Annotated in this window: 44 protein-coding genes and 4 pseudogenes (2 of these 48 running past the window's edge); 15 read left to right on the plus strand and 33 right to left on the minus strand. The window is 64.7% G+C overall.

What is annotated here, in order from left to right; translation table 11 throughout:
* On the plus strand, window positions 1-1,420 hold the 3' portion of the coding sequence (locus tag CA833_RS24120; RefSeq protein ID WP_207080484.1) for a pitrilysin family protein. The gene continues 1,412 nt to the left of window position 1, outside the view; 1,420 of the gene's 2,832 nt are visible here — the last part of the coding sequence; its start codon lies beyond the left edge, outside the window; it ends in the stop codon at window positions 1,418-1,420.
* Entirely contained in the window at window positions 1,417-2,310 is an 894-nt protein-coding gene (locus CA833_RS24125; RefSeq protein ID WP_207080485.1) for an aspartyl protease family protein, read from the plus strand. Before CA833_RS24120 ends, CA833_RS24125 begins: the two co-directional genes overlap by 4 nt.
* A gap of 1 nt (window position 2,311) precedes the next feature.
* On the opposite strand, the gene CA833_RS24130 is transcribed toward CA833_RS24125, so the two are convergent.
* Both CA833_RS24130 and CA833_RS24135 read right to left on the minus strand, forming a co-directional pair.
* Entirely contained in the window at window positions 2,312-3,820 is a 1,509-nt protein-coding gene (locus CA833_RS24130) for a HAMP domain-containing sensor histidine kinase (protein WP_207080486.1), read from the minus strand.
* Window positions 3,783-5,720, minus strand: a complete 1,938-nt coding sequence (locus CA833_RS24135) for a hypothetical protein (RefSeq protein WP_207080487.1) — start codon at window positions 5,718-5,720, stop codon at window positions 3,783-3,785. The genes CA833_RS24130 and CA833_RS24135 overlap by 38 nt, the downstream gene beginning before the upstream one ends.
* Window positions 5,721-5,798: 78 nt before the next feature.
* Between CA833_RS24135 and CA833_RS24140 the strand changes: the two are divergent.
* A pseudogene (locus CA833_RS24140) lies at window positions 5,799-6,628 on the plus strand (IS3 family transposase); the annotation flags it as partial.
* A 214-nt stretch (window positions 6,629-6,842) separates the two neighbouring features.
* On the opposite strand, the pseudogene CA833_RS24145 reads toward CA833_RS24140, so the two are convergent.
* Window positions 6,843-8,136 (minus strand): annotated as a pseudogene (locus tag CA833_RS24145) (IS110 family transposase).
* Between the two features lie 153 nt (window positions 8,137-8,289).
* On the opposite strand from CA833_RS24145, the pseudogene CA833_RS24150 reads away from it, so the two are divergent.
* Window positions 8,290-8,628 (plus strand): annotated as a pseudogene (locus tag CA833_RS24150) (integrase core domain-containing protein); the annotation flags it as partial.
* Window positions 8,629-8,892: 264 nt separating this feature from the next.
* Here CA833_RS24150 and CA833_RS24155 read toward each other — a convergent pair.
* Window positions 8,893-9,840: an IS481 family transposase gene (locus CA833_RS24155; RefSeq protein ID WP_207080488.1), complete on the minus strand. Its 948-nt coding sequence runs from the start codon at window positions 9,838-9,840 to the stop codon at window positions 8,893-8,895.
* 57 nt (window positions 9,841-9,897) lie between these two features.
* On the minus strand, window positions 9,898-10,698 hold the full coding sequence (locus tag CA833_RS24160) for a sugar phosphate isomerase/epimerase (protein ID WP_207080489.1): 801 nt from the start codon (window positions 10,696-10,698) through the stop codon (window positions 9,898-9,900).
* A 153-nt stretch (window positions 10,699-10,851) separates the two neighbouring features.
* Here CA833_RS24160 and CA833_RS24165 point away from each other — a divergent pair, with 153 nt between their 5' ends.
* A complete protein-coding gene (locus CA833_RS24165) occupies window positions 10,852-11,895 on the plus strand; it encodes a Gfo/Idh/MocA family protein (protein WP_207080490.1) in 1,044 nt (347 codons plus the stop codon).
* A 6-nt stretch (window positions 11,896-11,901) separates the two neighbouring features.
* On the opposite strand, the gene CA833_RS24170 is transcribed toward CA833_RS24165, so the two are convergent.
* From CA833_RS24170 to CA833_RS24185, 4 genes are read right to left on the minus strand one after another with little or no spacing between them, the layout of a single operon-like run.
* Complete coding sequence (locus CA833_RS24170; protein WP_207080491.1) at window positions 11,902-12,783, minus strand: SDR family NAD(P)-dependent oxidoreductase; 882 nt, start codon at window positions 12,781-12,783, stop codon at window positions 11,902-11,904.
* A gap of 5 nt (window positions 12,784-12,788) precedes the next feature.
* The gene (locus tag CA833_RS24175) at window positions 12,789-13,343 is read right to left on the minus strand and encodes a nuclear transport factor 2 family protein (protein ID WP_142638939.1); all 555 of its coding nucleotides are present in this window, start codon (window positions 13,341-13,343) and stop codon (window positions 12,789-12,791) included.
* Window positions 13,340-14,230, minus strand: coding sequence for an SDR family NAD(P)-dependent oxidoreductase (locus tag CA833_RS24180; RefSeq protein WP_207080492.1), 891 nt, complete (start codon window positions 14,228-14,230; stop codon window positions 13,340-13,342). The genes CA833_RS24175 and CA833_RS24180 overlap by 4 nt, the downstream gene beginning before the upstream one ends.
* On the minus strand, window positions 14,227-14,757 hold the full coding sequence (locus tag CA833_RS24185; protein WP_207080493.1) for a nuclear transport factor 2 family protein: 531 nt from the start codon (window positions 14,755-14,757) through the stop codon (window positions 14,227-14,229). The genes CA833_RS24180 and CA833_RS24185 overlap by 4 nt, the downstream gene beginning before the upstream one ends.
* A 298-nt stretch (window positions 14,758-15,055) precedes the next feature.
* On the opposite strand from CA833_RS24185, the gene CA833_RS24190 reads away from it, so the two are divergent.
* The gene (locus CA833_RS24190) at window positions 15,056-16,198 is read left to right on the plus strand and encodes an AraC family transcriptional regulator (RefSeq protein WP_207080494.1); all 1,143 of its coding nucleotides are present in this window, start codon (window positions 15,056-15,058) and stop codon (window positions 16,196-16,198) included.
* A 215-nt stretch (window positions 16,199-16,413) separates the two neighbouring features.
* On the opposite strand, the gene CA833_RS24195 is transcribed toward CA833_RS24190, so the two are convergent.
* Entirely contained in the window at window positions 16,414-17,535 is a 1,122-nt protein-coding gene (locus CA833_RS24195; RefSeq protein ID WP_242526476.1) for a PLP-dependent aminotransferase family protein, read from the minus strand.
* A 110-nt stretch (window positions 17,536-17,645) separates the two neighbouring features.
* Here CA833_RS24195 and CA833_RS24200 point away from each other — a divergent pair, with 110 nt between their 5' ends.
* Both CA833_RS24200 and CA833_RS24205 read left to right on the plus strand, forming a co-directional pair.
* Window positions 17,646-18,509, plus strand: coding sequence for a DMT family transporter (locus CA833_RS24200; RefSeq protein ID WP_207080495.1), 864 nt, complete (start codon window positions 17,646-17,648; stop codon window positions 18,507-18,509).
* Between the two features lie 502 nt (window positions 18,510-19,011).
* Window positions 19,012-21,474 carry a TonB-dependent receptor gene (locus CA833_RS24205; protein WP_207080496.1) on the plus strand — a complete coding sequence of 821 codons (2,463 nt, stop codon included), beginning with the start codon at window positions 19,012-19,014 and terminating at the stop codon, window positions 21,472-21,474.
* 62 nt (window positions 21,475-21,536) lie between these two features.
* On the opposite strand, the gene CA833_RS24210 is transcribed toward CA833_RS24205, so the two are convergent.
* Genes CA833_RS24210 through CA833_RS24220 form a run of 3 tightly spaced genes read right to left on the minus strand, consistent with a single transcriptional unit; the run spans window position 21,537 to window position 25,278 of the window.
* Complete coding sequence (locus CA833_RS24210) at window positions 21,537-22,952, minus strand: MFS transporter (RefSeq protein ID WP_242526478.1); 1,416 nt, start codon at window positions 22,950-22,952, stop codon at window positions 21,537-21,539.
* Window positions 22,949-24,643 (minus strand): FAD-dependent oxidoreductase, encoded by a 1,695-nt coding sequence (locus tag CA833_RS24215; protein WP_142638955.1) that lies wholly within the window; start codon window positions 24,641-24,643, stop codon window positions 22,949-22,951. Before CA833_RS24215 ends, CA833_RS24210 begins: the two co-directional genes overlap by 4 nt.
* A 2-nt stretch (window positions 24,644-24,645) precedes the next feature.
* Window positions 24,646-25,278, minus strand: coding sequence for a gluconate 2-dehydrogenase subunit 3 family protein (locus tag CA833_RS24220; protein WP_142638957.1), 633 nt, complete (start codon window positions 25,276-25,278; stop codon window positions 24,646-24,648).
* A gap of 365 nt (window positions 25,279-25,643) precedes the next feature.
* Between CA833_RS24220 and CA833_RS24225 the strand changes: the two genes are divergently transcribed.
* A complete protein-coding gene (locus CA833_RS24225; protein WP_242526479.1) occupies window positions 25,644-26,867 on the plus strand; it encodes an MFS transporter in 1,224 nt (407 codons plus the stop codon).
* A gap of 9 nt (window positions 26,868-26,876) precedes the next feature.
* Here the strand turns inward: CA833_RS24225 and CA833_RS24230 are convergent, their stop codons facing one another.
* Window positions 26,877-27,062 carry a YbdD/YjiX family protein gene (locus CA833_RS24230; RefSeq protein ID WP_142638961.1) on the minus strand — a complete coding sequence of 62 codons (186 nt, stop codon included), beginning with the start codon at window positions 27,060-27,062 and terminating at the stop codon, window positions 26,877-26,879.
* Window positions 27,059-29,110, minus strand: coding sequence for a carbon starvation CstA family protein (locus CA833_RS24235; protein WP_142638963.1), 2,052 nt, complete (start codon window positions 29,108-29,110; stop codon window positions 27,059-27,061). Before CA833_RS24235 ends, CA833_RS24230 begins: the two co-directional genes overlap by 4 nt.
* A 109-nt stretch (window positions 29,111-29,219) precedes the next feature.
* Here CA833_RS24235 and CA833_RS24240 point away from each other — a divergent pair, with 109 nt between their 5' ends.
* A complete protein-coding gene (locus CA833_RS24240; protein WP_242526480.1) occupies window positions 29,220-30,386 on the plus strand; it encodes a winged helix-turn-helix domain-containing protein in 1,167 nt (388 codons plus the stop codon).
* Between the two features lie 76 nt (window positions 30,387-30,462).
* On the opposite strand, the gene CA833_RS24245 is transcribed toward CA833_RS24240, so the two are convergent.
* Complete coding sequence (locus CA833_RS24245; protein WP_142638967.1) at window positions 30,463-31,431, minus strand: LysR family transcriptional regulator; 969 nt, start codon at window positions 31,429-31,431, stop codon at window positions 30,463-30,465.
* Window positions 31,432-31,751: 320 nt separating this feature from the next.
* Between CA833_RS24245 and CA833_RS24250 the strand changes: the two genes are divergently transcribed.
* Window positions 31,752-33,914: an FUSC family protein gene (locus CA833_RS24250; RefSeq protein ID WP_242526481.1), complete on the plus strand. Its 2,163-nt coding sequence runs from the start codon at window positions 31,752-31,754 to the stop codon at window positions 33,912-33,914.
* Here the strand turns inward: CA833_RS24250 and CA833_RS24255 are convergent.
* Genes CA833_RS24255 through CA833_RS24265 form a run of 3 tightly spaced genes read right to left on the minus strand, consistent with a single transcriptional unit; the run spans window position 33,894 to window position 38,039 of the window.
* Window positions 33,894-36,287: a glycoside hydrolase family 3 protein gene (locus CA833_RS24255; RefSeq protein ID WP_207080498.1), complete on the minus strand. Its 2,394-nt coding sequence runs from the start codon at window positions 36,285-36,287 to the stop codon at window positions 33,894-33,896. The two genes, CA833_RS24250 and CA833_RS24255, sit on opposite strands and share 21 nt — an antisense overlap.
* Window positions 36,284-36,871 (minus strand): NADPH-dependent FMN reductase, encoded by a 588-nt coding sequence (locus CA833_RS24260; RefSeq protein ID WP_142638971.1) that lies wholly within the window; start codon window positions 36,869-36,871, stop codon window positions 36,284-36,286. The genes CA833_RS24255 and CA833_RS24260 overlap by 4 nt, the downstream gene beginning before the upstream one ends.
* Window positions 36,872-36,926: 55 nt before the next feature.
* Window positions 36,927-38,039, minus strand: a complete 1,113-nt coding sequence (locus tag CA833_RS24265) for an LLM class flavin-dependent oxidoreductase (RefSeq protein ID WP_142638973.1) — start codon at window positions 38,037-38,039, stop codon at window positions 36,927-36,929.
* Between the two features lie 111 nt (window positions 38,040-38,150).
* On the opposite strand from CA833_RS24265, the gene CA833_RS24270 reads away from it, so the two are divergent.
* Complete coding sequence (locus tag CA833_RS24270) at window positions 38,151-38,828, plus strand: TetR/AcrR family transcriptional regulator (RefSeq protein WP_142638975.1); 678 nt, start codon at window positions 38,151-38,153, stop codon at window positions 38,826-38,828.
* Window positions 38,829-39,261: 433 nt separating this feature from the next.
* On the opposite strand, the gene CA833_RS24275 is transcribed toward CA833_RS24270, so the two are convergent.
* From CA833_RS24275 to CA833_RS24325, 11 genes are all read right to left on the minus strand, one after another.
* Window positions 39,262-40,992 carry a hypothetical protein gene (locus tag CA833_RS24275; protein ID WP_242526482.1) on the minus strand — a complete coding sequence of 577 codons (1,731 nt, stop codon included), beginning with the start codon at window positions 40,990-40,992 and terminating at the stop codon, window positions 39,262-39,264.
* Window positions 40,993-41,091: 99 nt separating this feature from the next.
* A complete protein-coding gene (locus tag CA833_RS24280; protein ID WP_207080499.1) occupies window positions 41,092-42,192 on the minus strand; it encodes a chemotaxis response regulator protein-glutamate methylesterase in 1,101 nt (366 codons plus the stop codon).
* Window positions 42,193-42,196: 4 nt separating this feature from the next.
* Window positions 42,197-43,009 (minus strand): protein-glutamate O-methyltransferase CheR, encoded by an 813-nt coding sequence (locus CA833_RS24285; RefSeq protein WP_142639496.1) that lies wholly within the window; start codon window positions 43,007-43,009, stop codon window positions 42,197-42,199.
* 84 nt (window positions 43,010-43,093) lie between these two features.
* Window positions 43,094-43,579 carry a chemotaxis protein CheW gene (locus CA833_RS24290; RefSeq protein ID WP_207080500.1) on the minus strand — a complete coding sequence of 162 codons (486 nt, stop codon included), beginning with the start codon at window positions 43,577-43,579 and terminating at the stop codon, window positions 43,094-43,096.
* Window positions 43,576-45,384: a methyl-accepting chemotaxis protein gene (locus tag CA833_RS24295; protein WP_242526483.1), complete on the minus strand. Its 1,809-nt coding sequence runs from the start codon at window positions 45,382-45,384 to the stop codon at window positions 43,576-43,578. Before CA833_RS24295 ends, CA833_RS24290 begins: the two co-directional genes overlap by 4 nt.
* A gap of 76 nt (window positions 45,385-45,460) precedes the next feature.
* A complete protein-coding gene (locus tag CA833_RS24300; protein WP_142638983.1) occupies window positions 45,461-47,167 on the minus strand; it encodes a methyl-accepting chemotaxis protein in 1,707 nt (568 codons plus the stop codon).
* Window positions 47,168-47,180: 13 nt separating this feature from the next.
* Window positions 47,181-47,708, minus strand: a complete 528-nt coding sequence (locus tag CA833_RS24305) for a chemotaxis protein CheW (protein ID WP_207080501.1) — start codon at window positions 47,706-47,708, stop codon at window positions 47,181-47,183.
* Window positions 47,709-47,710: 2 nt separating this feature from the next.
* Complete coding sequence (locus tag CA833_RS24310; protein WP_207080502.1) at window positions 47,711-49,765, minus strand: chemotaxis protein CheA; 2,055 nt, start codon at window positions 49,763-49,765, stop codon at window positions 47,711-47,713.
* Window positions 49,762-50,130 (minus strand): response regulator, encoded by a 369-nt coding sequence (locus CA833_RS24315; protein WP_207080503.1) that lies wholly within the window; start codon window positions 50,128-50,130, stop codon window positions 49,762-49,764. Before CA833_RS24315 ends, CA833_RS24310 begins: the two co-directional genes overlap by 4 nt.
* Window positions 50,127-50,438 carry an STAS domain-containing protein gene (locus CA833_RS24320; protein WP_142638992.1) on the minus strand — a complete coding sequence of 104 codons (312 nt, stop codon included), beginning with the start codon at window positions 50,436-50,438 and terminating at the stop codon, window positions 50,127-50,129. The genes CA833_RS24315 and CA833_RS24320 overlap by 4 nt, the downstream gene beginning before the upstream one ends.
* A gap of 253 nt (window positions 50,439-50,691) precedes the next feature.
* Window positions 50,692-51,585 (minus strand): LysR family transcriptional regulator, encoded by an 894-nt coding sequence (locus tag CA833_RS24325; RefSeq protein ID WP_142638994.1) that lies wholly within the window; start codon window positions 51,583-51,585, stop codon window positions 50,692-50,694.
* A 145-nt stretch (window positions 51,586-51,730) separates the two neighbouring features.
* On the opposite strand from CA833_RS24325, the pseudogene CA833_RS24330 reads away from it, so the two are divergent.
* Window positions 51,731-52,713: pseudogene (locus tag CA833_RS24330) on the plus strand (aldo/keto reductase).
* 26 nt (window positions 52,714-52,739) lie between these two features.
* Entirely contained in the window at window positions 52,740-53,150 is a 411-nt protein-coding gene (locus CA833_RS24335) for a cupin domain-containing protein (RefSeq protein WP_142638998.1), read from the plus strand.
* A 42-nt stretch (window positions 53,151-53,192) separates the two neighbouring features.
* On the opposite strand, the gene CA833_RS24340 is transcribed toward CA833_RS24335, so the two are convergent.
* Window positions 53,193-53,648, minus strand: coding sequence for an Lrp/AsnC family transcriptional regulator (locus CA833_RS24340; RefSeq protein ID WP_207080504.1), 456 nt, complete (start codon window positions 53,646-53,648; stop codon window positions 53,193-53,195).
* A 168-nt stretch (window positions 53,649-53,816) separates the two neighbouring features.
* Between CA833_RS24340 and CA833_RS24345 the strand changes: the two genes are divergently transcribed.
* A complete protein-coding gene (locus tag CA833_RS24345) occupies window positions 53,817-54,935 on the plus strand; it encodes a PLP-dependent cysteine synthase family protein (RefSeq protein ID WP_207080505.1) in 1,119 nt (372 codons plus the stop codon).
* Window positions 54,936-54,997: 62 nt separating this feature from the next.
* Here CA833_RS24345 and CA833_RS24350 read toward each other — a convergent pair whose 3' ends face one another.
* Together CA833_RS24350 and CA833_RS24355 are read right to left on the minus strand one after the other, a co-directional pair.
* The gene (locus CA833_RS24350) at window positions 54,998-56,323 is read right to left on the minus strand and encodes a cytochrome c (RefSeq protein WP_242526484.1); all 1,326 of its coding nucleotides are present in this window, start codon (window positions 56,321-56,323) and stop codon (window positions 54,998-55,000) included.
* Between the two features lie 12 nt (window positions 56,324-56,335).
* Window positions 56,336-57,671, minus strand: partial view of a molybdopterin cofactor-binding domain-containing protein gene (locus CA833_RS24355; RefSeq protein WP_142639005.1) — the 3' portion only. It continues 932 nt past the right edge of the window; only the last 1,336 of its 2,268 coding nucleotides appear in the window; the start codon falls outside the window, past its right edge; its stop codon occupies window positions 56,336-56,338.

Raw genomic sequence — 57,671 nt, forward strand, 5'->3', positions numbered from 1 at the left:
CGAGACCGCCACCGAAACCGCGCCCGTAAAGGGCACACGCGGCCCCTTGCCCGCGCTGGGCGAGCCCGGCGCGCCCAAGGTTCCGGCCATCTCCCGCGCCCGCCTCTCGAACGGGATCGAGGTGGTCTATGCCAACCAGCCCGCGACGCCGTTCACCCGCGTCGTCCTGAGCCTCGATGCCGGGGCTTCCGCCGATCCGGCGAGCGCCATCGGCACCCAGCAGCTCATGCTGGCGATGCTGACGCAGGGCACCATCCACCGCAGCGCCAGCGCAATTGCCGAGCAGCAGGAAAACCTCGGCGCCTCGATCCAGACCGGCGCCTCGCTCGATCGCACCACGCTGGTGCTTTCGGCCCCCAGCGCCAACGCCGCCGCCGCGCTCGACCTGCTGGCCGATGTGGCGCTGGCCCCGGCCTTCCCCGCCGCCGATCTGGCCCGCACGCGCGGCGAACAGCTTGCCCGCATCGCACAGGAACAGGCCGCCCCCGCCGCCGTCGCCGCGCGCACCATCACGCCGCTGCTCTACGGCGCCGACAGCCCTTATGCCCGCGCCCAGGGGTCGGGCGATGCCGCCACGGTCGCCAAGCTGACCGCAGCCGATCTCACCGCATTCCACAAGGCATGGTTCCGCCCCGAAAAGGCGCAGATCTTCGTCGCCAGCGAACGCCCGCTGTCCGAAGTCCGCGCCCTGCTGGAGCGTAGCTTCGGCGGGTGGAAAGCCGTCGGCCCGGCCGGAACCAAGGCCTTCCCGGCCGCACGCACTGCGCCTTTCAAGCCCGAAGTGGTGCTGATCGACCGCCCGGATTCCCCCCAGTCCTACATCATGGCGGGCTTCCCCACCCCGCTCGATCCCAAGGGCGAGACGATCGCGGCGGAAATGGCCAATGACGCGCTCGGCGGCGATTTCCTCTCGCGCATCAACATGGACCTGCGCGAAGACAAGCACTGGACTTACGGCGTGCGCGGCACCTTCCGCGTTTCGCAGCAGGCCATGCCCTATATCGTCACCGCGCCGGTACAGGCCGACCGCACCGGCGATTCCATCGTCCAGATCCGCCACGACATGGAGGAATTCCTCACCTCCAAGCCGCTGACAGCGGACGAACTGGAACGCTCCGCCGCCGACCAGATCCGCTCGCTCCCCGGCGCCTTCGCCAGTTCCGGCACGGTGCTGGGCACCATGCAGCGCAATGCCCTGCTGGCCCGCCCCGACGATTACGAAGTCCTGATGGCCCAGCGCGTCCGCGCGCTGACGCCGGACCGCGCCAATGCCGCGATCCGCGCCGCTCTCGATCCAAGCAAGGGTGTGTGGGTCGTCGTCGGCGATGCGGCCAAGGTCGGCCCGCAGCTGAAAAGCCTCGGCCTCACCTATCGGCTTGAAGCCACTCCTGCCCCCGCCGCCAAGGATACCGCAGAATGATCGCCCTGCTCGCCGCCCTGCTGGCCGGAACCGCTACCGTTGCGGTCCCCGCCCATGCCCCCGACACCGCAATCACACCGACCATACCTTCGGTCAGCCAGCCGCTCGGCCATGACGACCGTGGCCGTCCGCAGATCGACGTATCCGTCAACGAGCAGGGGCCGTTCCCGATGGTGGTGGATACCGCCGCGCAGTCCAGCCTGATGTCGCCAGATCTCGCCGCCGCGCTCAAGCTGCAGCCCATGGACAGCGACCTGTCGATCAACGGCGCCACCGGCAGCACCAAGGCGCAGATCTACCCGGTCGATCACTTCGCCAGTTCGCTGTTCGACGAAAAGATGGTCGGCGTGCTGATGTTCCCCAACCCCGGCACGACATCGGCGCGCGGGATCGTCGGCATGGAGCATTTCGGCGAAGGCAAGCTGACGTTCGACCGCACCAACGCCCGCCTCTCCTTCGGCCCCTCTGCCCCGGCGGGGACGGGCTTTGCCACGCACAAGGGCGAACTGCACGGCGGCCTGCTGGTGGTGCCGCTCATGCTGGACGGCGTGGCGATGAAGGCCACGGTCGATACCGGCGCGGGCGTCACCATTGCCAATGCCGCCGCGCTCAAGGCGCTGGGCTGGAGCGTGGACGACAGCCGCCTTGTCGCTGCCGGCACCATTCGCGGCGCGACCAATGCACAAAGCGCGATCCGCATGGGCCGCATCGGCAAGATGCAGCTGGGCCCGGTCGGCCTCTCGAACGTACCGGTCTACTTCAATTTCGGTGACACCTCGGCAAGCGAACCGATAGTCATTCTCGGCTCGGACATCCTTGGCCTGCTCGATGCCTATGCGGTCGACTTCCCCCGCGCCGAACTGCAGATCCGCATTCCAGGGCGCTCGTAAGTCAAGCGATCTCCCCGCCGCGCGGGGGGATCAGCATGGTGAAGATCGCCCCCGCACCGTCGTCGGCATTACGCGCCGCGACGGTGCCGCCGTGAAGCGTCGCCACCGCCTTGACGATGGCCAGCCCCAGGCTATAACCCTTGCGATTGGAGCGATAGCGCACGAAGGGCTCGAACAGCGTCGTCGCATTCGCGGGATCGATGCCCGAGCCGAAATCGCGCACCGCAAGCACGCCTTCCACGCTCAGCCCCACAAAGATCCGCCCGCGATCGGGCGTGAACGACAGGGCGTTTTCGACGAGGTTGGTAATCGCGGTTTCCAGCAACTGCGCCTCGCCGGTGCAGACGAAACGCGCGACCTGCGGTTCGAAATAGACGTCGATATCGCGCGAACTGGCCAGCGTCGCCGTATCGGCCAGCACCTTGCGGACCACCGCGACCAGATCGACCACCCCGTTCACGTCATGGATGCCGCCGATCTTCATCAGCGTCAGCAACTGGTTCACCAGCCCGACCATGCGGCGCACATCGCCCACCAGCTTGTCCTTGAGCGGGCTCTCGTCCATCTGCTCCAGCCGCATGCGCAGCACCGTGAGCGGCGTGCGAAGTTCATGGGCGGCAGCGGAGAGGAAGAACTTCTGCCGGCGCTGCATGTCGGCGGAACGGTCGATCAGGTGATTGGTCGCCCGCACCAGCGGCAGGACTTCACGGGGCAGGCCCTTCTCCGGCAGCTGATGATCGAGCGCTTCGGGATCGAACGAATAGGCGACCCGCGCAACGCGGCGGATCAGGATCATGTTGCCGATCACGACCGCCGCCGTCAGCAAGAACGTCGCCAGCACGGCCAGCGTGAAGTTGCTGCCGAACGTCCAGAACATCTTGCCGAAAGCCTGCTCGCGGCGATCGATGTCGGTCGGGAAAGCGCGCGAGAGCCCATCGAACTCGTAATAGCGTGGGCGGCCGCAATCGATGAATTCCAGCGAACCCTTGGTCTTCCGGGTGGAAAGGTCACGAAACAGCTGCGAGCATAGCCCCGGCGTCACATTGCTGGCCTGAAGCGCGACCACCCGGTCCAGCCCCAGTTCCTCGAAATGGCGGGGACGGCGATCGCCATTGCCGATCACGCGGTCGCCCACCCGGATGTAATAACGGAACGCCGGATTGCGCCGCGCCGCATCGTCCATCACTTTGCCGAACGCGGGCGGAACCGGGGCCTGCGGATCGCGGTCAAGCTCCAGCATATAGGCGTTGACCACCTCGCGCACTTTCTGGGCGCTGATGTCCAGCGGATCGAAAGCCGCCGGCGGCAGCACGTCCATCATCGGGCGGATGGCCAGCACATAGACCCCCGCGCCGAACAGCACGAGCATCGCGATCGCCATCTGCCCGATCATCGAGCGAAACAGCCAGGACCACGGCGAGGTCCGCCGGTCCGCCTGTCCGCCAGCCTGCCCTGCCGGGGGCGGTGTCAATTCAGCGGCCAGCCTTGCCGGTTTCGCCTGCTCTGTCACGTCCTGCCTCCGCTTCGGCCTCGAACTGCGGCCAGCTGTCGAACGGCGGCGTCTTCGCAGCCGTTCCCAGCTCCGATCCGATCCGCGCGGTCAGACGATCATAGACGCGCCGCGCGGCCGTTGTATCGGTCCAAGTGCGAAGATTTGCCACCATCGCGGTGAGCAAGGCGGATTGCTCCTCGCCATAGAGGCCATCGTTGCCGCCGGCATAGACGATCTGGAGCAAGGCCGCCTCCATCAGCGCGCCGGAAGGCGCATAGTCCCCGCCCCGCCCGAACAGGCGCGCGAACCGAATGCGTTCGAAGGCCGTAAGCATGTCCTGACGGCCCAGTCGCGAGGACAAAGCCTGCAATTGCGCCGCCGTCGGCGCGGCCTTCGCACGGTCCAGCAGTACGGCCAGCAATTGCAGTTCGTGCGGCGAGATCGCTCCCGCCTGAAGGGCAGACAGCCCCGCCTCGATCCGCGCCGGGGCCTTGCCCTGTCGTTCGAGACCGGCGGCTGTCAGCGTGTAAAGCCGCTCCTGACGGCGACGGTCGGCTGGATCGAGGGCTACCAGCCAGCGCTCCATTTCCTGCGTGATCGCAGGGCTTTCCAGCGCGCCGAGCAATGCGGCCTGCTGTCCGTCCTGACCATCCGGATCGGGAAGCGCCTGAACGAATGCAGCCCGCTCCATGCCGGGCGAGCCTTCGCCATCGCCGTGCGGTGCCGCGGCCCGCCAGCTTCCGCGCAAGGCTGCACGCACGGCCGATGGGCCTGCCTGAAGCGCCTTGTCGATACCCGAAGTCGGGGAATCGTCCGCTGGAGAGACTTGCTGCTGCTGGCTGACCGCCCGCCGCCGCTCCGCCTCGATCACGGCCGGATCGCTGGCGAACTGCGTGCGATAGCCGTCGTAGAGCATGGCGAAGAGGCGCCGGAAATCGATGCCGCCTTGTGCCGCATCGGCGCGATTGCCCATTTCCACCAGCCAGTCGGCATTGGCGATATCCGCCCCGCTCGACCGGCCAAGCGCCCGCGCCTTGTCTACTTGGCCGGTCAGGGCCTGCGCCAGTTGCAGCACGCTGGCCGCTTCCTTGTCGTCGCCGTGCCGGCCGACATAACCGCTCAGCAGGTCGACGAAGCGGGCCTGCCCGTTCTGGTTCCAGAGCGAATTCAGCAGCCCCGCCAGCCAGAGCGCATTATCGGGCTCCAGCGACACGAGTTTTTCGTAATAGCCCGGGATCCGGGCGCGTTGTTCTTTCGTCCCGCCCATGTCCAGACCAACGATCTGCTTTCGGTAGAATGCCGCAATGGCATCCGCCGAGGGGTGGGGATCGGCCATGAAGGCATCGATCGCCTGCTGCTCCTGCGCCGCGAAATATTGCCGCACGAGCGGGGCTGCATAGTCGCGCCCCTGATAATGACGCATGGTATCGGCCTGAAGCGCCAGCAGCAGCGGATAGGCTTCGTCCTTTCGCCCCGCCAGAAACGCATCGAGGAAGCCCGGCAGATTGCGCCCATCATCATAACGATCCACCACCGTCCGCGCGGCGCGCAGAAGAAGGTCGCGATTGCCGGGGGCCACATCGGGGATCAGCACCTTCTCGATCATGAAGGCCGCCGACTTGGTCGGCAGCCCGCGGTCGTAGGCGATATCGCGCGAAAGGACGGCAAAGAAGCGCTGCTGCTGCGAGGCCGAAAGGCTGGCTTCGAACAGGGCCTTCACCAGCGCGGCCTGGAATGCCGTTTCGGAGCCGGACTGCTCCATCCGCGCCACCAGGCTTTCGTAGAGCGTCAGTTTGTCGGCAACGGAGAACGGCGCGATCATGCCCTCGGGACGGGCAGAAGGGTCGCTCTTGATGTCATAAAGCGCGCGGCTGGCGGGCGGCGGCAGGCTGCCACGCGTCACCATCAGATCCAGCAAGCGGGCATTGTCCAGTGATCTGCCCCCTTCTGAGTGGCCCATCGACTATCGTAGTCTTGACCACGAAGGAGGAATGGAATGGCTCGGAAGCACAAGCCGGAGGAGGTCATCGGCAAGCTGCGTGAGGCGGAGATCGTGTTGGCGCAGGGCGGGACGGTGGCCGACGCCTGCCGGCGGATCGGCGTCACCGAACAGAGCTATTACCGCTGGCGCAAGGAGTACGGCGGGCTGAAGATGGATCAGGCACGGCGGATGAAGGATCTCGAGCGAGAGAACGCCCGGCTGCGGCAGGCGGTGTCGGATCTGACGCTCGATAAAATGATCCTGCAGGAGGCGGCGCGGGGAAACTATTGAGCCCCGCCAGACGCCGCCGCTGTGTCGATCACATCCGAGGGATCATGGCTGTCTCCGAGCGGCGGGTGTGCCGTGTACTCGGGCAGCATCGATCGACGCAGCGCAAGGCGCCACGCGGGGCGGACGACGAAGCCGCACTGACGGAGGACATCATCGCTCTCGCCCGGCAATATGGCCGTTACGGCTATCGCCGGGTGACCGCCCTGCTGCGCGATGCGGGGTGGCATGTGAACCGTAAGCGGGTCGAGCGCATCTGGCGCCGCGAGGGGCTCAAGGTGCCGCAAAAGCAGCCGAAGCGCGGAAGGCTCTGGCTCCATGACGGATCGTGCATCCGGCTGCGGCCCGAGTATCCGGGGCACGTGTGGTCCTACGACTTCGTCGAGGGCCGCACGCATGATGGTCGCAAGTTCCGCATCTTGTCGATCATCGACGAGGCCAGTCGGGAGTGCCTGGCCTTGCCGGTCGCGCGACGGCTCAGGAGCGAGGATGTGCTGGCGGCGCTGGCCGATCTGTTCGTCACGCGTGGGCCGCCTGCGCATATACGGTCGGACAACGTCCTGGGTCGCGAAGCAATGGCGCGATTTGGCCAGCAGGTCTCTTCGCGTCGACAACGATCGGCGCGGCCTGCATTCTGAGCCAGATGGCTTCCACCGTCAACGGGATCGCTCCCTGCCATAGCAAACACAGGATCCAGCGGCGCCGAGGCGGCCGTGGTCCTCACCGTCCTTAGAACGAGATACGCACCCAGGTGGAAGGCCCGAACATTATCTACAGGGTCGCTTTCGCGCCCTCATGGCCCTTACAGAGAGGGGTCCTTCCACCTGGCATCCGACCGTTCAATGAACGGCCGGTACTCTGTCCCCGTCTTGACGACCGCGTGAGCCACGCGCGCCATCTTGGCGGTGAGCGCCGTCATCGCCTTGCGGCGGCGATCGGCATCGTCCGCGTGCCCGGCGGTATATCGTCCGAGCTTGTCGCGGAAGCTGTTGTCGCGCTGCCGCGCGGCAATTTGGGCAGCCATCCAGAAGGTCCGGCGCAATCGTGCGTTGCCGTACTTGGATAGCTTGGTGCGGCCGCGGAAAGTGCCTGATTGGCAGGTCGCGAGATCCAGACCACAGAATTTCAGGAATTGGCGGTGATGGCTGAAGCGACGTAGATCGCCTGCCTCTGCCAGGATCGTCAGTGCATTGATCGGACCGATGCCGGGAATTTTGCGCAGCAACTGGTAGTCAACGTGATCGGCGAGCTTGAGATGGGCAAGCCGCTCAATCTCGTCGCGCTGCTGGATGAGACTTCGTCCCTGCGCAATGACCATACGGAACATGGTGATCGCCGCGGAGTCCTCTGGCACCGGCAACGCTGCCGAAGCGCGCGCAGTCTCATAAATATCGTTGATCAGCCTCGCTTTGGAGACCTTGCGCCCGATCAGTGGCCATACCTCGGTAGAGAAGGCTTCACGATCAAGCGAGGTTATAATGGCTGGGGTCGGAAATCGCTCGAGGAGCGCCAAGAACCAATCTGACCTGCTATTGCCCGCAAAGTGGGCGATCTCGGGAAAATAGAGCGGGAGGTAGTGGGTCAATATGCGATGCCAGGTTTGCGTCTTCATCTTGGAGACGACCTCGTGCGTCTTGGATAACTCCTGCAGATCGTTGATTCCGACAGCGAGCGGGTCGACATAGCGCTGGGTGGCGCCGATCTGCAGCATGTGCAGGATGACCTGCGCGTCCTTAGGGTCGTTCTTGTCCCAGCTATTATGCAACGCCTCCCGCGTCCGCGCCAAAGCCACCGACGAGATGAGCCGTAGCTCGAACCCTGCAGTGAGCAGCCGATGCGCAAGGGTCCGATGGTAGTTGCCTGTCGCTTCGAAGCCGACCACGATGGGCCTTCCGATGGCGGCGAGTTGGTCTGCCAGAGCATCATAGTCCGTCTTGGTCGCGAGCACCGTCATGCGCCTGCGTCGTCCGCCCTCGGGGCGCTCGATGAGCACCTCTTGCCGATTCTTGGCCATATCGATTGCTACCAGTACGGCGCCGGCGGGTGTAGAAGAGAGTTTGGTCATGATCGGTCAGCCTCCAAAGTGTCGTCTCGACAACCTCACTTTAGAGCCCTGCTGGGCGTTCATGACCGCCTTGATGAAGCCTGCGGGCGCTACGCGCCCTTGTCATCATCAAGGCAATCCGGCCATTCCAGAGCTTGCTTCCCAATGTGCTATGGCCCCGAATTTATCGCCAATGCCGTGCAAGAATGGCTGGGCAGGATCGGTGTGAAGACGCTCTACATCACCCCCGGCAGCCCGTGGGAAAATGGCTACTGCGAGTCCTTCAACGGCTCGATGCGTGACGAGCTACTCAACGGTGAGATCTTCTACACCCTGGCCGAGGCTAAGATCCTGATCGAGGCTTGGCGGCGGCACTACAACACTGTCAGGCCGCACAGCTCGCTGGGCTACCGGCCGCCGGCCCCGGAAGCAGCGACGCCGCCATGGCCGCCCTCCGGTTCCGCTTCGCTCCACCTGCGGCCGGCCATGGCGCCGGAGGCAATCTTACACTAACAAATAACCCGGACCACTCGGTGGGGGCCGATCACCCATTTGCCCCCCCCCGGCGAGGCGCCGCGGACGCGGGAAGAGTGGTTCTCTTTCAAGGCCGTGCAACGCTGCCGGGGGGCAAATGGGGGCTACCCCGAAGGGGCTGGACCAAAACCCGCCACTTCAGCGTCGGTTCGGCTTGAACTATCGACATAGTCCTGCGCCTCGCCTCCTTGAATCGACAGGCTTTGCCTCCCGTCGTGACCTCGAGGAATTTGTCTACGCCGCCTAGGTGTTTAGTCCCAACATGTGATGGTTAGGTTTGACGATAAAGATGTGAGGCTTTGATTTCCAGAGTTCCTCAACAGCTTCGTAAGGCGTTCGGAACTTGAGCGCCTTGAGCTGCTTGGCGAAGTTGTAGGCGGTCAGCCAGTCACGGACGTGCCGTCGCAGTTCGTTGATCGAGGCGTAATGGAAGGTTTTGACGGTCGCCTCCTTGATGGTTCGCACCATGCGTTCGGCCTGCCCGTTGGTCCAGGGATGATAGGGCTTGGTTAGCCGGTGCTCGATACCGTTTTCCTGACAGACGCGGCCGAAGATGTGCGGGAAGGACAGGCCGGTGCCACGCTCGAACTGGGCGAACTGCACGCCGTTGTCGGTGAGGATGGTGTGAATCTTGTAGGGCACCGTCCTGATCAATGCTTTCAGGAAGCCGGCTGCGACCAGCTTCGTCGCTCTGCGATAGATGCGTGCGAAGACCAGCTTGGATGTGCGGTCCACGGCGACATAGAGGTAGGCCTTGCCATCCTCATAACGCAGTTCGGCGATATCGATGTGGAAGTAGCCGATCTCGTAGTTCTTGAACTTCTGCGGCTTCTCGCGATCGGCTTTGGGCAACTGGCTGATCCCATGCCGTTGCAGGCAGCGATGCAACGACGAGCGGCTCAGATGCGGGATCACGTCCTTGAGCGCGATGTAAACATCGTCGAGTGGCAGCCGGGCCTGCACCCGCAGCGCCACGATCGCGGCTTCCTCCATTGGGGAGAGCACAGTGCTGCGCCGCTCCCTCGGTCCCATCGGCAAGTCTTCCACCGATTGCCGCTTGCGCCACTTCAGGACCGTTTTCTCGTTGATCCCGTACTTCTTGGCGAGGTGCGCGACCGAAGCTTGCGATCGCTGTAGCTCTGCTCGAATGGCGTGCGTGGTCTTGGCGCTGCCATGGAGAACCTGGCCCATAAATCCCTCCGCTGTGATGGGGATAGTTTTACACCATCACATGTTGGGACTAAACACCTAGGCGGCGTGGACAAAGTTCCGCGCTGCCGCGAGGCAATGCGCAAGTCGTTCCTCCAATGGAACTCCGGCCAATTCCTGCGAGCGCTGCGGCACTTCCAGGCCGACGATCCGGTCTTGCGGCAGCAAGGCAAGCAATTCGACCAATGGCACGTCTCCCTCGCCGCACGCCAGGCGTTCGCAGATGGCCTCCTCCATGTAGTCGGCCAGAACCCGCTGGGCAGGAACGTCGCAAAGCTGGATATAGCCGATCACATCGGGATCAAGGGCTGCGAGATCCGCAGGACGCCCGCCCGTCCGGCAGAAATGCATTGTGTCAAATATCACCCGGCAATCCTGGCGGCCCACATGGGCGATCGCGCGTTGTGCCGTTTCCAGATTGCAGATCGGAAAGATCGGCACGAATTCGATCAGCGTCTCGATGCCAAAACCGCTCGCCAGTTCGCACAGCGTCGCCAGTTGATCGAAGCTACGGAGCAAATCGGGATCAAGGCTGACAACATTGATGCGGGGAATGCCGAGCCCCTCCATGATCGCCAGATCGCCCGCATAGAGATCGCGCACATCGTGTTCCGGCACAATCGCAACCCCTTCGCCGGACGCAATCGTTACGCCCGTTTCCGCCATCGCCGCACGCAGATCCCGGCGTAGCACGATGTCATCGCGCAGCGAGAAACGCTGATAACCCGCAAGGCTGGCACGCGCAGGCTGAAGTGGCGTACTGATGTGCCGGAAGCCCAGCCGAGAGGCCAGCCGCACGGCCTCGACCGGCGGCAAACCGAAGGTGCTCGCGAATTCCAAGCTGATCGGCCTCATTCTCACTCTCGCGGTCGGCAAAAGAACGGGCATGCTATCCTGTTTCGTCGTGAGCTACTCCGGCATCACCGAAAATCGCTTGGGCGGATAATACCCAGCCAGCTCGACAGTCCGCATAGGTTCAAGGAAGACACTGGCATGGGCAAGATCGCAGCGATTGTCGTGGGAACCGGTTTCGGCGTCCGTGTTCACATACCCGCGCTGCGTGCCGCCGGCTTCAATGTCTTGGCGCTTGTGGGCCGCGATACGGAGCGCCTACAACGCAAGGCTTCGGAAAATGCGGTTCCGGCCTGCTTCACCGACCTCGACGAAGCAATCTCCGCCACGGGAGCCCGGCTCGTCACCATCGCGACGACGCCCGATACCCATGCCACGCTCGCGCACCGCGCCATCGCGCGGGGATGCCATGTGCTGTGCGAAAAGCCCTTTGCTTTCGATGCCGTGGAAGGCGCCGCGCTGCTCAAGGCCGCCGAGGATGCGCGGATCGTACACATGGTCTCGCATGAGTTTCGCTGGCTTCCGGAACGCGCCCTGTTCGGGCAGGCTATCCGTGAGGGCCTGATCGGCGAGCCGCGTTTCCTCGCGATGGATCAGTTCAGCCCCTTCTGCGCCGACCCGGCCGCCCGCTTGCCGCGTTGGTGGTTCGACAGGCAGGCAGGCGGCGGCTGGCTCGGCGCAAGCGGCTCGCACCTGATCGACCAGATCCGCGCCTGGCTGGGCGATTTCGAGTCGCTGAGCGCCAATCTGCTCACCATATCGGACCGGACCGATGTGGCCGAAGACACCTATTCCATGCGCTTCCTCACCAAAGGCGGGGTCGAAGGCACGATGCAGCAGAGCGCCGGGGCATGGGGGCAAGGCGCTGGTCTGTGCCGATGCGCGGGATCGAAAGGGACCGTCTGGATCGAGGCGGGCAAGGTTTTCGTGGCGAACCGTTCGGGAACCCGGCAACTGGACGTACCGCCAGAGCTTGCCCTGCCCTTGGCGGCAGACGCCCGGACGCCCTTCGAACTGGAGCCTTTCACCCGGCTCGCCAAGGCGTTGAAAGCGGCGATAGATGCCAAAGCGCGGCCCGGCGCGATCACGCCGCCCACGTTCCATGACGGCCTCGCCTGCATGATAGTGATGGATGCCATGCGCGCCTCCGCCGCCGAACGCGGGGCGCTTCAAATACTGGCGTAACGCCGATCAGGCCCGCGTCGTTTCGCCCGGCGCCCAGAGCGGAGCGCCGCGCGTGTTACGCAGGGATGCGACGACCTTTCCGTCCCGATCGGTCACGCCATATTCCGCCGCGAGTTCGGCATTGATGAAAGTTCCGCCAGAGCGCGCAGCGACCGCCGGATCCATCGCCAGCGCCGCGATCACCCGCCCCGGAAACTCCGGCGAGGACCCTGCGGTGCTGCCAAGTTGCGCTGCCATACCCGGCACGGACTTGAGGTTCTCGGTCGCCCGCTCGGTGAACGTGAAACCCTGCCACAACGACAGCGCCGTCACGCCGGTTCCGCGCAGGTCGTGGCCCATGTCGCGCATCATCCGGTCGGTCGCCGCCTTGGTGGTGCCGAACACGACATCATAGGTATAAGTCACGCCAACATGACCCGACAGGGCCGCGATCAGACCCGATCCTTGTGGCACCATGATCCTTGCGGCATGCCAGGCCGCGACATAGGCCGCGCGCATACCGGTATCCCATATCTGCCATTCGTCCAGCGGCTTTTCCCAGAACCCCTCACGCCCGGTCATCGTCTCGGGAATGGCCATCGCGTTGTTGACGAGGATGTCGAGCCGCCCCTCGTCCCGGCGCACCTGCTGGAACAGCGCGTCTATCCGCGCATCGTCCATCAGGTCGAGCGGCACCGCAACGCCCTTGCCGCCACGCGCTTCGACTTCCTCGACGGTCTGTGCCAGGGTCCCCGGCAAGACGCTCTGCCCCTCGGCAACCGTGCGGCCGGTGATATAGACCGTCGCCCCATGGTCCGCGAGCGCACAGGCGATGCCCTTGCCGATCCCGCGACTGGCTCCGGTAACGACCGCGACCCGGCCCGCCAATCCATCCGAAATGCGCGCCATGCCGCTCACCCCTTCGCCGGATTGGCAGGGGCACGCCGATTTGTAAGTGGCCGCTGATACGAGGGGTCATCCTTGCTCCGGCACGACACGCCGTTGAGCGCAAGATCGGGCACATCGGCAAAAGGTACCGGCATTGGCGGCGGCAGGCAGCCCCATTCGATCACATTGGTGCGCAGCGCGATCTTCCATTCGCCGCCGCGCCGTTCGAACCGGTCGACATACCGCCCGCCGGCGATCCACAGGCTCTCGTCGCGGTTGCGGCCGACAAACTGGTAGTACGTCTCGCTATGGGCAGTGTCACCATCCAGATCGATGCTGCTCTGGAGCAAGGCGTGGTGGGTGAGGAGCTGTCCCGCTTCGTGCATCGGCGCAGCCCAGTCCCAACAGTCGGCGGCACTGCCCACAAAAGGCCCCGCCGCCATTTCCGCATCGCCCCAGAAGGCAGAAAGGTAGATGGCCCGGTCGAACCGATCCATCCCGCGCGAAAAGCGGGCGAGGCATTCTAGGATATCCTGCTTGTCGAGCAAGGCATCGATCCGAGCGTCACGATCCGCCGTCATGCCTCCACTCCTTGCGCGATCGGCTGCCAGAGCGGCGATCCGCGCAAGGCCCGCGCGGAGGCTATCACTTGTCCGTCAATATCGGTCAGCCCATAATCCTGCGCCAGTTCCGCCGTGATGAACTCCCCGCCGGAACGCTTCATTACCTCGGGATCGGCGGCCAACGCAGCCACCACACGGCCGGGATGCTCGACGCTGCTTCCCTGCATCTGGGTGATCGACGTCGTCATCCGCTCACCCATCCTTGCCAGATTGTCCCTGGCTTTCTCGGTCAGCGTAAGTCCTTGCCAGAGCGTGAGCGAGGCGACGCCATGCGGCTCGAGCTCCACCGCCATGTCCCGCGCCATCCGGCCTACCGCCGTCTTCGACGTCCCGAAAATTACCCCATACGTGTACGTGACGGCGGCAAAGCCCGAGATCGCCACGATCAACCCGGATTTTTGCGGCACCATCAGCCGCGCCGCATGCCAGGCGGCAACATAGTTGGACCTGACGCCGACATCCCACATTTCCAGATTGGCCAGCGGCTTTTCCCAGAAACCCTTAGGTTCGAGCAGGTCGTCGGACAGCGAGAAGGCGTTGTTGACAAGAATGTCGAGTTGCCCTGCCTCGGCAGCGATCCGCTCGAACAGAGCCGCGACAGCTAGGTCATCGCCATGATCGCAGGCGACCGCAATACCGCGTCCACCGCTCGCCGCCCCGCGCACGTCGCATTCGGCAGCGGTCCCACCAACGGTGCCGGGAAGATAATAATCCCCCTCGTTGACCGTGCGCCCGGTGACGTAGACCCTCGCCCCCTGCTCGGCCAGCACCAGTGCGATCCCCTTGCCGATGCCCCGGCTCGCGCCGGTGACCAGCGCAACCTTGCCTGCCAGCGGCGCGCTCATCCGACGTCTCCCGCGAACCAGCGCTCGCTGTAATCGCCATTGGCCCGGCCGGTGAAATGCCCTGCACCGAAGGGATAACCCATAACTCCCTGCGACCAGTCCGCCGCTGCGCCCCAATCCTGCTCCCAATCGTAGAGCATCACCCGATCGGCAATGCGCCATTCCCCGCTGCGCTTTTCGAAGCGATCGAGATAGCGTCCGCCGATGCAGGTATCGCGGTCTCCCTTTCCCATATCGATGCGGTGATAAGAGAATACGTGGGTCTCGGCCTGCGCCACCTCGCCGGCGAGTTCGATGACCGACTGCCCGATCAGATGCTGGGTATCCTTGATCGCATCGGCGCCCGGCACCACCCAGGCCAGATAAGCCTCGAAATTGCCGCTGTGCACGCCGTAGTCGAAACGCGCTTCCGGCCACCAGCAGGTCCGGATAAGGTCGGCACTGCGCCGATCCTCTCCGCGGGCGAGACGGGCGATGCAATCGCGGATCATCTCGCGGTCAATCATCCGTTGGACCAAGGCTTCCATCTGTCCTCTCCCGAAGCCCTCCTTGCCGGAGTGGCCAGAACGTCGTCGAGCGCAGATCCATGGAGGCCGCCCGATTCCCGCCCATTCATGGAGCATGTGGTCATGGCCCCGCTTGTTGAATCCGGACAATCCGCCCTGCCCGCCAGCCACGACCCGCACCCTGGCCGGAAAACGCACAGGCGACGCGCTCCGTGCAGACATAACGACAAGAAGGGGGCAAGCTCCCGGTTCGTCGTCTCGGTCGGCTCCATGATGAGAGCAAGAAGCAGACCGGATCGGCGGGCCGCGCGAGGTGGAGATGCAAGACTATCGCAACACGCACAGGGGCGCCAATCACCGCAGTGCATGCCTGCAAGGCGACGACTTCATACGGGCCCGGCTCCTGCGCCATTTCCCCGAATTGGTCGCCAGCCTTGGCGGCAAGTCCGCCGAAATCCTTGAAACGGCCGGGATCGAACCATTTGGCTGCGAGGAGGAAAACGCAGTCACCTGTGCCCAGTGGATCCTCGCCATGGAAACCGCTGCCGCGCGCCTCGGCCTCCCCGATTTTGGCATGCGTCTTGCGCGGCGGCAGGGCGGACAGGGTGCCCACGCCGTCGTTGGCAGGGCGATGCGCCATTCGCCAACTTTTGGTGCAGCAATCGATCAGGCCGTTCGCCATAGCGGCGCGCATTCGCGCGCCAGCCGGATCTGGCGCGGGCAAAGCGCCTCGCGAGACCATGTCTTTGTCGGCCATGACCTCCTGATTTCCGGCCATTCCCGACGCAGCCAGAGCATCGAGCAACTTCTCCTGTTGGGTCATCTGGGCGCCCAGGCGCTGACCTCCGGACGCGTTCGGGCGCGCGCGATTCACCTGCGTCACAACGCGATTGCTTCCCCCGGAACCTACCGGCGCAACTTCGGATGCGATGTGCGCTTTGTCCGGAACGAGGACGGCATCGTCTTTCGTGCCGACGACATGGCCTGCCCGGTGCACGAAGCCGATCGGCACGAACTGACACGGGCCGTGGCACACCTACACAAAAACCACGGCGGATCGCCTCACCCAGCCAGCATGCAAGTCCGCGCGATCATCATGCCACGGCTTTGGATGAACGGCTGCAATACCGAACTTGTGGCAAGTCTCCTCGGCATGCACCCGCGCACGCTGAACCGCCGCCTTCGCGAGGAAGGTCTGACATTCCAGCGGATCAAGGATGAGGTCAGGGCCGACCGCCTGCTCTTCTATCTGGAGCAGACAGATCTCCCGATCTGCGAGATCTCCCAAAAGCTGGGTTTCGCCGAGCAATCTGCGCTGAGTCACTTTTCCAGACAGGTCTTTGCCATGAGCCCCACCGATCTACGAACCGCAGCTTCAGGCAGGCCGTCGAACCATGGGAACGTCGCAACAGGTCAAGGGGTTTCGCCCCGCATCGACAGTGCCAACTGCAAGAGCGCATGATCGCTCGTCTGCGCTACGTTGATCCTCAGAAACGAGGTCGCGCTCTGGCTCGGGCTGAAGACATTGCCGGGCGCCAGAACGACGTCTCGGGCCAGACAGCGCCTGGCAAGCACGGCACTGTCCACCCCATCGGGCAAGCGGCACCACAAAGTGAAGCCCCCCACTGGCTCTCCCTGCGGCACGATCCCCATCGCCGTGAGGCGAGGCGCCATGGCCTACCGCGCCCTGGCAAGACGGCGGCGAAGTTCTTCCATGTGGCGTCGAAACCCCCCGCCGGCGAGAACCCTGCTAATCGCGCTCGTGGCGATCGGCGGCGGGCCGCCGAAACCTGTCGCCAGTTGCAGGTCGGTCAAGGCATCGATCCACTCCGGCCGCGCCGCGATGTAGCCGCAGCGCAAGGCGGCCGACAGCGTCTTCGAAAAGCTGCCGATGCGGATCACACCCGAAAGACCATCAAGCGCCGCCATGGTAGGCACGCCCGGCGCAAAATCCGCAAAGATATCGTCCTCGACGATCACCATGCCATGCGCCGCCGCGATGCCCGGAAGCCGGTGGGCGGTCGTCAGGCTGAGGCTGCCTCCCGTCGGATTATGAAGGTTCGAATTGGTGATGTAGAGGCGCGGTCGCTGCGCCGCGACAATCGCCTCGAACGCGGCGGGATCGGGCCCGGAACGCAGAAACGGCACACTGACGGCCCGCACCTTGTGGGCGGCGATCAGTGCCTGATAATTGAAGTAGCACGGATCGTCGAGCAGCACCGTATCACCGGGAGCCAAGAGCAGACGGCAGATCAGGTCGATCGCCTGCGATCCCGACTGGGTCAGCAGGATCCGATCCGGATCGCACTCCAGCCCCTCGGCGGCAAATCGCAAGGCGATCTGGCGTCTCAGCACGGGGTCACCTGCCGTGGTCCCGTAAAGCGTCAACAGATCGCCATCCCGACTGACCTCGCGCAGCGCCTTCTGCAAGGCGCGCTGCGGCATCCAGTCAGGCGGCAACCAGCCGCAGCCCGGCTTGTCGCTCGACTGGGAGGAATCGAGCGACTGACGCGACACCCAGAAAGGATCAATCTCATGCTCTCGCAAAGGCGCATGGGCTGCCGGTCCCTGCGGTGCCCCCGCCAGATGGCTGACAAAAAAGCCCGAGCGGGGGACCGCCGCGATCAGGCCTTCGGCAACCAGGCGGTCATAGGCCTCCACCACCGTAGCCGGTGAAACGCCGAGATCGGCCGCGCTGCGCCGAACCGAAGGCAGCCGGTCCCCCGCACAGAGCGACCGCGTCGCAATACGACTGCGGATGCCCTCGATGACTCGTCCAGTCTGGGTTACCTCAGCCAATTGTATCGCCCTCTATACCAGTACAGATTAATCATTCTGTATCGCTCTGTAGCTGGCAAGACCAGCGGCTTTCGCTAGATCACGGCCCCTCGGACCTGGAGAGATCACACATGCAGAATTCCTTTAGAGGCTGGGGAAGCGGCCTCATGGCCGTCATCGTCTTCAGCGGCTCGATGCCGGCGACGCGCCTTGCCGTGCTGGGAATATCACCTCTGCTGCTGACCTGCGCACGTGCACTGATTGCCGGCCTGCTGGCCACCCTGCTGCTGCTGGCACTGCGCCAGCCGCTTCCGACAGGACGGCAGTGGCAAAAACTCTCGGTTGTCGCGGGCTGCTGCGTAATCGGCTTTCCCTTGCTGTCTGCGCTTGCCCTCCAGCACATGTCGTCGGCCCGTTCACTGGTGTTCATGGGCCTGCTCCCCCTCAGTACCGCGATCTTCGGAGTAATCCGTGCCGGTGAGCGCCCTTCTCCGGCGTTCTGGATCTTCGCCCTGATCGGTGCGCTCGCGGTGGGTGGCTTTGCCCTTACCAACGATGGACATTCCTCGGCCGCTGGCGACGGCCTGATGATCCTTGCCATCGCCGTATGCGGCCTGGGCTATGCCGAAGGCGCGGTGCTGACCCGCGAACTTGGCGGGTGGCAGGTCATCAGCTGGGCCCTGGCGCTGTGCATACCACTCGCGGCTCTCGGCGCCATCCAGTTCTGGCCCCAGACCGGGCTCGCCGCAATCGGCACATCCAGTTGGCTCGGGCTGGCCTATGTCTCGGTCTTCTCGATGCTGGTGGGCTTCATCTTCTGGTACCGCGGACTAAGCCTGGGCGGAATCGCACGGGTCGGACAACTGCAACTGCTCCAGCCATTCCTCGGCCTCGGCCTCGCATCCGTGCTTCTGAACGAACACGTCTCATCGCTCATGCTGGCAGCAACGATGGTCGTAATCGGCAGTGTCGCTGGCGCAAAGCGCTTCGCTTGAGAGACCGTTTGAAAATTCGCGACATGCGAATTTAACAGCACCGGTCCTTTCCCGTTCCCCGCCACCGATCGATAATGTCCTGCGAGTGACAGGTGTATGGGCGAGGGCCGGCACCGCCTCGAGAAAGCCCCTGCCGGCCATTTTCAAACGGCCTTCCTGAACAATATTCCTTGTTTCGGAAAAATAACCACCAAGTTTCATCAATGTTTCTTCACAAAGTTAACGCAATTCCAAAGAGCAACAGTAATGAAATAAAAATGAATGTTGAAATTTACCGTTGCCAATAATCCTCACTTCAAGAATTTCACAACAAACGCCACCCAACTACTGCACCACTGTCTCGACACTGTCATACAGGGGCGATTATGGCTTCGGCAGCAGCGACGCCCTGGCTGCTGAAGACGACCGTTGGCGGACGATTGTGCTTCCAGGAGCTTGGAGACGCATGCTGAAGCCATGACGCTCCCCCTTGCGGGGGAGCACCTATGAGGTCGTAGATCCAATGCAGAAACGCTCCCTTCTCGTCGCTTCGGCGGCGAGCCTCGCGATCGCCTGCGCGCTCGGTTCCGTCCCGGCGCGCGCCCAATCCACCGGTTCGCTCGATTTCGAGAATTCGGACATCGTCGTCACCGGCAAGGCCCAGAACGACATTGCCGGCATCGTCATCCCGGCCACCCCGAAGGCCAAGCAGGTCCTGACCAAGGACGTGATCGGCCGCGAGACGCCGGGCCAGTCGATCGACGAAATCATCAACCTGATCCCTGGCGTCAGCTTCCAGAGCTATGACGGCTATGGCTCCTCGGGCGGCAGCCTGATGATCCGCGGTTTCGATGATACGCGCATTTCCCAGACCTTTGACGGGATTCCCCTCAACGACACCGGAAACTACGCGCTCTATACCAATCAGCAGCTTGATCCGGAATTGATCGAGCAGGTCAACGTCAATCTTGGCACCACCGACGTCGATTCGCCAACTGCATCGGCATCGGGATCGACCGTGAACTACCGTTCGATCGATCCGAGTCACGAATTCGGCGCTCGCATGGTCGGCACGGTTGGCGACTACGGCAAGATGCGCATCTTTGGCATGATCAACACCGGCGATCTGAATTCGTCCGGGACCCGCGCATGGGTCTCGGCCTCCAAGGACACCTACAACGCCCTTTACGGCGGTATCGGCAAGATCGACAAGACCCAGTTCAACGCCAAGGTCTACCAGCCGATTGGCAACAACGGCGACTTCATCGCGATCTCGGGCCATTACAACGTCAACCACAACACCATGGCATCGGACTGGGCGCTGACCAATACCAGCGGCATTCCCACCAATGCCGATGAGCGTGACGCCTATACCGTCGCGCGCTGCACCATCCCTTCCGGCACGGAAGGTGTGGCGGATGCCGCCAGCTCTTGCGGTTCGGCCTGGGAATATCGCTACAACCCGTCGAAGACCGCGAACATCCGCATCAATTCGCGCTTCACGCTCAGCGACAAGCTGACGCTTACGGTTGATCCCTACTTCCAGTACACCTCGGCCAACGGTGGCGGCACCGTGGTGGCCAAGGAAGGCAGCTACAGCAGCACCATTGCCAGCGGATACATCAACGGCACCCCCTACTTCGGTGGCGTCGACCTCAACGGTGACGGTGACACCCTGGACTCGGTCCGCCTCTCGGCCCCGAGCCAGACCGAAACCTACCGCATCGGCGTGATCGCCTCGCTCCGCTACGACCTGTCCGACAACCAGCGCGTCCGCGTAGCCTACACCTATGATCGCGGCCGCCATCGCCAGACAGGCGAACTGGGCTACCTCGATTCCGACGGCTTCGCGTCGAACTACTTCAACACCAGCGACGCCCTGACGGACGTCAACGGCAACGTCCTGCAAAAGCGCGATCGCCTTTCCTATGCGATCCTGCACCAGGTTTCGGGTGAATATTCGGGCGACTTTGCCAGCAACGCCCTCCATCTTGTCGCAGGCCTGCGTGTGCCGTTCTTCCGCCGCAACCTGACACAGAACTGCGTGACCTATACCAGCACCGGTTCGGTGAACTGCCTTGCCGACGCCGACAGTCTGGCCGCTTACGAAGCCGGCCTGAACACGACTTACGCAGCGCCGCAGAACAAGGTGTTCGACTATAGCCGGGTCCTGCCGAACGTGGGCTTCACCTACGACTTCACCCCGGCACTGTCGCTGAACGCCAACTACTCGAAGGGCCTTCAGGTCCCGGGCACCGACAATCTCTACACGAACGCATTCTACTATTCGGACGGTTCCGCCGATCCGAAGCCCGAAGCCACCGACAACTTCGACGTCGGCCTGCGTTACCATTCGGGAATGTTCCAGGCCTCGGTCGCGGGCTGGTACACGATCTTCTCGAACCGCCTTTCCTCGGCCTACAACCCCGATACCCAGACCTCTACCTACACCAACCTCGGCACGGTCGACCGTTACGGCATCGACGGCAGCCTGGCATTCCGGCCCGAGAAACACATCTCCGCCTATCTCTTCGGCTCGTATCTCTGGTCGAAGATCCGCGACGACGTACAGACCGGCACGTCCACTTACGCTGCAACGTCCGGCAAAATGGAAGGCGGCGTCCCGCACTACACCGTCGGTGGCCGCCTGGAAGGCAATGCCGGCCCCGCATCACTGGGCGTGGAAGTCAAGAAAACTGGCTCGCGTTACTACAACAGCCTGAACGTTGCTGTCGAAGACAGCTCGGGCAACAAGCTCTGGGATGCCAAGGTGCCGGCCTATACCGTCGTCAATCTCGACGCGCGCCTGAATCTGGGCTTCCTCGGCCTGAACGACAAGACGTTCGTTCAGCTCAACGTGACCAACCTGTTCGACAAGTTCTATTACGGCGCTTTCGACGATGCAGGCATCACCAATACCGCAACGACCTACGCCTACATCGGTGCTCCGCGCACTTTCTCGGCATCGGTAAACTTCCAGTTCTGATACGACAACAACAGGCCCGGAGCTTTCGAACTGGAACTTTCGAACTCCGGGCCTGACTTGCGTCAGCGTTCCTGCTCTGGAAACAATGCGCTGGGCAGTCGGATCGCTAAGCCCAGCGCCATGACCAGCAACACCTCGATCACGGCAATGGCAGGCAGCATCGTGCGCCCGCTTCCGGCGAAGAACGCCGTTCCGACCATCGCGACACCAAGAGCCATTCCCAGTTCCTGGACCGTCTTGACGATGCCGCTGGCCACACCGGCGTGCGCTGGATCGACGCGCGCGAGCATCACCGGCGTCAGCGGGCCGCTCGTCATGCCCATGCCCACCCCTGCCAGTCCAAGGCATGGTAGTGCCCATATGTAGGGCATGTTGCCCTCGATCCAGCAGAGCGTCATGCCCGCAAAGATCGCCATCAAGGAAATGCCGCCGAAAATGACCCACCTTCCGTAGAAAGCCAATAGCTTTCGGCCAAGAAACGCGATCCCGAACATCACGCCGACACTGAAAGGCACGTGCAAAAGTCCAGTTTCAAGCGGTGAATATCCACGCAAGGTTTGCGCGCCGAATGCAAAGACAAAAAGGAATCCCCCCGTCGCAATTCCGAAGGCAAGCGCAATCGAAAGCCCCATCACGAATTGCCGCTGCCGCGCCAACGCGGTCGGAAAGACCGGCGCCTCCCCCTTGCCCTCCCGGCGGACAGTCCGCCGCCATACCAGTGCCAAGGCAATGGGCGAAGCTGCCAGCAACGCGAAATGCCATGGCTTCCAGCCAAGATCGTGCCCGCGCACGAGCGGGTAGAGCAAAGCCGCCATGGCCACACCCAGCAAGGCCGTACCGCGGCCGTCAATCCCCCGCGGAAGCGGGGAACGTGCGCCCGGGAGGAGCCGGGCAGCCAACATCGTCGCTGCCAGCCCTACCGGCACGTTGATCAGGAATACGCTGCGCCAACCGGTATCGAACAGGTTTGCGTGGATCAGGATCCCGCCGAGGATCGGCCCCGAAATCGCGGATAGTCCGCCGATCACACCGACCCAAGCCAGTTTGGCCACCCGCTCCATCGGGCCGTACAGCACCTGGATCAGCGCCATCACCTGGGGCGCCATCATCGCGCCCGCACTGCCCTGCAGTACGCGCGCGGCGATCAATTGCCCTGGACTCGCGGATAGGCCGCACAACAGCGACGCCAGTGTGAAGCCGGCCACACCGCCAATGAACAGGCGGCTGTAGCCGAAGGCATCGCCCAGCCGCCCGCCCAGCATCAACAGCAATGCAAATGCCAATGAATAGCCCGCTGCCACCCACTGCGCCTGCGCTGCCGCCGCCCCGAAATCGCGCTCGATGACCGGCAGCGCAGTGTTGACGATCGTAACGTCGACGATCTCCAGCACCAGCGCGACCATCAGCGTCAGGTAGGCAAGCGACTTTTGCCGTTCGGTCAGTTCCGCCGGTAGTGCCGACGACACGATCGCCGTCAAATCACGCCTTCCTTCAGCATCGAAACCGCCGTCGCACAGGCCCGCGCGGTAAGCGCCATGTACGTGAGCGAAGGGTTCTGACAGGCCGACGAACTCATCTGCGCGCCGTCGGTGACGAACAGGTTCGGGATATCGTGGGCCTGACTCAAGCGGTTGAGAACCGAGGTTTTCGGGTCCCAGCCCATGCGCGCGCCGCCCATCTCGTGGATCGAGGTGCCACCGTGACCGGGCCGGTCGAACCCCATGATGACATGCCCGCCCGCTTCGGTGAGCATCGCGGTCGCCTCGCGGTGGGCATCGGCCAGCGCGGCCAGCTCCTCCTTGCCATGCTCGAAGGCGATCTCGAGCTGGCGCACGCCGCGCGGATCGGCGCGCTTGCTCAGCGTCAGGCGGTTGCTGGCGCGCGGCATCGAATCCGCGAAGACCACCAGCACCATCGTCCACGGGCCGATCTTGTGCAGTTCCTCCTTGTAGTCCTTGCCGATGCCACCCATCCGCTTGCCGCGCGTCCAGGTGCCCTGCAGCGCACCGCCCTGGAATGAATAGCCGCGCGTGAAGCCGTCCCCGTCCAGCGTATCGAGATTGCGGAAGCGCGGGATGACGATGCCGGTCGGGCGGTTGCCGAAGCTGGTGCGCCCTTCGTAACCGGGCATCACCGCCATGGCCGCCATCGTATTGGCATGGTCCATGATATGCGTGCCGAGCACGCCGCTGGAATTGGCAAGGCCATGCGGCATCGCCTCGCTGGCCGAGTTCAGCATCAGATGAACCGAATTGAACGCACCTGCATTGAGGAACACGACCCGCGCATAAGCCACTTTGTGCTCGCCGGTTTTGGTGTCGATCCAGCGTACTCCGGTGACACGGCCGGTCTTCGGGTCGTAATCGACCTTGTGGACCTGCGCATCGGTAACGACCTTCAGCCGCCCGGTCTTCTTCGCCGCCGGCAGCGTGGCCGATTGCGTGGAGAAATAGGCGCCATAGGAACACCCCCGCGCGCAGATGCTGCGGTACTGGCAATGTCCGCGGCCTTGCTCCGGGCGCGCTTCGGTGAGATTGGCGGTGCGGCCGATGGTCATCACCCGGTCCGGGTACTTCGCGCGAATACGCTCACGCGCGGCCTGCTCTACGCAGTTCAGTTCCATCGGCGGCAGGAAGCGCCCATCGGGAAGCTGAGCCAGTCCCTCCGCCGCGCCGGAAACGCCGACGAATTCCTCGACCTTGTCGTACCACGGCGCCAAATCGGCATAGCGGATCGGCCAGTCGGTGCCGAAACCGTCGCGCTTGTTGGCACCAAAATCATAGTCCGACCAGCGATAGCACTGCCGCCCCCATGTCAGCGAGCGACCGCCAAGCTGGTAGGAGCGGAACCAGTCGAACTCCTTGCCCGGTGCCTTCTGGTAGGGCTGTTCGGTATCGTTGACGAAGTGGTTCTCGGTGAACTCGTTGAAATGCCGGTTGAGCATCTGCACCGGGTATTCACGGGCGTAGAGCGCCGCGTCGCCCTGCCCGCGATATTCCATTTCCCACGGAGCCTTGAGCTCGGTCTCGTAGCCCGTCTGATGCTCGATATTGCGCCCGCGCTCTACCATGAGCACGGTTAATCCCGCCTCGGTAAGTTCCTTGGCCGCCCAGCCCCCGGTTATGCCGGAGCCGACGACGATCGCATCGAATTGCGTGTTGTTTTCCATTGTCAGCCGAAATCCACTGCAGTCCAGTCGCTGGAGAAAGCGCGCATCTCCGGGGTGAGCGGGATGTCCCATTCCCATTTACCGGGGACCAGTTCGTAACGAAGCTCCTGCGATCCGCCTGCCTCGCTGGTGTAGTAGCCGGTGAGGATCAGCCCCTTCAGTGCGTTCCACGGCGAAGGCGGCGCGCCCTGCGCAAAAGCCGCATCGTCGAGTGCGGTCAGCAGGCGGGTGCGCTCGGCGGCGCTATGGCGCAGGAAATCGCCGCCTGCCGCACGGTCGAGCACATGTTCCAGCCAGGGCAGATAGCGCAGCGATCCGTCCCGGCGCCGGAAGGGAGCGGTGGCGGCGGTTACCATCTCGGCAGCCATCGGCGTGCGCGTTCCGCCAAGCCCATGGGCAAGCGCCAGCACCACGAAATCGCCGACGCCGACCTCCATCGCTCCCGGCGTATCGGTGCGCGGGATCACGAGGTCGGACACTTCCGCGATCAGGCGGCGCTGGCGATCACTCGGCAGGTCTTCGGCATCGAGATCGGTGAGCTTCACGCCCGCCGCGGGGATGCCCAGCGCCAGCGCCAGCAACGCCGCGCCGGCCGTGAACTCACGGCGGTTCCAGCCCTTGTGGGCTCCGCTCATCGGCCGCCTCCCATCAGTTTTGCGTTGCGCGCGAGATCGTTGCGGCTGGGCCGAGCAGTCATTTCGAGGAGGCGCATTGCGTGCTGACCATCGCCCATGCCGGCACCCCCTTCGATCTCGGGGCCCGGTTTGGCGGCGATTCGGGGCATCAGGCCGATGGTTATCCCTGATCCGCCGGCCACCATACCCGTTCTCAGGCGCGGACTTGTCATGCTTCCTCTCACATTTTTTATAATTATCGTTCTAATTTTAGATGAGGCGATCGGTCAAGGCCTTCGATTGCATTGACCGCGATCAAATTCGCCGATAACAAACAGGAATACAAATTCTAATTAAGTGCCGGGCAGCGGCACGGGCGGAGAGGCATGAACCCGGTTTCCCGATTCTTCAGAAAGCTCACCATGAAGCCGCAGGGCATGACGATCGTCATCGCGGCTTTCCTCCCGATCTTCGCGATCGTCTCGATGTTCCCGATCGTGGCGTCGATGATCGCGCACTTCAAAACGGACCCCGATGCAGCGGCAAAAGTGCCTCTGATGGTCACTGCGCCGGGCCTTACCATCGCGATCCTCGCACCATTCGCGGGCTGGTTCGTGGACACCTTCGGCCGCCGGAGGCTGCTGCTGATCTGCACGTTTTTCTACGGGCTGTTCGGCACCCTGCCGTTCTTCCTTGACGACCTGAACCACATCTTCGCCAGCCGTCTGGCGCTGGGCGTGTGCGAGGCGGGCATCCTCACCATCGTAAACACCCTGATCGGCGACTACTGGGATAACGAAAGCCGCCGCAACTGGCTGTTTCTGCAAGGCGTGATCGGGCCGTTCCTGGCCTCGGGCGTGATCCTGATGTCCGGCCTTGTCGCCTCGGTCCGCTGGAACGGCGGCTTCCTCGTCTACCTCGTCGCTTTCCCGATCTATCTGGCGATGCTGGTGTTCCTCTACGAACCCCAGGGCCGTGCCGCGCATGACGAAGCGCCAACCGCACCGGCGGGCGAAAAGGCCCGCTTCCCGCTCGGCGCCGCGCTGGGCGTCGGCGCGCTGACGCTGTTTTCGGCGGCACAGTATTATGTCTTCATCGTCAACGGCAGCATCGCCTTCGGCGAAGTGGGCGTGACCGATCCTGCCGCCGTCGCCAAGATGAGCTTCCTGCCGAGCTTGTTCGTCATCCTCGGCGCGCTGCTGTTCCGCATCCTGTCGGGCCGTTCCAACGGCGTGCAACTGGGTGCTTTCCTCGCCATCCTCGGGACCGGCCTTGCCGTCATCGGCCTGGCTCGCAACCCGGGCGAGATGATTGTCGGCCTTGCCATCCAGCAGACCGGCGCCGGCATGGCCGTGCCCTCGCTGATCGCCTGGGCCCAGACCAAGTTCCCCTTCGAGCATCGCGGCCGGGGCATGGGCATCTGGACCGGCTCATTCTTCTTCGGCCAGTTCATATCGCCCGCACTCGTCCATCAGGCCAGCGGCGCGACCGGCTCCATGCAAGGCGCTTTCGTGACGGCGGGCACCGTGTCGCTGGTGGTGGCACTGGCCGCACTCGGCGTGGGCTTCACGGGCGGCAAGACGCCGCACGGAGCCCCGAACGCGGCCTGATCCAGAGCCTCAACAGCAGCGCCCGCCGTTTCTTCCACCATAGCGGGCCTGCTGCCGATCACGAAAAAAGGCCTTCCGGTCCATGACCGGGCGGTCGGGGTGGCGGGCCTGCATGTGCCTGACGTAATCCTCGTAATCGGGCATTCCGACCATCAGGTGCAGCGCCTTGCGCAGCGTGGCGAGAGGATCGCTCATGCCGCCGCCACCGTTTCATCGATCACCTCACAGGCAGTCGGCACGGCGCTGCGACGCGCCGCAAGGACGCTGCGCAGGCTGAACACCAGCAAGGCAAGGACCACCGCCAGAAACACCGCGACAAGTGCGGCATCGATACGGTCATTGAGGATCACCTGCCGCATTTCCGACAATGACTTTGCCGGCGCCAGAACCTGCCCCCTGTCCGCCGCCGCCTCGAACCTGGCGGCATGAGCCAGGAAGCCCACCTTGGGATCGGCTGCAAACAGCTTTAGCCAGCCCGCCGTGCCCGTGCACAGCAGCAGCCATGCCGCCGGGAGAGCCGTCACCCAGACATAACGATCACGCTTCATGCGGAACAGCACCACCGTCCCCAGCATCAGGGCGATTGCCGCCAGCATCTGGTTGGCGATACCGAAGACCGGCCAGAGCGTGTTCACCCCGCCCAGCGGATCGGACACGCCCTGATGGAGGAAAAACCCCCAGGCCGCCACACAAAGCCCTGTCGCCACAAGCCCGGGCACCACCCCTTCGTTCTTGCCGAAACGCGGCGCGGCGATGGCGATCAGGTCCTGTAGCATGAACCGTCCCGCGCGGGTGCCCGCATCAACGGCGGTAAGGATGAACAACGCCTCGAACAGGATCGCGAAGTGGTACCAGAACGCCTTCATCGCCGGCCCGCCGACAACATGCGAGAAGATCTCCGCCATGGCGACCGCCAGGGTTGGCGCCCCGCCCGCGCGTGAAATGATCGTGTGCTCCCCCAGATCGCGCGCGGTCTGCACCAGCGTGTCGGCGGACAGCGGATACCCCATCGCGGTCACCGCCTGCGCCACCTGATGCGGCTCGGTGCCGATCACCGCGGCCGGGCTGTTCATCGCGAAATAGATGCCGGGATCGAGGATCGAAGCGCCGATCAGCGCCATGATCGCCACGAACGCCTCCATCAGCATCGCACCATAGCCGATCATCGGCGCATCGGCCTCGGTGGCGATCAGCTTGGGCGTCGTGCCGCTGGCGATCAGCGCGTGGAACCCTGATACCGCGCCGCAGGCGATGGTGATGAACAGGAACGGGAACAGCGATCCCGCCCAGACCGGGCCGCCGTCCGCCGCGAATGCGGTCACTGAAGGCATGCGCAGCGCAGGTGCCATGATGACGATACCCACCGCCAGCGCCGCGATCGCGCCGATCTTGAGAAAAGTCGAGAGGTAGTCGCGCGGAGCGAGCAGCAGCCAGACCGGCAGCACCGAGGCGACCGCGCCATAGCCGATCAGGATCCAGCACAGCTGGATCGGTGTCAGCGTGAACAGCGGCCCCCAGAACGGCGACTGCGCCACCCACTGCCCACAGACCAGCGCCGCGATCAGGCCGATCAGTCCCAGCACCGAGACTTCGCCGATCCGCCCGGGCCTGATCCACCGGGTGTAACCGCCCATCGCCAGCGCCAGGGGCACGGTTGCCGCCACGGTGAACAGCCCCCATGGGCTGGCCGCCAGCGCCTTGACGACAATCAGAGCCAGTACCGCCAGGATGATGATCATGATGAGGAACGCCCCGAAGAGCGCTATCACGCCTGCCGCCTGGCCCATTTCCATGCGCACCAGCTCCCCCAGCGAGCGCCCGTCGCGACGCATCGAGATGAACAGCACCATGAAGTCCTGCACGGCACCGGCCAGCACCACGCCCACGATGATCCACAGCGTGCCCGGCAGATAGCCCATCTGTGCGGCCAGCACCGGCCCCACCAGCGGTCCGGCCCCGGCGATAGCGGCAAAGTGGTGCCCGAACAGCACCCGCTTGTCGGTCGCCACATAATCCAGCCCGTCGGCACGGTAGACAGCCGGGGTCGCTCGTCCGGGATCGAGGCGCATGACCTTCCGGGCGATGAAGCGCGCATAGAAGCGATAGGCCACAAGGAAAGAACAGACCGCCGCGACCAGAATCCACAGCGCGCTGATCGTCTCTCCGCGCGACAGGGCCACGACCGCCAGCGATCCGGTCGCCACCAGGGCCATGACGATCCAGCCAATTCGATGCACGGTCATATCCTCTTCCCATATCGGCTCGAAATGCCGTTTGCGCAGGAATGGGCTGAGCCTGCAACCCCCTGTCGGCCGCTTGCCACTGACGGGACTTGGCCATACCTCTCGTTCGGTGACGAAATTCGAAGAGATCGGCGCCCCGCTTGCCCGGCGCATCGCCCTTGCCGCGCAGGGCTTTGGCGCCCGGCCTGCGCGCGCGCCGAAACCGGCCGACCTGCGCCGCGTGCTGGGCAAGGTTCACCTTCACCAGATCGACAGCGTCAACGTGCTGGTCCGTGCGCATTACCTGCCTGCCTTCTCGCGCCTCGGCGCTTATGATCGCGCCGATCTCGAAACGCTGGCCTGGGGCCCCAGGCGCCAACGCGCACTGTTCGAATACTGGGCGCACGAAGCCTCGCTGCTGCCGTTCGAATTGCAGCCACTGCTGCGCTGGCGCATGAACCAGGCGGATCGCGGTGAAGCCAGCTGGGGACGGATGCGGCTCTACGCCAGCGAACGACGCGCCGAGGCCATGGCCTTGCTTGACCGCATCCGGATCGACGGCCCGCTCGCCGCATCGGATTTCGAAAGCCACAAGGGCAAGTCCGGCTGGTGGGAATGGAGCGACACCAAGCGCGCGCTGGAATGGCTGTTCTGGGCGGGTCACATTACCACCGCCGCACGGCGCGGCAGCTTCGAGCGCCTCTATGACCTGACCGAGCGGGTGATCCCTGCCACCGTCTTGGCGCTCCCCACGCCCGCCGATGCCGACGCCCACCGCGCGCTCATCGCCCATGCCGCCGCCGCCCACGGTATCGCCACCGACAAGGAACTGCGCGACTACTTCCGCCAGTCGCCCGAACAAGCCCGGCCCGCGATCCATGCGCTGGCCGAGGAAGGCGTGCTGATTCCGGTTTCCGTGGCGGGCGGAAAGCATGGCTGGCTGCACCGCGATGCCCGCCGCCCGCGCCGCATCGACGGCCGTGCTCTCCTGGCCCCCTTTGATCCGCTGGTCTGGGAGCGCGACCGCGCCGAGCGCCTGTTCGGCTTTCGCTACCGCATCGAGATCTACGTGCCTGCGGAAAAGCGCCTTCACGGCTACTACGTGCTGCCGTTCCTGCTGGGCGACCGTTTGGTAGCACGGGTCGACCTCAAGGCCGACCGCAAGGCTGCAATGCTGATCGTGCAATCGGCGCATTTCGAACCCGACGCGCCGGAAGATGCAAGAGAGGAACTGTCCGCCGAACTCGAAACCATGGCTGCGTGGTTGGGGCTGGAACTCGCACCGCTGAAGCCATGAGCCTGCCGATGCGTCAGCCCGCCTTCCAATCGAGCTGGCCTTCCTGATATCTCAGAGAACGCGGAAAACAGGAATTTTATGGAACGTGACGCGATACTGCCGGATCGGAAACGGCGCGCATCCGCGCGAGTTCGGCGGGGATCGGCCAGCCCCATTCCTCGTAAAGCCGTGCGAGCAGGGTCAGCAATTGGCGCAGTTCCGGCGCGGTGTCATCTTGCCGGAAACGCATCAACAGCGGCGCTGAAATCGGTTCGGCGATGTCGATGAAGGCCACGTCACCCCGGCCGTGATGCCGCACCGATTGCGGCACGATGCATGCACCGACGCCCGCCGCCACCATGACCAGCCCGGTCTGCAGTTCCCGCACTTCCTGGATCTGATCAGGCATCAACCCGTGCGAAACGAACGCCGAGAGTACCAGGTCGGCAAAACTCGGACGCGGCTCGCTGGGATAGAAGATCAATGGCTCCCGGCAAAGCCTTGCCAGTTCCACAGGCTCCCCCAGCAATGCCAGCGGATGGTCCTTCGCGACTGCGACCACAAGCGGTTCATTGCGAGCCAGCACATGACGGATACCCGGATCCTCGACAACGATCCGGTCGAAACCGATATCGATGCGGCGATCCTTCAGCGCCGCCATCTGCTCCTCGGTGCCCATTTCGGTCACGCCGATCTCGACTTGCGGCACGATCTCGCGGAACTGCCGGATTACCTCGGGCAGTCGCGCATAGAGCGTCGAGGGCACCAGCCCGAACACAAAGCGCGGTGATTTCCGCGCCGCCAGGTTCTGCATGGAGACCTGCAGCTGCTGCATGCCGCGCATGACCATGCTGGCCCGCTCATAGAGCAGCTTGCCCGCCTCGGTCAGCTTCAGCGGGCGAGTGCCGCGCTCGAACAGGGTCAATCCAAGCGAGACCTCAAGTTCCTGGATACGCTGGCTGAGCGGCGGCTGCGTCATGTGCAGTTGCTCCGCCGCGCGCGTGAAGCTGCGTTCGTTGGCGACCGCGAGAAAATAGCGCAGCTGGCGAATGTCGATGTTCTGCATTTCACGTCGCTCCAGAGCCGCTCGTTGCGGGCCAAGCGCTCACCATCCATATCGCAGCGATATAATGTCAGTTCAACACAGTCCTTCCATCGACTCGGTGAAAGGTCCAGGGCAGCGCGGTCGGCGAGACCGACAAATCCTGGACAGGTTGCCGCCGAACAGGCGGACTTCCCCCTAAACTGCGCTGATGTTCATGCCCCAAGACTGCAACGGTGGATATAAGACAACAAGAGTTGCCTGTCTTGAACCCCGCATCGGCGTGCGCCTACCCCCGGCGGCAACCTTATCCAGCCATATCGTTCCGATGACGGCCTGACACCATGGCCGTCGGCACCGCGCGTCTGCAAAGCATCACCACGCCAGCCTTGCCGCGTTCCCGGGAAACAAGTCCCGTTCTGGCGGAAACGCTGACCGGGATGGCGGATGCCCTGTTTTCCCTGAAGACTTACGCGGCGGCGATCCTGGCCTACTACATCGCGCTGCGGATCGGCCTGCACCGGCCTTACTGGTCGGTCATCACCTGCTACATCGTGGCCCAGCCGCTGGCCGGCGCCATGTTGTCGAAAGCGGTCTTCCGCATGATCGGCACCGTCTTCGGCGCGCTTGTCGCCATCATCCTCGTCCCCCAGTTCGTGAACTCGCCGGAGTTGCTGACCTGGGTGCTGGGCCTTTGGCTGGCATTGTGCACATATGTGGCGATGCTGGACCGCACCCCGCGATCCTACGTGTTCCTGCTCGCCGGATACACCGCCAGCATCATCGGCTTCGCCGCCGTGAGCCACCCGAGCACGATCTTCGACATCGCCAGCCTGCGCGTGCAGGAAATCATCATCGGCATCTGGTCCAGTGCCGTGGTCAACGCACTGATATTCCCGCGCACCGTCTCGGCAAAGCTGGCCGAACGCGCCAGCCAGATCCTGACCGACGCCGAACGCTGGTCGCGCGATGCGCTGTCCGCGCAGGACAATGCAGAGGACGCGGCGACGCTCGACCGCGATCGCCGCAGGCTCGCTCTTGATCTCCACGAATTGCACCAGTTGGCGGTCCAGCTGCCTTTCGATCTCTCCCGCTTCACCGTGCGGGTCGCGGTTCTGCGCGTATTGCAGGACCGACTCTCGATGCTTCTCCCGCTGGCGAGCGGCATCGAGGATCGCATCGGCCAGCTTCACGCCGCTGAAGCCATGCCACCGGATATCGCAGCCCTCATCGCCGACATCACCCTGTGGCTGAACGACCTTTCCTCGGCCGCCGAGACCATACCCCAAGCCGACGCGCTTATCGCCCGCGCCCATGCACTGGAACCGCGGGACGAAAGCGAATGGGACTGGGAGACCGGGCTGTGTCTAAGCCTGCTCGACCGCTTGCAGGATCTGATCCGTATCCACCGCGATGCGCGTGAATTGCATGCGATCATCCTTTCCCCGACCACCGCGCCATCACCGAACATTGCCGCCGCCATCCGCAATGCCCGCGCCATGCCGCTGCACCGTGACCATGGCCTGGCGCTGCGATCGGCGCTGGCGACGATGGCAACCCTGGGCATCGGCACAGCCATGTGGATCGCCACGGCCTGGCCGGATGGCAGCACCGCCGTGGTGATCGCGTGCATCATCTGCGCCCTGTTCAGCCACCTCGACAACCCTGGACCGACCGCCAGCCGCCTGCTGTACGGTACCCTTGCCGCCATGCCGATCGGCGCATTCTACGCCTTTGTCCTGATGCCCCGGCTCAGTGACTTTCCGGCAATGGTCGGCGTTCTGGCGCCGGTCATGCTGATCGTCGGCAGCCTTCAGGCCCGCCCGTCGACCGCGATCTTTGCCATCGGCATCATGCTGACATTGCCGGGCCTCGTAGGCCTCAACGAGGAATACGACGCCAATTTCCAGACCTTCACCAACTTCGCCATCGCGCAAATCGTAGGGGTTGGCATTGCCGTCTTTGTACTCAATTTCGCCAGTTCGGTTGGAACACGCTCCAGTGCGATCCGGCTCGTGCGTTCGGGCTGGCGCGAGCTCGCGGGCATGGCGGGGGGCAGGGACAGCCTCGACCTCAATGCCTGGATCGGCCGTATGATCGACCGCGTGGCGATGTTGACGCCGCGCCTCAAATACCTCGCAATCGACCCTACCCAACCCCTGCTCGACATCCTCGCCGACACCCGCATTGGCATGGCCATCCACGACCTTCGCACGTTCCAGGAACGTGCATCGCCGTGGAGCGCCCGGCAAGTCGCGGTCGTGCTCAAGCACGTCGAGCAGCACTTCACGCAGCTACGCGACGACCGGCCGATCGACCCGGATCCTGCCTTGGTTCGGGCGATCGACCTGGTTCTGGCGAAAGTGGCGGCGCTGGAAGATCTCGAGCAGCGCCGCCTTGGCGTGCTGGCGCTTACCAGCCTCAGGCGCAATCTGGCATCCTACGCGCCGCCTCCACCGGCCATGCGCCGCCAGCGGGAGGATGGCTCAGCCGTGCTCCCGGGATAGATCCAGGGCAGCTGCGTCAAGCGCCATGCCCGCCTCTTCGCTGTGGCGCGCCACCCGCAGGCCGAGGGGGCCGGCAAGGTATTCCCACCCCTCAACGCCCCAGCGTTGCAGTGCGCGGGGTTCCAGCGGTACCGATACACGGCGGCTTTCCCCGGCGGCCAGGGCTACCTTGGTGAAACCCACCAGCGCGCATTCGGGAGAATCGCGGTAGACCTGCACGACGTCGCTGCCGTCGCGGTCCGAGACGTTCGCGACGGTAAGCGTTACCACGTTGTCCTCGATCCGGGCATCGGACCAGGCAAAGCAGGCGTAACCAGCGCCGGAACCGATCGGATGCCGCGCCGCCTTTCCTTTGGCGACAAGTCCGCGATAGCCCAGCAGAGTACCTTCCGAATAGGCCAGCGTCCCGTCGGCGGCAGGTTTCAGCCGGAAGGCGGGGTAATCGTCCTCGCTGGCCGCGAACGTTACCGGCAGGCGTCCGCCAGGCTCACGAGCGCCCGACAGCACATCGGCGAGCGCCCGGGCGAAGCCTTCTCCCGGATACCAGACCGAGAGCAGCGCGGCCGTCCGGTGCTCCCAGGAGCAGTCGAAGGCATGGCCGACGTTGACGATCACCGCGGTACGGGGATTGGCCGCCGTCACTGCGTCGATCAGGCGCAGTTGCTCGGCCGGCAGCAAAGTGTCCGCACGGTCCTTGCTTTCGACGCTGGAGTCGGATGTTTCACCCACGATCAGGAATACCGCATCGGCCGATCGTGCGGCGTCGACAGCAGCCTGCAACATCTCTTCCGCACTGCCGGGACCGCGCAGCCCGTACCAGAGCCCCTGCACGCGCCCGCCGATCCACGAGAACTCGACCGTCACCGTGATCGTCTGCCCCTCGGCCAGGTCCAGGGCCAGGACATCGGAATCACCGCGCTTGAGCACGCCCATGACGTCACCTGCCGGGATTTCGCCACCCGCGCGCATCACTTCCTCGCCATCGACAAGAATACGCGCGGCGCCCGTGGAGCCAAGGTGCAGATTGTGCACTCCGCTGCGGGTTGCCTTGTAGCGCCCGCTTGCCCGCACCGAACCGGGCGTCGCGAAATCGGCCTGATCGTGCACGCCGACAAACCAGACCAGCGAATTCGTATCGCGTGTCTCGCGCGACACCACTTCACCCGCACAGTCTGGCGCGCCAAAGTATTCGAGTGTCATTCCGCGCGTGGAACCATCGCCGATATCCAGCGCCGGCACAACGCGCATGCTGGGCAGGCGCGGCTGCGGATCGACGCCAGGCTCGAACAGGATCTCCGAACAGCCGCCATACGTCTCGCGCAGCACCTCGACCGGCGTCGGCGCATCAGGCGAGATCGAGATCTTGGCGAAAGTCCCGCCCTGAAAACACGGCGCCCAGGCATTGGGGCCGATCACGGCCAGACGCTTCACCGCCCCCGGAGCGAGCGGCAGCATATCCCCTTCGTTGCGCAGGAGCGTAAAGCCGGCAGCCGCCGCCTCCACAAGCAGAGCCTGCGCCGCATCCGGCGACACCGGCTGGGACTTGTTGCCGGTGATCCGGCGCGCCACCGATGCGACGCGGGCTGCCGCGTCTTCCACGCGCGCGGCGTCAACCGCGCCCATCGCCACCGCCGCCTCCAGCTTTTCCCCCATGAAGCGCGCAGGGCCGGGCATTTCCAGATCGAGCCCGGCATTGATCGTGCCTTCGCTGGAATGGGTGCCGAACCAGTCGCTCATGATGAGACCGTCGAAGCCCCAGTCCTGCTTGACCACTTTCGTCAGCACATGGGCCTGTTCCGAACACCACGCCCCGTTGACACGGTTATAGGCCGCCATCAGCCCCGCACAGCCCTCGCTTGCGGCATATTCAAAGGGCAGCAGGTACACCTCGCGCAAGGTCCGCTCGTCGACACGAACGTCCACCTCGTCGCGCGCAGTCTCGCTGTCGTTGCAGACCATGTGCTTGGCGATCGATCCGGTGCCGGTCGATTGCAGGCCCTTGACCCATTCCGCGCCGAGCACCCCGGTCAACACCGGATCTTCCGAAAAGTACTCGAAGGCCCGCCCTGCCAGCGGGCTGCGAGCGAGATTGAGGTTGGGCGCCAGCACGGCATCCACGCCGCGCGAAACGGCCTCGCTGCCAACCAGCGCGCCAATACGGCGGGACAGATCGCGATCCCAGGTCGCTCCAAGCAGCGTCGAGCAGGGGCTAAGCAGGGCAATATCGCGTTCGTCCACCTTGCCGCTGGCGATCCCAAGCGGGCCGTCGGACATCGTGAAGGAGGGAATGCCCGCCTCAGGCACCGCACACGAGGACCACATCGCCTCGCCTGCCGTAAGCGCGCAGGCCTGCGAAAGAGAAAACGCGCTCATGCCAGGGCCTCCACCCGGAAACCCATGATCTGCTCAGCCTGGGCGCGCACTGCACGCGCAACCGCTTCGTCGATCAACGAACCGTCGGGCGCAAACGGCCTCTGCTCGGCCGAATTGACCCCGACACCTACCGGCGTCGGCCAACCGCGCATGGCATGGACAACGTCGCGCAGTGCCGAAAGCGTGGTTCCACAGGCCTGCCATCCGGCCGCCGTGACAACCAGCCCCACAGGTCGTCCATCAAAATATACACGGGCATCGCCGCGCAAGTCTTCCAGCAGGTCGATGGCGTTCTTGACGAGCCCCGAATAGCCGCCGTGATAGCCGGGGCTGCCGATGACGATACCGTCCGCCATCCGAACCGCTTCGACAAGCGCCAGTTCTTCCGCCGTACGCTCCGGCTGCTCCGGATTGAAATGCGGCAGCGCCGCGAGCGCGGGACCGTCGAACATCACGGTTTCGGCGCCCATTGCGGCGCATTCTGCCAGTACGGCGCGCACGATCCGTTCGCTGGATGAGGCCTGACGGAAGGTTCCGCCCAGCCCGACGATCCGCCGGGGCGCGGCGGTCGAATTCTCGGTCATCGCTTTCTCCTCAAGCGGCGCGGCCTTCTTGCGGGCCGCGCCATCCTATCCTTGTTCAGGCCGGGACCGCGGCCTTGAACGCCGGCATCACCTTTTCCGCCATCAGCCGCAGCGTCTGATCGCCGTAGGCCAGCCGCTGCTCGGTCAGCGGCCCGGTGGTGGTGCCGCACAGCACGTTACCGATACCGAGTTCAGCATAAGGCGTGAGGTGCTCCAGCACCGTCTCCGGCGAACCATACAGGCACCAGGTACCGATCCAGTCGTCGGTCAGGGCATTGGGCGTCCTGTCGGTCTTCCTGTTGGCATCGTCGCTTTCGGCGCGCGCGTTGAATTCGGCTTCACGCTCGATGGCATCCTGATAGCTGCGCAGGATCACTTCCAGTTCCTCACGCGCCTGATCGTCGCTTTCAGCCACGTGGACGACCTGATAGGTGTGCGTCGTCCAGTCGAGCGCGGATTTCACCACGTCCTCGCTGTGCCCGGCTTCCAGCAGGAAACCCTTGTAGATGTCAAACCACTTCTTGACGTGGGTGAACGGCTCGGTCCCGCCGATCGTTGGCGGAGTGAAGGCGGGAATGAACGCCGGCCAGCCGTTTTCGGCCGCGCGGCGCGAACTGGCTTCCTTCATCGCTACCGGCATCAGCCGCGCATGGCCCGGCGTGAACGGCGACGGCGTGATCCGCTGGAGAACACGCCCCTTGTAGGGGCCGTTGTCGATGACGACGGCAGGATCTTCCATCTGCTTGGCCCAGAGCTGTTCGACCAGCGCCAGGTTGTTGTCAGAGATGCGGCCGGCATCCTTGTAGTCGACCGCGAAACCGATCATTTCTTCCGGCGTCGTGCCTGAACCGACGCCGACCAGCAGCTTCCCGTCGGTCAATTGGTCGAGAATATTAATTCGCTCGGCAAGCCGCACCGGGTGGTGGAGCGGCACCGAAACGACCGAAAAACCGAAATGCATCTTGGGCATCTGCGCGGCAAGGTAGCCGGCAAAGATGAAGCTGTCGCTCGCCACCGGCATGTACCCGTTGAAGTGGTGATCCGGCAGGAAAATGGCGTCGTAATCGAGATCCGCGGCCAACTTCGCATGGGCCTCCAGATCCTTCATCAGCTTCCGGTCCTGATCCGGACCGAGCGAACGCGCATTCAGAAATACGGAAAAACGCATCTTCTCCCCTCCCTTGGGGCATCGCCGCCGCCGCGATGGCGTACGGTCTCATGTGAAACAAGATCGAATTAGAATTGACGTTCGCATTTCGATAGGCTGTTTGTTGCTGTCATGTCAACACGCCCAAAACCCAAGACCGCCAAAAAAGAACTGGCGGTCGACACCGTCAGCCGCACACCGCAGCAAGGACGCAGCAAGGCCTCGCTCGAACGCATGGTTTCCGCTGCGGAAAAGCTGATGCTTGAGCGTGGCAGCGAGGAATTCACCCTCCAGGAGGTAAGCCAGACCGGCAATGTCTCGATCGGCTCGATCTACCTGCGGTTCGAAAGCAAGGAGAACCTTGTCCGCGCGGTCATCGGCAACCACTTGCAGCGCATGGAAGAGCGTGAAAACGCGATGATGGAGCGCGTGCGCGAGCAATCATCTTCACTGGCGACGGTCGTGCCTGCATTCGTTGAAAACTATGCCGAACTGCTGCGTGAAGAGGCCCCGCTGCTGCGCCAGAGCATGGCCCGCGCCGCCTTCGACCCCCTGGTTGCCGGACCTGGCAGGGAGAGCGCCAATCGTGCCGCTGCGCTGGGCATCAACGCGATGCTGGAATATCGTGACCAGTTCGGAGGCTCCGATCAGGAGCGCAAGGCCAACGCCGCATACCAGATCATCTTCGCCACCCTTGCCCGGCAGTTGAGCCTCGGTTCAACCGGCGAATCGGTTCATCCTCAGGACTGGAAGGAACTCAAGATAGAGCTCGGCCGAATGTGCCTGGCCTACCTCACCACAAATCTTTGAGGCAGCACCCGAACGACCATCGGGGAATGTGCGAACCATGAATTTCGCAGCGCCGGCTACGAACGAAGCCCTTGGAGCAGTTGATCCGATGTAATCGAACCGACTGCTCCAAGGGCCTTGGTTTTCCGCATTCTCCGATTCATCAGACAATGCGGATCTGTCGCAAGCTAGGTCGTAAACTCATAAACAGCACCATCGAGGTTTGAGGCAAAATGGCTCAGCGGCAGGAGGGAAGGCGCTGGAATATGTCGATATTTCAAGACTTCCCGACGCCGCGCTGGGCCATTTTGGTCAAACCCCGGAGGGGCGCCCAAATGGCTTCCATCTGGAACCGAATCTGCCTTGGACGGGCAACCAGCCCGCCCGGCGGCAACTTCGGCCCGAGCTGTTCGCCATTTGGGCGCCTCGATGGTGCCGTTTATGAGTTTACGACCTAGAACAACCCGTCGTCGAAGTCGTCATCGTCCCCGTCGACAGTGGCCGTCAGTTCCTCCGTTTCGCTACCAGGAAGGTAGCGGCGATGGACTTCGCGTTCGCGGGCCATCGTGTAGCGCGCGCCGATCGTGCCCAGCAGCGCCTCCAACATGACCTGGCCCTCCTCAGGGATGTCCTCGCTCTTGCTGCCGAGAATCGCCATCCGGTCCGCGATCTCAATGAGCGCCGTTCCCACCTCGGCCTCGCAGTCGACCTTACCGGTCGTCTCCGCGATGATCTCCGTTACCGCGTGGGCGCCCTGATCGAGCGCGGTGAGGCCTGACTGCATGCGTTCACCGCCGTCACGGATGCAGCCGAGCGATTCCGACAGCGCGACCCCGGCGTCAGCTGGGGCCTCGTGCTCGGCACCGCGCATGACCACTGCCGCCAGTTCCAGCGCCTCGAACGATTGGGCGATACCGCTGGCGATCGACCCCAGGGTGGCGGCGAACCCACGGATTTCCTGCGCCACGACGGCAAGACCGCGACCGTCCACACCCAGCCTGTAGCACCTGAGATCGGTGTTCCACGCCATCTGCTGCACGTCGCGGGTAATCCGGTGCACGGTAGCCAGACGCTGGGCGAGATGCTCCGCGGTAGTCGAGGCTACATGACTGAGCCGGGTCGAGCGCGCGTCGGCTTCACTCAACCGTTCGGTGACGCTGGCGACTTCCTCCACGCTCTGTTCCAGCTTGCGCAGGAACACCCCATCGTCCGCTCCGCCCCCGGTCTCTTCGCCAGCCGCGCGCAAGTCGAGCAAGCTCGCCGCCTGCGGCCCGAGACCGCGCAGACTGCTGGCGAGCAGACGGGATTCGCCCTGGAACGCTTCCAGCGTATCGGCCGCCTGCGCCGCCAGAAGGGCCACTGCGTGGCCGCTCACCACTTCGGCGGTCGCGACGGGAAGCCCTGCGGGCTCGCCCAGGAACAGCTCGATGTCGTTGAGGCCGTCGGCCACGTGTTCAAGCCGCTGGCGGGTGATGTCACCGATCTGCAGGGCACCGAGCGCAGTGCCTACCTGGTTGCGAATCTGGCGAGCGACATCGGCGATCCTGAGCGCGCGCTCCGCAAGCGCCGACTGGTGCTGCTGAAGCCCGGCGGCATCGTCGGCCAGACGCTGCGGGATATGAGGAATGACCCGCGCACATTCAGCCCCGAGCTGCGCCTCGACCTCGTACATGCCGGGCACGGCTTCGGTAAGGCATCCGATCTCGCGCGAGATGCTGGCCATTTCCGCCTCGCCGAGATCGATCTTGTCGAACATCATGTCGGCAAAGCCCGAGAAGTCGCCGGAACCCGCCGCCGCCACCTTGATGTTGAGGCCGCAGATGCGCAGGAAGCTCAGCGTGCGGTTGACCTGCTCGATCTGCGCCGCCAGCGCCGCGCCGGCCTTTTCGATGGCGACAAGCGCACCGCGACGGTCGGACTGAATCTCCGGGAGACGCATCAACCGGTCGGCGGTGCTGCGCATATTGCCCACAGCCGCCTCGGCCTCATCGCGCTGGAAGGCGTTGGTGACGCTTTCCAGCGCGCCGATCAGGGTCTCGACGATTTCATAGGCCCGCGCCAGCGCGGTGCCGGCCTCCACGAAGCGTGCGTCCAGTCCACTGGCGATCGCGAACAGCCCGTCGCGCAGTTCGGCCAGCGACAGCGGGGCCTGGGCGGCATCCTCAGAGAGCGTGGCGAGATACAAGACATCCTCCGAACCGGACGACGCCGGGCTTTGCAAATGGATCGTGGTGAAGCGGCAAAAACGGCACTCGCGGCGCCGATGGGACGCAAAGGCGGCGAATCATCGCGCGGTCGCCGTCATGACTTCGCGGGCGATGGCGCCGAGCGGGATAACCCGGTCGGCAGCGCCGCGGGCGATGGCTTCCTTGGGCATGCCAAAAACGATCGATGTCGCCTCGTCCTGCGCAAAGGTGCGCGCCCCCGCCTGCTTCATTTCGAGCAGGCCGCGCGCGCCGTCGTCACCCATGCCGGTCATGATGACGCCCACCGCGTTGGACCCGGCCGAGCGCGCCGCCGAGCGGAACAGCACGTCGACCGAAGGCCGGTGCCGCGAAACCAGCGGCCCGTCGCGGACCGAAACATGATACCGCGCGCCCTGCCGTTCCAGCATCAGGTGCTTGCCGCCCGGCGCGATCAGCACGTGGCCGCGCAGCACCGGATCGCCGTCGGCAGCCTCCTTGACGCCGACTTCGCATAGCCCATCGAGGCGCCTCGCAAAGGCCCGCGTGAAATTCTCGGGCATATGCTGCACGACAACTACGCCCGGGGCATTGGCGGGTAGCGCCTCCAGAACCTCCCGCAGCGCCTCGGTACCGCCGGTGGACGCGCCGAGACAGACCACCATTTCGGTGGTTCGGCTCATCGCCCGCCCGCTCGGCGGTGGCAGCACGGCATCGGCTGTGAGCTTCTTCGCCGGCCCGTCCGGCTGCGCCTCGCGCCCGCCGTCACGTTGAGCGGGGCGGCCGCGCACGCGGGCCCGCGAGGCGCCTTTCACGACATCGCGGATCTGGAGATGATGCTCGGCGAGATGGTCGGCCACACCGATGCGCGGCTTGAGGATAACATCGACCGCGCCCGCCTCCATCGCCTGCAGCAGCGTTTCCGAGCCCTCTTCGGTGAGCGAGGAACACATCACCACCGGCACCGGGCACTGCGCCATCAGCTTGCGCAAGAACGTGATGCCGTCCATGCGCGGCATCTCGACGTCGAGGGTGATGACGTCGGGCACTTCCTCCTGGATCCGGCGCGCGGCGCTGAAAGGATCGGGCGCCGCGCCGATCACCTCGATCTCGGGGTCTTCCTGGAGGATCGCCGTCATCGTCTGGCGCACGCTGGCGGAATCGTCGATGACGAGCACGCGGATCTTCTGGCCCAGCGGCATGGGATCAGGCCTTCCGGAACACGGTATTGGCGACCTGGGTCAGCGGCAATCCGTGGCCGGTGATCGATTCCGAATGCCCCAGGAACAAGTATCCGCCCGGCTTCAGGCAATCGACGAGGCGCGAGACGACCTGGCGCTGGGTCGGTTTGTCGAAATAGATGAGGACATTGCGGCAGAACACCAGATGCATCGGCTCGCCCACCGGGTAATGGGGCTCCATGAGGTTGAGGCGCGCAAAACCGATCGCGCTGCGCAGCTGCGGCACCATGCGCACATCGCGCCGCACCGGATCGCGCGAGGTCATGATGTAGCGGCGGCGCAAGTGCTCGGGCACGGGCTCGACCAGTTCACGCGGATAGATTCCGCTGCGCGCGGTTTCCAGCACGTCGGTATCGAGATCGGTGGCGAGGATGCCGTAGGCCGGACCGCCATGGCTTTCGGCGTGGTCGTCGAGCACCATGGCCATGGTATAGGGCTCCGGCCCGGTCGAGCAGGCTGCGCTCCACGCACGGATGGTCCTGACCCCGCGCGCGGCGAGTTCGGGCAGGATCACCGCGCTCAGATATTCGAAATGGCCCGGTTCACGGAAGAAGTCGGTCTTGTTGGTGGTCACCGCGTTGATCAGTGCCGAGCCTTCTTCGGCCAGATTGTCCTGCGCGAACAGGTAGTCGCAATAAGCGTCGAGCGTCGCGGCACCAGCCGCGCGCTGGCGCCGCCGCAGCCGCCCTTCCAGCATCGTCTGCTTGCTTTCGGGCATCTTGATGCCCGAATATTCGTAGATATAGGCCGCCAGCCGCGCGAAGTTGCGCGAACTCAACCGGTCGCCCGCGACGGGTGAACCGGATGCACCGCTGCGGGCAGCAGGCGGCGAGGAAGCGAGGGGCGCGGCGGCAGGCATGGCTCAGGCCGCCGCGGCAGCGCAGGAGGACAGCTGCGCCACCTCCTGCGAGGAAAAGATCCGCGCCATGTCGACCAGCACGGTGAAGCCTTCGTCGCGCTTCACCACGCCGCCGATGTAGTCCGACGACCAGCGCACACCGACATCGGGGGCCCCGCCGATCTGGTCGGCGCGGAAGCTGGTGACCTCGATCACCCGGTCGACCACCAGCCCGAGCACCAGCACGCGGTCCTCAAGCGGAATGTCGATCACCAGGATACGGGTGGCCGGCGTCGGCGCGACCGGCGACAGGCCGAGGCGCAGCCGCAAGTCGATGGTGGTCACCCCTTCGCCGCGCATGTCGGTGAGCCCGAGCAGGTAATCCGGGCCGCCCGGGATGCGGAAGGTCTCGCGGTAGTCGAGTATCTCGCGCACCAGCGTGACCGGCACCGCGAAGACTTCCGCCCCCAGGCCGAACGTCACGGCCTGGATTTCCTGCGTGTCGTTCATGCGTTGTGCATCCCGAAAGCGTCGTCGCGGTCATCGGCCCCGCCCATCGCGAGATCGAGTGCAAAACCGTTGGAGCGGGCATGGCCATTGACCGGAGCCGGACGCTTGGCGCCCGTGCTTACGGAAGCCTTGATCGCGCCCTTGACCGCCGGCTTGCGAGCCGGGGCACCGCCGCGCGCCGCGACAGCCGGGCGGCCGGAAGCCTTGATCGCGACATCATCGACCCGGAAGTAGGCCATGCTGGCTTGCAGTTCCTCGGCCTGCGCGGCCAGTTCCTCGGAGGTCGACGAGATCTGTTCGGAAGCGCTGGCGTTCTGCTGGGTCACCTGGTCAAGCTGTTGGATCGCCTGGTTGATCTGACCGGCACCGATGTCCTGCTCACGGCAGGCGGCACTGATTTCCGAGATCAGTTCGGCAGTCCGGCGGATGTCGGGCACCAGTTTGGAAAGCATCTCGCCCGCCTCGGTCGCCGCATCGACGGTATTGGCCGAAACCGCGCTGATTTCCGCAGCGGCACCCTGGCTACGCTCGGCGAGCTTGCGCACTTCCGAGGCGACCACCGCGAAACCGCGGCCATGTTCGCCCGCGCGCGCAGCCTCGACGGCGGCGTTGAGGGCCAAGAGGTCGGTCTGGCGGGCGATTTCCTGGACGATGCCGATCTTCTCGGCGATCGTGCGCATCGCGCCAACCGCGCGGTCGACCGCGATGCCGCTGGCTTCGGCGTCCTGCGCCGACTGGCGCGCGATCTTCTCGGTCTGCGCGGCGTTCTCGGCGTTCTGCTTGATGTTGGCCGACATCTCTTCCATCGAGGCCGAGGCCTGCTCGGCGGCCGCGGCCTGTTCGGTGGCGCCCTGCGAGACCTGTTCGGACGTCGAGGACAGTTCCTGGCTGCCGCTGGCGACATTGTTGGCGGCCACGCTGGCATCGCCGACGACGCCGCGCAGGCGGTCGATCATGCGCACCAGTGCATGGCCCAGCGTGTCTTCATCGGACAGCGGCTTGTGGCTGACGGTGAGGTCGCCGTCGGCGATCTTGTCGGCCAGACCGGCGCTCACGCGCAAGTTGGCGGTCATGCGATTGACGGTATCGACCAGATCCTTGATCTCGTCGTTCGAGGTTACTTCGACGTCCTTGTCGAGATCACCGATGGCCACCGCGTCGATCACCGTGGCGACACGGGCAAGGCCGCGCGAAACGATCAGCGAGATCCAGACACCACCTGCCAGCGCGCCGAGAATGGCGATCGCGGCCACGGTCAGCAGCGTCGCGCGGGCGGAGGCATAAAGCGCGTTGGTGTCCTGATCGACCTGCTTCATGTCGGCGCGGGCACGCTCGACCAGGAGGTCAGCCTGCTTGTTCACCTTGTCGAGCACGACCCGTGCCGGGCCGAGGGCAAGCCTTGCTGCTTCCTCGTTGCTATTCGCCCGCGCAAGATCGCGAATGCGCGTATCGACCGGCTTGAAACTGTCGAGCGCGGAGCGCATCTCACGCCAGGCCTGCACGGACGCAGGAGGGGCATCCGCCTCGCCTTCTTCGTTAAGGCGGTCGAGTTCGGTCAGGGCACGCACGACCTTTTCGTCGAATTCCTTAACCTGGACCGGATCGTTGGTCATCGTCATGCTGCGTTCGTTGCGCGCTGCCGTGCCGAATGCCACCTGAACCTGCTGCGCGCGCTCGAGCCGGGCCGCGGGGCCCGCGATCAGGTCGGTGATCGCGGTATTGAGCGTGCTGAGACGCGAGACACTGACGCCGACGAGCACCGCCAGCAGGATGAGGATGATGCCGAAGGTGACGGCAAGCTTCATTTTTATCGTTGCGCGCATGCGAGTTGGAACCTTGGAAACCCTGCTTCGAGGGTAATTGCCGAAAAATCAGTGCAGATCAGGCCGCGTGGCTGCTGAAGGCCTCGTCCTCGCTGTCCGGACCACCGGTCGAGAGATCGAGGGCAAAACCTCGGGCGCGGGCCTGCTGGTCGGAAACCGACAGCGCACGGGCGGGGCGGGAGGACGCCGGCTTGCGAACGATGCCCCCGGTCGGGCGGACCGGCTGGAACCCGGCCCTGGGCTGGCCCTGCGGACGGGTAGTGGTACGCCCTCCCTGCCCGGAAACCTGGAAATAGGCGATCGAGGCCTGCAGCTCTTCCGCCTGGGCGGCAAGCTCTTCCGAGGTCGTCGAGATCTGCTCGGAGGCCCCGGCGTTCTGCTGGGTCACCTGGTCGAGCTGCTGGATCGCCTCGTTGATCTGCGCGGCACCGATGTCCTGTTCGCGGCAGGCGGAACTGATCTCGGACACCAACTCGGCGGTGCGGCGGATGTCCGGGACCAGCTTGGTGAGCATCTCGCCCGCCTCGGCGGCGGCCTCGACCGTCTCGCCCGACACCGAGCTGATTTCTGCGGCGGCCTGCTGGCTGCGCTCGGCCAGCTTGCGCACTTCCGAGGCGACCACCGCGAAACCACGGCCATGTTCACCGGCGCGCGCGGCCTCGACGGCGGCGTTGAGTGCCAGGAGGTCGGTCTGGCGGGCGATTTCCTGGACGATGCCGATCTTCTCGGCAATCGTGCGCATGGCGCCGACCGCGCGGTTGACGGCAACCCCGCTGGCTTCTGCATCCCTGGACGACTGGCGCGCGATCTTCTCGGTCTGCGCCGCGTTGTCGGCGTTCTGCTTGATGTTGGCGGCCATCTCTTCCATCGAGGCCGAGGCCTGTTCGGCAGCAGCGGCCTGTTCCGTGGCCCCTTGCGAGACCTGTTCGGAATTGGCCGACAGCTCCTGACTACCGTTCGAGACGTTCTCAGCCGCCACCGTGGCATCGCCGACAACGCCGCGCAGCCGCTCGATCATCATGTTCACATGGCCCAGCAGATCGCCGATCTCATCGTTCGAGCGGACCTCGACCGTGCGCGTCAGATCCCCTTCGGAAACCTGGCGCATGGCATCGCCGGCAGCGTTCAGCCCGCGCGAGATCAACAACGCCAGATAGCCGGCTGCCATCGCCGTCAGCGCAAAGGCCGCCACGCCGATCGCGATCATCAGCGAGCGCGCCGCGCCGTATGTGACTTCGGTATCGTCATCCGCCCGGGCCATGGCCTGCTGTTCGGCCTGGATCAGCGCTTCCACCGTCTTGCTCGCCACCTTGGCGCGCTCGCGCGATTCGCCCAGGGTAAGGGCGACGGCGGCGGCCTTGTCGGACTTGCTGAGTTCGGCAACCTGGGCATTGACCGGCTTGAAGGCGTCCCACTGTTCGCGCAGCTGCGCCCAGGCAGCCTTGCTTTCGGGCGAGGCGTTGTTTCCGCCATCCAGGACTTCTTGCTCAACCTTCTCGCGCCAGGTGACGATCTGCCCTTCGAGGTCGCGGCGCGCCGCAGCGTCGTCGACCAAGGTCAAGTTCTTCTCGGCGCGGATCATCATGCTGATGCCGCCATCGACGGCCCGCGCCCGGTCGAGCTGCTTGGCTGGTCCGGCGACAAGCTCGCCGATGGCATCGTTGAGCGTGGTCAGGCGGGAAATCCCGACAACGATGGTGGCGGTCATGAGGATCAGGAGGAGCACGAAGGTCCCCCCGAGCTTCAGCTTGATGGTTGCGCGCATGGAACCCCCGGCTTCAGTGAAGAGTGGATGACGGGCTGACGGCGGCCTCGGCGGCGACGGTCAGGGAACGGAAAATCGCGGCGAGATCCGGCAGCACGACCACGCCGTCGCCGCGGCGCACCAGTTCGCGCACGAAATCGCGGCGCCAGCGCATGCCGACGGCGGGCGGCTCCTCGCTGGCATCGCGGCTGAGGGTCGCTACTTCGTGTACCTTGTCGGTGCGGATGCCGATCTGGAAGGTCTCTCCCTCGGTCTCGGTCTCGATCACCACGATGCGGCTGTCGAGCGTGGCCTCGGCCGCAGGCATCGCGAACGCGAGCCGCAAGTCGGCGATCGGGATGATCTTGCCGCGGAAGTTGACCACGCTGCCCAGCAAGGGCGCGGCACCCGGGACCCGGGTTTCCGGCAGGAGGTCAAGGATTTCGCGAACCAGCGTGGCCTCCAGCGCGAAGGTCTCCTCGCCGAGGTTGAAGGTCAGCACTTCAAGATGGCCGTCGGCATCCCAATGCGTGGCGGACTGGGCAGGATTTGCTTGAGGCATCGTTATCCGGCGGCGCGCAGCCGCTCCTCCTGGTGCTGGCCGAGGGTGACGAGCTGGACGACATCGAGGATCAGCGCGACGCCGCCGTCGCCGAGGATCGTCGCCCCGGCAAAGGTCGCGACGTCGCGGTGCAGCGGCGACATCGACTTGATGACCGTCTGGTGGCTGCCGATGATCTGGTCGACCACCAGCCCCACCCGCTCGGCGCCGGTGGCAATGACGACGATCTTCTGGTGCGGATCGGGCCGCGTGCCGGTATCGAAGATCTCGCGCAGGCGCAGGAACGGCACCAGCCGGTCGCGCAAGGTGATGAAGCTGCGCCCGCGTGAGCGCAGGTCTTCCTCGAGGCTGAGTTCGAGGCATTCCTCGACCGCACCGAGCGGGATCACGTAGCGCCCCTCGCCTACGCGCACGAGCAGACCGTCGATGATCGCCAGCGTCAGCGGGATCCGCAGCACGACGGTTGAGCCCTCGCCCGGCTTCGAGGTGACGTCGATGGTGCCGCGCAGGCTCTCGATCGTGCGCTTCACCACGTCCATGCCGACCCCGCGCCCGGAAAGGTTGGTCACCTGCGCGGCGGTGGAGAAACCGGGATGGAAGATCATCTGCAGCAGGTCGTGGTCGGAAATCGCCTGGTCGGGCTGGATCAGCCCTTGCGCCTCGGCCTTGGCGCGGACCCGCTCGCGGTCGATGCCGCGCCCGTCGTCGCGGATGGTGATGAGCACCTCGCCGCCTGCCTGATGCGCGGAGAGATGGACCTGGCCTGCAGCCGGCTTGCCCGCGGCAAGGCGGTCCTGCGGCGTTTCGAGACCGTGATCGCAGGCATTGCGGATGAGATGCACCATCGGATCGGCGAGCCGCTCGATCATCGTCTTGTCGACCTCGGTGGTCTCGCCCTCGGTCGACAGCGCGATGGTCTTGCCGGTCTCGCGCGCAAGGTCGTGAACGAGACGGCGGAAACGGCTGAACAGGCTGGCGACCGGCACCATGCGCAGCACCATCATGGTATCGCGCAGTTCGCCTGCAAGCCGCTCGATTTCCTCGGAAATCGAGCGCAGCGCCAGCTCGTTTCCGGAGGCCGAAGCCTGCCCGCTTGCGAGCTGCGACAGGCGGCTCTGGACAATCACCAACTCGCCCACCCGGTCCATCAGCTCGTCGAGGCGTTCGGCTGGCACGCGCACGCTTTCACCGGACTTTGGCGCAGCACTCGGCGTAGCAGCGGGGGACTTTCCAGGGGCTGCGGAATCGGTCGCGGCCAAGACAGGAGGGGCGATATCCTGAACGGCAGCCGAGCCATCGGCACCGGCGACGGGAGCCGCGCCCGGACCGTCGTCCGCCGCAGCTTCCAGCGGTGTCACGGAAAGCTCCATGTCGTCCATCACGAAGATAAACACATCGTCGATGTCCGCGCGCGAGATGTCCCCGCGCAGCTCGACGTCCCAGCCTATATGGCATTCGGTCGGCACCAGGTCGGCAAGCGGCGGCACCTTGTCGGTGCGCGCGACGATGCGGCATTCGCCAAGCTCGCGCAGCTCGTCGAGCAGCATCAGCGGATTGGTGCCGTTGGCCATGGCATCGGCGGGGAGGCGGAACGACAGGCGCCAGCCACTACCAGAACCCGCAGCCGCCATCGGCACAGCCGGAACCGCCCCGGCGGACTCCGTTGCCAGCGGCGCATCCGACACGCCATCGATGGCGGCCTGAAGCTCAGCAAGGATGGCCGCGCCGGTAGCTTCAAGACCGCTGCCGTCGCCGTCGATCAGCGCACGCATGTGGTCGCGCGCGGAAAGGATAACCGCCACCAGTTCCTGCGTCGCCGGGGCCAGCCCCTTGCGCACGCGGTCGAACGCGGTCTCGCAGTGGTGGGTGAACTCGGCCAGCGCATCGAACCCGAACATCGCACCCGAGCCCTTGAGCGTGTGCAGCCCGCGGAACACTTCGTCGACAAGGTCCCGGTCGTCGAGCCGGTGGCCGAGATCGAGCAGGCCCTGCTCGATCTGGTCAAGCAGTTCGCCCGCCTCGATGCGGAAAGCTGCGACCGGGTCCTGCGAACTCACCGGCCCAGCACCTTGCGCGAAACCTTGATGAGCTGTTCGGGCACGAAGGGCTTGACCAGCCAGCCGGTGGCGCCCGCCGCCTTGGCCTGCTGCTTCATGGCATCGTCGCTTTCGGTGGTGAGGAAGATGATCGGCACGCCCGCCTGCTCCGGCGCCTTGCGCAGTTCGCGGATCATCGTCAGCCCATCCATGTTCGGCATGTTGAGGTCGGTGATGATGAGATCGAACTTCTTCGCGGCGGCCGTGCTCAGCCCCTCCACGCCGTCGCCCGCCTCGGTGACGTCATAGCCCGCGCCGGTCAGCGCGATGCGGATCGCCATGCGCAGACTGGGGGAATCGTCGACGGTAAGGATAGCGGCAGTCATTGCGGAAGGTCTCCGTGAAACCAGAAATCGATGTCCTGGGGGGTGGGCTCGGCAAGGAATCCCGCGCGCCGAAGCAAGGCGACGACCGGCTCGGTAACGGGTGCGACGAGGCGCAATTCCCGTCCGGCCCGGGCCCATTGCTCACGCGCGGCGTAGAGGATCTCGACAAAGGCAAGATCGGCCTCAACGACGGCGGATACGTCGAGAACGGCGTCTTCGCCATTTTCAAAGCCGGCAAGAATTGCCTGCACGAATTCATGCGCACTGCGCACGGTTACGGAAGATGGTACAGTTATGGCCTGTTGCATCGCTTCCACTGGACATGAAAGATGAGTGCGAACGTGTCGGAACGCGGGGATGTGTGTTTTTTAGAAAGAAATTCCGACCTCACCGCACGGCGATGAACATTTTTTAGCATTGAGCCAACTTCGGGAAACGAAAGGCTGGCCCCGATCCGCGGCGGCACGCGTCTGGTTCCCGCAAGCCGCCATCGGGCGCCTCGCGAAGCATGGCTTTCAGGGTAAACGAGGATGATGCCGGCGCATCAGTCCCCGGGAACGTTCAGGTGCGGTACCGCAGCGCGTCGATCAGGAGCGCAAAGGCAGGCTTCGGCTGCCTGCGGCTGGGGTAATAGAGGTGGTAACCTGGGAACGGGTCGCACCATTCGTCCAGCACGCGCTCCAGCCTTCCCTCGGCAATGTGCTGTGCCACATAGTCCTCGGGCACGAAGGCGAGCCCGAACCCGTCGATCGCGGCATCGATGATGACTTCGACATTGTTCGAGGTGAATTGCCCCTCCACCCGCACGTTGAGTTCGCGGCCGCCCTTCTCCAGTTCCCAGGCATACAATCCGCCAGCGGTCGTCAGGCGCAAGTTGATGCAGCGATGCGCGGCAAGATCCTGCGGTGCATGCGGGATGCCATGGCCGCGCAAATAGCCGGGCGCGGCCACGGCGGCCATGCGCAGTTCGGGGCCGATCGGCACCGCGATCATGTCCCGTGCGACCTGTTCGCCAAGGCGTACGCCAGCGTCGAACTTGTCCGCCACAATGTCGCGCAGCCCGGAATCCACACTCAGTTCGATTTCCACCTCCGGATAGTCCTGCATGAGCCGAGCGACGACCGGCCAGAGCACGGTGCGGGTGGCATGGAGCGGCGCAGTGATGCGGATCAGGCCCGCCGGTTTCTCACGCAGTTCGCCCAGCATATCGAGATGATCCTCGATCTGCGCAAAAGCCGGGATGAGGCCGCCCAGCAGCCGTTCGCCGACATCCGTGGGCGAGACACTGCGCGTCGTGCGCGAAAGCAGGCGCACGCCGAGCCGTGCCTCCAGCCGGCGGATCTTGTGGCTCAGCGCGGATTGCGAGATCCCCATCTTGGCCGCCGCGCGGGTGAAGCTGCGCTCCTCCGCAATGGCGATGAAGGCGTGAAGGTCGTTCAGTTCGTCGCGCTGCATTGATGACTCATGTTGATAGCCGCATGCATCAATGATGTACTAATCACACAGACGCGCGCAACCTATCTTCAGGTTCAGCCCAAAGCCCAGGCCCGAACAATGTTCAAAGCCACGAACTCGGCGGGCATGTAACCAGGAGTTATCCATGCAGAAGCGCAAACTCGGTAAGAGCGGCCTCGAAGTCTCGGCCATCGGCCTTGGATGTATGGGGCTGAGCTACGGCTACGGCCCACCGGTCTCGGAAAGCGACGGTATCGCGCTGATCCGCGTGGCCTTCGACCAGGGGGTGACGTTCTTCGACACCGCCGAAGCCTATGGCCCTTATGCCAACGAGGAACTGCTCGGCAAGGCGCTTGCCGACGTGCGCGACGAAGTGGTGATCGCCACCAAGTTCGGCTTTCCGGGGGCAAGCCGATGGACGGACTGGACAGCCGCCCCGAAACGATCCGCGCCATGACTGAAGCCTCGCTCCGCCGTCTCGGCACTGATCATATAGACCTGCTCTACCAGCACCGCGTCGATCCTGCCGTCCCGGTCGAGGAAGTTGCCGGCACTGTGCGCGACCTTATTGCCGAGGGCAAAGTGCGCCACTTCGGCATGTCCGAGGCAGGCGCGGAATCGCTGCGCCGTGCCCATGCAGTGCAACCGGTTGCCGCGCTGCAGAGCGAATACTCGCTGTGGTGGCGCGAGCCCGAGGCGGAGATCCTGCCGCTATGTGAGGAACTCGGTATCGGTTTTGTCCCGTTCAGTCCGCTCGGCAAGGGTTTCCTGACCGGCGCCATCACTGCCGAGACGACCTTCGGCGGCGACGACTTCCGCAATGTCGTGCCGCGTTTCGAAGAGGAGAACCGCAAGGCCAACGAAGCGCTCGTCTTCCGGCTCAAGGACATCGCCGAGGCACGCGGCGCCACCCCGGCGCAAATCGCAATTGCCTGGCTGCTCGCCGGCAAGCCGTGGATCGTGCCGATTCCGGGCACCACCAAGCGGCATCGCCTGACCGAAAACCTCGGCGCAGCCGCCATCACCCTCTCCCCTGCGGACCTTGCCGAAATCGAGGAAGCGCTCGCCGCCTTCCCGGCGCAAGGTGCGCGCTATCCCGCCTCGATCGCCGGCCGCGTCGGCCGCTGATCCAGACGTCCGAAGGACATCCTCGTATGAAACTCATCCGCAACGGTAGTCAGCCCTCGATCAAGGGGCCCGCCGACTGGTTCACCGGCAACGTGCGCATCGATTCCCCGTTCCAAGGCGAGCCCCCCGCGCGCGCCGGCGGCGCCATCGTAACCTTCGAGCCCGGCGCTCGCACCGCCTGGCACACCCACCCGCTTGGCCAGACGCTGATCGTCACATCGGGCTGCGGCTGGACCCAGTGCGAAGGCGAAGCCATCGTCGAGATTCGCGCCGGTGACGTGATCTGGTGCCCGCCCGGCCACAGGCACTGGCACGGCGCCACGCCGACTACCGCCATGACCCACGTCGCCATTGCCGAGATGCTCGACGGACGTGCCGTCGACTGGCTGGAACAGGTCAGCGATGACGACTATCTGGCCGGACCGCCGACGGGCTGACCGCCCAGGTTCCTAATCTGGCGCTGAAGCAGGCGTTGCCGGTCAGGACCTGATCGGCAACGCCTGCTCGTCCTTGATCGTCTCCATAGAGATGTAGGCGGAAACGTCGTTCAGATCGAGCCGTGCGATCAGGCGCTTGTAGACCGCGTCGTAGTGCGCGACGTCCCTGACCACGACCTTGAGAAGATAGTCGAAGTTGCCCGCCAGCCGGTGGCATTCGAGCACTTCGGGAATACTCGCCACGGTCGCACGGAAACGCTCCAGCCAATCCCCGGAATGACGGGCGCGGATGATCACGTAAACGGTGCCGCGCAAGTCCAGCAGCGGCCGGTCGAGCACGGCGACGGTGCGACGGATGTAGCCATCGTCGCGCAGCCGGGCGATGCGCCGAGAACAGGCCGAGGGCGAAATGTTGACCCGTTCGGCAATGGCATGGACCGGCATGTCCGCATCGCTCTGGAGCATCTCGAGAATGCGATAGTCACGGTCGTCGAGCATGAGGACAGTCCACGGATTCATCACGGAATCCCACTCCAATGCACAATTAACGCACAAAAGTCAAAAATACCGCATCACACGGAAGCCAATTCGCCTATTTTGCGCAAACTTCGCACACATTTTCCACGCCAAGCGCACTAAAGTCAGCGCAGACGAGGAGTAGCGCGCATGGCACAGGACATCGGATACGCGGCGGAGCAGGACCACACTGTCCGGGAATGGCAGACACAGGCCATCGCCCACCTGCGCGCCGAGCAGGCGAGCGCACCCGAAACACCGCTAATCGAGTTGCCGCTCACCGATGCACCGGGTATCCGCCTGTTTCTCAAGGATGAATCAGCCCATGCCAGCGGCAGCCTGAAGCACCGGCTGGCCCGCTCGCTGTTTCTCCACGCGCTCTGCAATGGCCGCATCAGCCCCGACACGCTGATCGTCGAGGCATCCTCGGGATCGACTGCGGTTTCTGCGGCGTGGTTCGCACGGCTGCTCGGCCTGCCCTTCCTCGCCGTCGTGCCCGCCTGCACCGCGCGCGAGAAGATCGTGCAGATCGAGGCGCTGGGCGGCACATGCCGGGAAGTGGACGATCCCCGCGCGATCCAGTCCGAAGCTGCCCGGATCGCCAGCGCGTGCGGGGGCTATCACCTCGACCAGTTCACCCTCGCCGAACGGGCCACCGACTACCGCGCCAGCGGCAACATCGCGCAGGCCATCTTTGCACAGATGGCCGAAGTGCCGGGCGGTCTGCCGCGCTGGATCGTCTGCGGCGCGGGCACCGGCGGTACCGCCACCACGCTTGGCCGCCACATCCGCTACATGGGCCATGCCGCCCACCTTGCCGTGGCCGATCCCGAGGCGTCGGTGTTCCATCGCCACTTCGCCGACCGTTCGGTCAGCCGCGTCGAAGGCGCGCTGTCCTGCGTCGAGGGGATCGGCCGCGCCTCGGTCGAACGCTCGTTCACGCCCGAAGTGATCGACCGCATGGTGGTAGTGCGCGATGGCGCCGGAATGGCCGCGGCCCATCATCTGAGCGCGCTGATGGGGCGCAGTTGCGGCCCCTCGACCGGCGTCAACCTTCACGCCTGCATGGAGATCGTTGCCGAGATGGCAGCACGCGGTGAAACCGGCAATCTGGTGACGATCCTATGCGATTCCGGCGAACGATACCGTTCGACCTGCCACGATCCGCAATGGTGCGAGGCGAGGGGCTTCACCCCTGCCGATGCCCATCCCGGGCTCGGCCACTTCCTGCCGCTGATGCCGGATCTTGCACGGCGGGCGGCCGCCTGACTTTTTCCGAAGCGAAAGCGCGCCGGCACCGGCTAGTCCCGGCCGCCGGCACGCTGCTCGCCTCAATGCATCTGCAGAACGATCACTTCGCTGCTGGCCGGATCGGTGCGCTTGCGTAGCTTACGCACGTCCTTGGCCGAATCCGTGCCGCCGGTATTACCCCAGGAACTGCGGACGTAGCTCAAAACATCGGCGATCTGCTGATCGGACAGCTGGTTGCGGAAGGGCGGCATCCGGTAGGCATCGGGAACGCCCTGCGCGACGACGCGCGCCGACCCGTTCAGCACGGCATTGATGCCCGAGGCCGCGCCCTCGCTCGCCAGCGAGGAGGCGGAACCGGCCAGCGGCGGAATCCACTGCCCCTGCCCGCGCCCGTCGACGCCGTGGCAGAAGCTGCACTTGGCGAGATAGGTCTGCGCGCCCGCGCGGTTGTCCCCCGCGGCCGCACTGTAGCTCCAGGCCGCGCCGTCCTTGCCGGGATTGCCCGGAAGGGACTTCAGGTAATGCGCGATGGCCCGCAGATCCTCGTCCGGCATGAACTGCAGCGAGTTGTTGAAGGCCTCAGTCATCGAGCCGAACACCACCGCGTGGCGATTGCGCCCGGTCTTCAGGAACTGGTGCAGTTCCTCCTCGCTCCAGCGGCCGAGGCCGGTATTGCTGTCGCCGCGCAGGCTCGGTGCGTACCAGCCGTCCAGCAGCCCACCCGATAGGTAGAGACGGCTGCCTTCGTGATAGGCCTTCTCGTTCATCGCCAGCCCGCGCGGGGTGTGGCAGCTGCCGCAGTGTCCGGCACCCTGCACCAGATAGGCTCCCCGGTTCCACAGGGCATCCTTGTCCTTGCGCGCCTCGAACGTGGCCGAAGGCGCGAAGACCCCGCTCCACAGTGCCAGCGGCCAGCGCATGCTCAGCGGCCAGGGGATCTCGCTGTCACGGTTGGGCTGCCGCGCGGCCGGCACCCCGGCCATGAAGAAGGCATAGAGCGCCTTCACATCGCCATCGGTGAGCTTGACGTAGGAGGGATAGGGCATCGCCGGATAGAGCCGGTGGCCGTCCGCCGCGACGCCCGCGCGCAGCGCGCGGTCGAAATCGGCGAGGGTGTATTGGCCGATGCCGGCCTGCTTGTCCGGCGTGATGTTTGTGGCAAAGATCGAGCCGAGCGGCGTCGCCATCTCCAGCCCGCCACTGAACGCAGGCTTGTCCGGCAGGCCGTGGCAAGCCACACAATCCGCCGCGCGGGCGAGTTGTTCGCCCTGCCTGACCAGCGCCGGAGTGAAGGCGGGTGCGGCCACACCGTCGAACGGCGAAGCCGGGGTGCGGTTCACATACCAGGCCGTCGCGGCTGCCACGACGGCAAGCGCGGGCAGCAGGATCTTGTATCGTGTCTTCAACGCCGCCTCTCCTTACGCCGCATCGAAGCTGTGGCGGGACAGCGGCATGCTGCGCACGCGCCGTCCGGTCAGCGCCGAGACCGCATTGGCAACCGCCGGCGGCACCGCAGGCAACGGCGGCTCACCGATGCCGCCCATCTTTGCACCGCTCTCGACGATCTTCACATGCACGCGCGCCATGCGGTCGGGCGGCAGGATCGGGTAGAGATCGTAGTTGCGCGCGGTCGGCATGCCGTTTTCGTAGACGGTCTCCTCGAGCAGTACTTGCGAGAGCCCGAGGGTAACGGCCGAATTGACCTGCGCCTCGACGATGGCCGGATTGACAATGCTGCCCGGATCGATCGCTTCCCAGACATCGTGGACCATGACCTGGCCCTTGACGATCGAGACTTCGGCAATCGCCGCCGCCTCGGTCCCGAACGGCGAGGCCATGGCGATGCCTCGCGCCCGCCGGCTACCGTCCGCCGCCGTGAAGGGACCCCGCTTCCAACCGCCCGACAGTTCCGCGACGGCATGGAGCAGGTTGGTCAGTCGCGCATTGCCTTCCAGCAGCGCAAGGCGCAATTCATAGGGGTCCTGCCCGCCCTTGTCGGCCATTTCGTCAAGGAAGCACTCGTAGAAGAAGTCGTTCATCGAATTGCCGACCGAGCGCCAGTAGGCGAGCGTCGTCGGGTTCTTGACGAAAAGCTGGGCGATCCGCTTGTCGGGTATCGCGTAAGCCTTCTTGGTGATGCCTTCCAGCGCGGAATCGTCCAGTTCGGCGCTGCGCTTGTTGGCAATGCCCTCGCTCGGCCCTTCGGTCACGCTGACCGCTTCCAGCGCCACCGGACGGCCCTTGTCGTCGAGCCCGCCGCGGAACCGCACGACCGCCATCGGCCGCAGCGGATCGCGCAGGAATTCCTCCTCGCGGCTCCAGATCAGCTTGACCGGACGGCCCACCGCCTTGGCCAACTGGATCGCCTGCGGATAGGGGTTGCCGCCGGGATAGAGGAAATGGCGGCCGAAGAACCCGCCCAGCAGCGGGCTGTGGATCTTGACCTGTTCGGGCGCAAGCCCGGCAAACTTGGCCACTTCCGCCTGGAACATCTCCGGCGCCTGGTTGGGCATCCACAGTTCCAGCGAACCGTCCGGGTTGAAACTGGCCAGCGCCGAGGGCGGCTCCAACTGGGCATGGTGGACGTACTGGCTGCGATAAGTCGCCTCGACCACAGTGGCAGCGCCGGACAGCGCCTTGGCCGCGTCCCCGCTGATTTCCGCGTCCTGCCCATTGCCCTTTTCATTGGCGAGACGCTCGGCAAAGGCCTCGGTCGAAAAGTCGGCGGGCATGTATCGGACATCGGTGTCCTTG

The sequence above is a fragment of the Novosphingobium sp. KA1 genome (assembly GCF_017309955.1).
Lineage (GTDB): Bacteria > Pseudomonadota > Alphaproteobacteria > Sphingomonadales > Sphingomonadaceae > Novosphingobium.

Bases quoted from the DNA above. Each gene is read 5' to 3' on its own strand.
- CA833_RS24125 (WP_207080485.1), top strand. From the start codon at position 1,417: ATGATCGCCCTGCTCGCCGCCCTGCTGGCCGGAACCGCTACCGTTGCG.
- CA833_RS24155 (WP_207080488.1), bottom strand. From the start codon at position 9,840: ATGGGCCAGGTTCTCCATGGCAGCGCCAAGACCACGCACGCCATTCGA.
- CA833_RS24165 (WP_207080490.1), top strand. From the start codon at position 10,852: ATGGGCAAGATCGCAGCGATTGTCGTGGGAACCGGTTTCGGCGTCCGT.
- CA833_RS24170 (WP_207080491.1), bottom strand. From the start codon at position 12,783: ATGGCGCGCATTTCGGATGGATTGGCGGGCCGGGTCGCGGTCGTTACC.
- CA833_RS24175 (WP_142638939.1), bottom strand. From the start codon at position 13,343: ATGACGGCGGATCGTGACGCTCGGATCGATGCCTTGCTCGACAAGCAG.
- CA833_RS24180 (WP_207080492.1), bottom strand. From the start codon at position 14,230: ATGAGCGCGCCGCTGGCAGGCAAGGTTGCGCTGGTCACCGGCGCGAGC.
- CA833_RS24185 (WP_207080493.1), bottom strand. From the start codon at position 14,757: ATGGAAGCCTTGGTCCAACGGATGATTGACCGCGAGATGATCCGCGAT.
- CA833_RS24190 (WP_207080494.1), top strand. From the start codon at position 15,056: ATGCAAGACTATCGCAACACGCACAGGGGCGCCAATCACCGCAGTGCA.
- CA833_RS24200 (WP_207080495.1), top strand. From the start codon at position 17,646: ATGCAGAATTCCTTTAGAGGCTGGGGAAGCGGCCTCATGGCCGTCATC.
- CA833_RS24205 (WP_207080496.1), top strand. From the start codon at position 19,012: ATGCAGAAACGCTCCCTTCTCGTCGCTTCGGCGGCGAGCCTCGCGATC.
- CA833_RS24215 (WP_142638955.1), bottom strand. From the start codon at position 24,643: ATGGAAAACAACACGCAATTCGATGCGATCGTCGTCGGCTCCGGCATA.
- CA833_RS24220 (WP_142638957.1), bottom strand. From the start codon at position 25,278: ATGAGCGGAGCCCACAAGGGCTGGAACCGCCGTGAGTTCACGGCCGGC.
- CA833_RS24225 (WP_242526479.1), top strand. From the start codon at position 25,644: ATGAACCCGGTTTCCCGATTCTTCAGAAAGCTCACCATGAAGCCGCAG.
- CA833_RS24230 (WP_142638961.1), bottom strand. From the start codon at position 27,062: ATGAGCGATCCTCTCGCCACGCTGCGCAAGGCGCTGCACCTGATGGTC.
- CA833_RS24235 (WP_142638963.1), bottom strand. From the start codon at position 29,110: ATGACCGTGCATCGAATTGGCTGGATCGTCATGGCCCTGGTGGCGACC.
- CA833_RS24245 (WP_142638967.1), bottom strand. From the start codon at position 31,431: ATGCAGAACATCGACATTCGCCAGCTGCGCTATTTTCTCGCGGTCGCC.
- CA833_RS24250 (WP_242526481.1), top strand. From the start codon at position 31,752: ATGGCCGTCGGCACCGCGCGTCTGCAAAGCATCACCACGCCAGCCTTG.
- CA833_RS24255 (WP_207080498.1), bottom strand. From the start codon at position 36,287: ATGAGCGCGTTTTCTCTTTCGCAGGCCTGCGCGCTTACGGCAGGCGAG.
- CA833_RS24260 (WP_142638971.1), bottom strand. From the start codon at position 36,871: ATGACCGAGAATTCGACCGCCGCGCCCCGGCGGATCGTCGGGCTGGGC.
- CA833_RS24265 (WP_142638973.1), bottom strand. From the start codon at position 38,039: ATGCGTTTTTCCGTATTTCTGAATGCGCGTTCGCTCGGTCCGGATCAG.
- CA833_RS24270 (WP_142638975.1), top strand. From the start codon at position 38,151: ATGTCAACACGCCCAAAACCCAAGACCGCCAAAAAAGAACTGGCGGTC.
- CA833_RS24280 (WP_207080499.1), bottom strand. From the start codon at position 42,192: ATGCCGCTGGGCCAGAAGATCCGCGTGCTCGTCATCGACGATTCCGCC.
- CA833_RS24290 (WP_207080500.1), bottom strand. From the start codon at position 43,579: ATGAACGACACGCAGGAAATCCAGGCCGTGACGTTCGGCCTGGGGGCG.
- CA833_RS24295 (WP_242526483.1), bottom strand. From the start codon at position 45,384: ATGAAGCTTGCCGTCACCTTCGGCATCATCCTCATCCTGCTGGCGGTG.
- CA833_RS24300 (WP_142638983.1), bottom strand. From the start codon at position 47,167: ATGCGCGCAACCATCAAGCTGAAGCTCGGGGGGACCTTCGTGCTCCTC.
- CA833_RS24305 (WP_207080501.1), bottom strand. From the start codon at position 47,708: ATGCCTCAAGCAAATCCTGCCCAGTCCGCCACGCATTGGGATGCCGAC.
- CA833_RS24315 (WP_207080503.1), bottom strand. From the start codon at position 50,130: ATGACTGCCGCTATCCTTACCGTCGACGATTCCCCCAGTCTGCGCATG.
- CA833_RS24320 (WP_142638992.1), bottom strand. From the start codon at position 50,438: ATGCAACAGGCCATAACTGTACCATCTTCCGTAACCGTGCGCAGTGCG.
- CA833_RS24325 (WP_142638994.1), bottom strand. From the start codon at position 51,585: ATGCAGCGCGACGAACTGAACGACCTTCACGCCTTCATCGCCATTGCG.
- CA833_RS24335 (WP_142638998.1), top strand. From the start codon at position 52,740: ATGAAACTCATCCGCAACGGTAGTCAGCCCTCGATCAAGGGGCCCGCC.
- CA833_RS24340 (WP_207080504.1), bottom strand. From the start codon at position 53,648: ATGCTCGACGACCGTGACTATCGCATTCTCGAGATGCTCCAGAGCGAT.
- CA833_RS24345 (WP_207080505.1), top strand. From the start codon at position 53,817: ATGGCACAGGACATCGGATACGCGGCGGAGCAGGACCACACTGTCCGG.